At 59.2% G+C, this 57,671-nt stretch carries 45 protein-coding genes (2 of these 45 running past the window's edge); 18 read left to right on the top strand and 27 right to left on the bottom strand.

Annotation, left to right across the window (positions count from 1 at the left end):
* From GOB87_RS01940 to aceA, 5 genes are all read right to left on the bottom strand, one after another.
* Positions 1-305, bottom strand: partial view of a hypothetical protein gene (locus GOB87_RS01940; RefSeq protein ID WP_166312849.1) — the beginning only. The gene continues 823 nt to the left of window position 1, outside the view; the window shows 305 of its 1,128 coding nt (coding positions 1-305); it begins with the start codon at positions 303-305; the stop codon falls past the left edge of the window.
* Between the two features lie 268 nt (positions 306-573).
* The gene (locus GOB87_RS01935) at positions 574-1,314 is read right to left on the bottom strand and encodes an LrgB family protein (RefSeq protein ID WP_194303162.1); all 741 of its coding nucleotides are present in this window, start codon (positions 1,312-1,314) and stop codon (positions 574-576) included.
* Positions 1,314-1,736: a CidA/LrgA family protein gene (locus GOB87_RS01930; protein ID WP_166312847.1), complete on the bottom strand. Its 423-nt coding sequence runs from the start codon at positions 1,734-1,736 to the stop codon at positions 1,314-1,316. Before GOB87_RS01930 ends, GOB87_RS01935 begins: the two co-directional genes overlap by 1 nt.
* Before the next feature lie 238 nt (positions 1,737-1,974).
* Positions 1,975-4,194, bottom strand: a complete 2,220-nt coding sequence (locus GOB87_RS01925; RefSeq protein WP_166312846.1) for a malate synthase G — start codon at positions 4,192-4,194, stop codon at positions 1,975-1,977.
* A 118-nt stretch (positions 4,195-4,312) separates the two neighbouring features.
* Positions 4,313-5,599, bottom strand: coding sequence for an isocitrate lyase (aceA, locus tag GOB87_RS01920; protein ID WP_166312845.1), 1,287 nt, complete (start codon positions 5,597-5,599; stop codon positions 4,313-4,315).
* A gap of 135 nt (positions 5,600-5,734) precedes the next feature.
* Here aceA and GOB87_RS01915 point away from each other — a divergent pair, with 135 nt between their 5' ends.
* Entirely contained in the window at positions 5,735-7,165 is a 1,431-nt protein-coding gene (locus GOB87_RS01915; protein ID WP_166312844.1) for a helix-turn-helix domain-containing protein, read from the top strand.
* Positions 7,166-7,227: 62 nt separating this feature from the next.
* Here the strand turns inward: GOB87_RS01915 and GOB87_RS01910 are convergent, their stop codons facing one another.
* The 6 genes from GOB87_RS01910 to GOB87_RS01885 form a co-directional block, all read right to left on the bottom strand.
* Entirely contained in the window at positions 7,228-7,764 is a 537-nt protein-coding gene (locus GOB87_RS01910) for a DUF3035 domain-containing protein (protein WP_166312890.1), read from the bottom strand.
* Positions 7,765-7,858: 94 nt separating this feature from the next.
* Positions 7,859-8,374 carry a signal peptidase II gene (gene lspA, locus GOB87_RS01905; protein WP_166312843.1) on the bottom strand — a complete coding sequence of 172 codons (516 nt, stop codon included), beginning with the start codon at positions 8,372-8,374 and terminating at the stop codon, positions 7,859-7,861.
* A 6-nt stretch (positions 8,375-8,380) separates the two neighbouring features.
* Positions 8,381-11,287, bottom strand: a complete 2,907-nt coding sequence (ileS, locus tag GOB87_RS01900) for an isoleucine--tRNA ligase (RefSeq protein ID WP_166312842.1) — start codon at positions 11,285-11,287, stop codon at positions 8,381-8,383.
* A gap of 113 nt (positions 11,288-11,400) precedes the next feature.
* Positions 11,401-11,610 carry a TOBE domain-containing protein gene (locus GOB87_RS01895; protein WP_166312841.1) on the bottom strand — a complete coding sequence of 70 codons (210 nt, stop codon included), beginning with the start codon at positions 11,608-11,610 and terminating at the stop codon, positions 11,401-11,403.
* Positions 11,611-12,058: 448 nt separating this feature from the next.
* The gene (locus GOB87_RS01890) at positions 12,059-13,039 is read right to left on the bottom strand and encodes a WD40 repeat domain-containing protein (protein ID WP_166312840.1); all 981 of its coding nucleotides are present in this window, start codon (positions 13,037-13,039) and stop codon (positions 12,059-12,061) included.
* Between the two features lie 110 nt (positions 13,040-13,149).
* Positions 13,150-13,740, bottom strand: coding sequence for a TlpA family protein disulfide reductase (locus GOB87_RS01885; protein WP_166312839.1), 591 nt, complete (start codon positions 13,738-13,740; stop codon positions 13,150-13,152).
* A 3-nt stretch (positions 13,741-13,743) separates the two neighbouring features.
* Between GOB87_RS01885 and argH the strand changes: the two genes are divergently transcribed.
* Together argH and GOB87_RS01875 are read left to right on the top strand one after the other, a co-directional pair.
* A complete protein-coding gene (gene argH / locus GOB87_RS01880) occupies positions 13,744-15,186 on the top strand; it encodes an argininosuccinate lyase (protein WP_166312889.1) in 1,443 nt (480 codons plus the stop codon).
* The gene (locus GOB87_RS01875) at positions 15,183-15,323 is read left to right on the top strand and encodes a hypothetical protein (RefSeq protein WP_166312718.1); all 141 of its coding nucleotides are present in this window, start codon (positions 15,183-15,185) and stop codon (positions 15,321-15,323) included. The genes argH and GOB87_RS01875 overlap by 4 nt, the downstream gene beginning before the upstream one ends.
* 12 nt (positions 15,324-15,335) lie before the next feature.
* Here the strand turns inward: GOB87_RS01875 and GOB87_RS01870 are convergent, their stop codons facing one another.
* Both GOB87_RS01870 and GOB87_RS01865 read right to left on the bottom strand, forming a co-directional pair.
* A complete protein-coding gene (locus GOB87_RS01870; protein ID WP_166312838.1) occupies positions 15,336-15,995 on the bottom strand; it encodes a YoaK family protein in 660 nt (219 codons plus the stop codon).
* Positions 15,996-16,014: 19 nt separating this feature from the next.
* Positions 16,015-17,316 (bottom strand): DUF2254 domain-containing protein, encoded by a 1,302-nt coding sequence (locus GOB87_RS01865; protein WP_166312837.1) that lies wholly within the window; start codon positions 17,314-17,316, stop codon positions 16,015-16,017.
* A 277-nt stretch (positions 17,317-17,593) separates the two neighbouring features.
* Between GOB87_RS01865 and rpsA the strand changes: the two genes are divergently transcribed.
* From rpsA to GOB87_RS01845, 4 genes are all read left to right on the top strand, one after another.
* Complete coding sequence (gene rpsA, locus GOB87_RS01860) at positions 17,594-19,303, top strand: 30S ribosomal protein S1 (RefSeq protein WP_166312836.1); 1,710 nt, start codon at positions 17,594-17,596, stop codon at positions 19,301-19,303.
* 195 nt (positions 19,304-19,498) lie between these two features.
* On the top strand, positions 19,499-22,849 hold the full coding sequence (locus GOB87_RS01855) for a glycosyltransferase family protein (protein WP_166312835.1): 3,351 nt from the start codon (positions 19,499-19,501) through the stop codon (positions 22,847-22,849).
* Positions 22,850-22,888: 39 nt separating this feature from the next.
* Positions 22,889-25,906 carry a glycosyltransferase gene (locus GOB87_RS01850; RefSeq protein WP_166312834.1) on the top strand — a complete coding sequence of 1,006 codons (3,018 nt, stop codon included), beginning with the start codon at positions 22,889-22,891 and terminating at the stop codon, positions 25,904-25,906.
* A 29-nt stretch (positions 25,907-25,935) separates the two neighbouring features.
* Complete coding sequence (locus GOB87_RS01845) at positions 25,936-26,925, top strand: CgeB family protein (protein WP_166312833.1); 990 nt, start codon at positions 25,936-25,938, stop codon at positions 26,923-26,925.
* 53 nt (positions 26,926-26,978) lie between these two features.
* Here the strand turns inward: GOB87_RS01845 and GOB87_RS01840 are convergent, their stop codons facing one another.
* Positions 26,979-27,809: a DUF4422 domain-containing protein gene (locus tag GOB87_RS01840; protein WP_166312832.1), complete on the bottom strand. Its 831-nt coding sequence runs from the start codon at positions 27,807-27,809 to the stop codon at positions 26,979-26,981.
* Positions 27,810-27,982: 173 nt separating this feature from the next.
* Between GOB87_RS01840 and lysA the strand changes: the two genes are divergently transcribed.
* Positions 27,983-29,326, top strand: coding sequence for a diaminopimelate decarboxylase (gene lysA / locus GOB87_RS01835; RefSeq protein WP_166312831.1), 1,344 nt, complete (start codon positions 27,983-27,985; stop codon positions 29,324-29,326).
* Positions 29,323-32,064, top strand: a complete 2,742-nt coding sequence (locus tag GOB87_RS01830) for a DUF4175 domain-containing protein (protein WP_166312830.1) — start codon at positions 29,323-29,325, stop codon at positions 32,062-32,064. The genes lysA and GOB87_RS01830 overlap by 4 nt, the downstream gene beginning before the upstream one ends.
* On the opposite strand, the gene GOB87_RS01825 is transcribed toward GOB87_RS01830, so the two are convergent.
* The 3 genes from GOB87_RS01825 to gluP all read right to left on the bottom strand — a co-directional run bounded on the left by GOB87_RS01825 (position 32,034) and on the right by gluP (position 36,289).
* The gene (locus GOB87_RS01825; protein ID WP_166312829.1) at positions 32,034-33,869 is read right to left on the bottom strand and encodes an FUSC family protein; all 1,836 of its coding nucleotides are present in this window, start codon (positions 33,867-33,869) and stop codon (positions 32,034-32,036) included. The genes GOB87_RS01830 and GOB87_RS01825 overlap by 31 nt on opposite strands.
* 84 nt (positions 33,870-33,953) lie before the next feature.
* A complete protein-coding gene (locus GOB87_RS01820; RefSeq protein WP_166312828.1) occupies positions 33,954-34,859 on the bottom strand; it encodes a LysR family transcriptional regulator in 906 nt (301 codons plus the stop codon).
* Between the two features lie 146 nt (positions 34,860-35,005).
* The gene (gluP, locus tag GOB87_RS01815; RefSeq protein WP_166312827.1) at positions 35,006-36,289 is read right to left on the bottom strand and encodes a glucose/galactose MFS transporter; all 1,284 of its coding nucleotides are present in this window, start codon (positions 36,287-36,289) and stop codon (positions 35,006-35,008) included.
* A 188-nt stretch (positions 36,290-36,477) separates the two neighbouring features.
* Between gluP and galE the strand changes: the two genes are divergently transcribed.
* The 4 genes from galE (at position 36,478) to GOB87_RS01795 (ending at position 39,402) form a co-directional block, all read left to right on the top strand.
* The gene (gene galE / locus GOB87_RS01810; RefSeq protein ID WP_166312826.1) at positions 36,478-37,467 is read left to right on the top strand and encodes a UDP-glucose 4-epimerase GalE; all 990 of its coding nucleotides are present in this window, start codon (positions 36,478-36,480) and stop codon (positions 37,465-37,467) included.
* A 3-nt stretch (positions 37,468-37,470) separates the two neighbouring features.
* On the top strand, positions 37,471-37,902 hold the full coding sequence (locus GOB87_RS01805) for a cytidine deaminase (protein WP_166312825.1): 432 nt from the start codon (positions 37,471-37,473) through the stop codon (positions 37,900-37,902).
* A gap of 50 nt (positions 37,903-37,952) precedes the next feature.
* On the top strand, positions 37,953-38,654 hold the full coding sequence (locus GOB87_RS01800; protein ID WP_242006098.1) for a trypsin-like serine peptidase: 702 nt from the start codon (positions 37,953-37,955) through the stop codon (positions 38,652-38,654).
* 151 nt (positions 38,655-38,805) lie between these two features.
* The gene (locus GOB87_RS01795; protein WP_166312823.1) at positions 38,806-39,402 is read left to right on the top strand and encodes an acetate uptake transporter; all 597 of its coding nucleotides are present in this window, start codon (positions 38,806-38,808) and stop codon (positions 39,400-39,402) included.
* Between the two features lie 74 nt (positions 39,403-39,476).
* On the opposite strand, the gene GOB87_RS01790 is transcribed toward GOB87_RS01795, so the two are convergent.
* On the bottom strand, positions 39,477-41,294 hold the full coding sequence (locus GOB87_RS01790; protein WP_166312822.1) for an ABC transporter ATP-binding protein: 1,818 nt from the start codon (positions 41,292-41,294) through the stop codon (positions 39,477-39,479).
* 181 nt (positions 41,295-41,475) lie between these two features.
* Between GOB87_RS01790 and GOB87_RS01785 the strand changes: the two genes are divergently transcribed.
* A complete protein-coding gene (locus GOB87_RS01785) occupies positions 41,476-42,507 on the top strand; it encodes a glycosyltransferase family 4 protein (protein ID WP_166312821.1) in 1,032 nt (343 codons plus the stop codon).
* Between the two features lie 230 nt (positions 42,508-42,737).
* Positions 42,738-43,121: a hypothetical protein gene (locus GOB87_RS01780; protein WP_242006105.1), complete on the top strand. Its 384-nt coding sequence runs from the start codon at positions 42,738-42,740 to the stop codon at positions 43,119-43,121.
* Positions 43,122-43,134: 13 nt separating this feature from the next.
* Here the strand turns inward: GOB87_RS01780 and GOB87_RS01775 are convergent, their stop codons facing one another.
* The 5 genes from GOB87_RS01775 to cmk all read right to left on the bottom strand — a co-directional run bounded on the left by GOB87_RS01775 (position 43,135) and on the right by cmk (position 47,757).
* A complete protein-coding gene (locus GOB87_RS01775; protein WP_166312820.1) occupies positions 43,135-43,554 on the bottom strand; it encodes a secondary thiamine-phosphate synthase enzyme YjbQ in 420 nt (139 codons plus the stop codon).
* 20 nt (positions 43,555-43,574) lie between these two features.
* Positions 43,575-44,942: a chloride channel protein gene (locus tag GOB87_RS01770; protein ID WP_166312819.1), complete on the bottom strand. Its 1,368-nt coding sequence runs from the start codon at positions 44,940-44,942 to the stop codon at positions 43,575-43,577.
* Positions 44,943-45,082: 140 nt separating this feature from the next.
* On the bottom strand, positions 45,083-46,036 hold the full coding sequence (locus GOB87_RS01765) for a cation diffusion facilitator family transporter (RefSeq protein WP_242006096.1): 954 nt from the start codon (positions 46,034-46,036) through the stop codon (positions 45,083-45,085).
* Positions 46,029-47,060 (bottom strand): cation diffusion facilitator family transporter, encoded by a 1,032-nt coding sequence (locus tag GOB87_RS01760; RefSeq protein WP_194303161.1) that lies wholly within the window; start codon positions 47,058-47,060, stop codon positions 46,029-46,031. Before GOB87_RS01760 ends, GOB87_RS01765 begins: the two co-directional genes overlap by 8 nt.
* A gap of 40 nt (positions 47,061-47,100) precedes the next feature.
* Positions 47,101-47,757: a (d)CMP kinase gene (gene cmk, locus GOB87_RS01755; RefSeq protein ID WP_166312817.1), complete on the bottom strand. Its 657-nt coding sequence runs from the start codon at positions 47,755-47,757 to the stop codon at positions 47,101-47,103.
* Between the two features lie 187 nt (positions 47,758-47,944).
* On the opposite strand from cmk, the gene GOB87_RS01750 reads away from it, so the two are divergent.
* The 3 genes from GOB87_RS01750 (at position 47,945) to GOB87_RS01740 (ending at position 49,871) form a co-directional block, all read left to right on the top strand.
* Positions 47,945-49,192 carry an MFS transporter gene (locus GOB87_RS01750; RefSeq protein WP_166312816.1) on the top strand — a complete coding sequence of 416 codons (1,248 nt, stop codon included), beginning with the start codon at positions 47,945-47,947 and terminating at the stop codon, positions 49,190-49,192.
* A gap of 1 nt (position 49,193) precedes the next feature.
* Positions 49,194-49,394, top strand: coding sequence for a DUF2905 domain-containing protein (locus GOB87_RS01745; RefSeq protein ID WP_166312815.1), 201 nt, complete (start codon positions 49,194-49,196; stop codon positions 49,392-49,394).
* Between the two features lie 72 nt (positions 49,395-49,466).
* Complete coding sequence (locus GOB87_RS01740; protein ID WP_166312814.1) at positions 49,467-49,871, top strand: hypothetical protein; 405 nt, start codon at positions 49,467-49,469, stop codon at positions 49,869-49,871.
* Between the two features lie 11 nt (positions 49,872-49,882).
* On the opposite strand, the gene secF is transcribed toward GOB87_RS01740, so the two are convergent.
* From secF to GOB87_RS01720, 4 genes are all read right to left on the bottom strand, one after another.
* Complete coding sequence (gene secF / locus GOB87_RS01735; protein ID WP_166312813.1) at positions 49,883-50,824, bottom strand: protein translocase subunit SecF; 942 nt, start codon at positions 50,822-50,824, stop codon at positions 49,883-49,885.
* A gap of 12 nt (positions 50,825-50,836) precedes the next feature.
* On the bottom strand, positions 50,837-52,393 hold the full coding sequence (gene secD / locus GOB87_RS01730) for a protein translocase subunit SecD (protein WP_166312886.1): 1,557 nt from the start codon (positions 52,391-52,393) through the stop codon (positions 50,837-50,839).
* Between the two features lie 183 nt (positions 52,394-52,576).
* A complete protein-coding gene (locus GOB87_RS01725) occupies positions 52,577-54,598 on the bottom strand; it encodes a glycosyltransferase (protein ID WP_166312812.1) in 2,022 nt (673 codons plus the stop codon).
* A 47-nt stretch (positions 54,599-54,645) separates the two neighbouring features.
* A protein-coding gene (locus GOB87_RS01720) for a Hint domain-containing protein (protein WP_166312811.1) crosses the window boundary here: on the bottom strand, positions 54,646-57,671 show its 3' portion. It continues 247 nt past the right edge of the window; only the last 3,026 of its 3,273 coding nucleotides appear in the window; its start codon lies beyond the right edge, outside the window; it ends in the stop codon at positions 54,646-54,648.

The raw sequence follows: 57,671 nt of genomic DNA, 5'->3' as shown, positions 1-57,671 counted from the left end.
TCTGTTGAAAGAAGAGCATCGAATTGTTCGAATTCTTGAGTGTATTGATTCAGAATGGCAAGCCGATAATCATTTATGTTTTTGAAGGGGCGCAGGAAGGCCGCTTTCCAGTCAGCTTTTAGTTTCTTCGCCGGAAGAGCAGGAGCATTCAAGGCTTCGCGGATGATCCGCAGATGTTCGGGAACATCATCGAAAAGATAATATTCCACCACCTGCACGTCAGGATGTTGCGCCAATGCGCTCGCAACAGAGGCGATGTGATAACATTCATAGGGTTGCGAGAGATAAAGAAAGGCAATCTTCATCAAGAGGTCCGGTTTCCCGAATGGACGTGCGGCCGGTCATTCCAAAACAGTGTGCTGAACCATGCGTCCGCCTCCATGCGCAACCGGAGCATGGCGGAGTGTCACGACAGCGGAAAGGGGAAGCGGCGGACATCCTTATGAATGGCGTGGAGCGACAATGCCCGCACTCCTTACGCCTCTTTCCGCCATTTCTTCAAGAGCGGTGGATTTGTGCCCCTGAACCTCATGTTTGCCGGGAAAGGAACAGGCGTTCTGCGTTGCTCGTCTTTCAGCCCGGTAGAAAGTAGAGCACCAACGGCACGATAAGCGCCGTCACCAGTCCGTTCAGGCCGATACCCAAAGCCGCAAACGCCGCGCCCACCGGATCGCGTTGCGCTACCTGTGCCGCTGCAATCCCACTGCCCGCAATCCCCGCCGCCAGCCCGTGCGCGCGCCAGTCGGTGATGCCAAGCCGCCGCAATGTGCTTTCCCCGATCATCGCAGCGATGATGCCGCCAAGGATGGCGAATGCCGCCGTCAGGGCCGGAATGCCGCCGATCTGTTCCGTGATGGCAATGGCGATGGGGGTTGTCACGGCCTTGGGTGCCATGGACAGCGCGACCTCATGAGATCCGCCCAGAAGCAGAACGAACACGATTCCACTGACCACGGATGTGATGGAACCGGCCAGAAGCGCCAGCGTCATGGCGGGAAGACTGCGTGTCACCAGCCGGATTGAGTCCGCCAGAGGAATGGCCAACGCCACCGTGGCCGGACCGAGCAGGAAGTGGATGATCTGCACCGAATGGAAGTAGGTGTCATAAGGCGTCTGCGTCGCAAACAGCGCCAGCGCCACCATGACGATGGCAAACAGCACCGGGTTGGCCCATGGGGCGCGTCCAAGACGCAACTGGAGCTTTATGCCCAGTGCGAACATCCCCAGCGTAACGCACAGCCAGAACAGGGTTTCCATGTTCGGTTCGGGCAGGAAACGGGCATAAATCCCGTGCAGGGTATGGGCAATGTTCATCACAGCACCTGTCCACCAGTATCGGCGATCTTCTCCGGCGCCGGTCGATCATGCGTCGCTCTGTGCATGACAAACGCCGTGACCAGAAGACCGAGAAGCGTGGAGCCGAACAGAGCGACGGCAATGGGGAGCAGATTGGCCATGAGCAGCGGCATCTGCGTTACCAGCCCCACGCCCGCCGGAACGAAAAGCAGACCGAGACAGGCGATCAAGGCGCGTGCGAGCGCGCCAAGGGCTGGAGAATCAAAACCCGCCCGGGCCGTATCGGCCTGATTGACCGATGCGCGGTTGCGTCGCCACAGGAGGGCGGCGGCCAGCAGAAACATGCCGATCACAGGGCCGGGAATGGGAAGATGCAGCAGCATCTGCAAGCCTGAGCCGAGCAATTGAAACAGAAGGAGAGTGAGAAAGGCTTCCGGCATGGTTCTTCTTCTTTTTATGGAAGCGGACGGAGGACTCTACCGGAAGAAAAAACCTCCGAGCGGACCGTCCATCCCGGCAAGAAACAGAGACGTTGCGCGTATCTCCCGATAGGCGCAACGCAAAGAAAAGCGATGTCACGAAGCTCTGCCCGAGATGTTCCGGCCGAGGTGTTCCGGTTGACCTGTTAACAACCGGAACACCGAGCGGCGGTCTGTCGTGGGTCGAAGTGGAAACCGCTCAGTCGGCGGCGAACTCCACATCCGACGGCGCGACCTCGGGACGCCGGTGACGGGCTTTCGCCTCCCGGCGACGTCTGTGCAGGATTTCCTCCGTGTAACCATTGGGCTGACGGGCACCGTCGAACACCAGTTCACGCGCCGCCATGAAGGCCGGTCCGTCCTGATGGGTGGCGAGCGGGATATAGCCCGGTTCATCCTGATTCTGCTCGTCCACCAGTCGCGCCATGCGGATGAGGGCAGCTTCCACCTGTGCCTGCGTCACCACCCCGTGCATCAGCCAGTTCGCCACATGCTGGGACGAGATGCGCAACGTGGCCCGATCTTCCATCAGCCCGACATTGTTGAGGTCAGGCACCTTGGAACAGCCCACGCCCATGTCCACCCAACGCACCACATAGCCAAGGATGCTCTGGAGATTAGTGTCGAGTTCGGCGGCGATTTCCTCTTCCGACCAGTGAGCGCCCTGCGCCAGCGGCAGGGAGAGCAGGTCTTCCATCGGCAACGGGGCGTGGTACGTCATTTCGTGCTGGACCGCCGTGACATCGACCTCGTGGTAGTGCAACGCGTGCAGCGTGGCCGCCGTGGGCGAGGGTACCCATGCCGTGCTGGCACCAGCACGGAGCTGCGCGCCTTTCTGCTCCAGCATGTCCGCCATCCGGTCCGGCATGGCCCACATGCCCTTGCCGATCTGTCCGTGCCCGCGCGGGCCGGTCATCAGACCCGTTTCCAGTCCGATGGCAACATTGCGCTGCTCATAGGCCCGGATCCACGGCTGCGTCTTCATCTCTCCTTTCCGCACGACGGCTCCAGCCTTCATGCAGGTGTGGATTTCATCGCCTGTGCGGTCGAGGAAACCGGTGTTAATGAAGAACACGCGCTCCCGGGCAGAGTAGATACAACCGGCAAGATTGCAGCTTGTGCGGCGTTCCTCATCCATGATGCCCATCTTGAGCGTGTTGCGGGGCAGGGAGAGAATGTCCTCGACCTTTGCAAAGATCGCATCCGACAGCGCCACTTCCTGCGAACCGTGCATCTTGGGCCGCACGAGATAGATCGAGCCGGTGCGGCTGTTACGGAACGCGCCGTTGCGCTGCAGATCATGCATGCCAATGGCCGAGACGATGGCCGCGTCGATCACGCCTTCGGGCGCATCCTGTCCTTCAGCGTCCAGCACCATGTCGGTGAACATGTGATGACCGACCGTGCGCACCAGCATCAGGCTGCGCCCGTGCAAGGTGAGCGGTGCGCCGTTGGGCGTGGTGTAGTTGCGGTCCGGCGCCAGACTCCGCGTGGACACACGTCCGTTGCGGGGGACCTGAGCGGTGAGGGTGCCGCGCATCAGGCCGAGCCAGTTGCGATAGACCTGAACCTTGTCCTGCGCGTCCACGGCGGCCACGCTGTCCTCGCAGTCCATGATCGTGCTGAGCGCAGATTCGATCTGAATGTCCGCGATCCCGGCTTTGTCGGTCTTGCCCACGACATGCTCACGATCGAAACGCAGTTCGATGTGCAGGCCGCGATTGTCGAACAGCACGGTGTTCGGTTCCCCCGGCGGTCCATTGAAACCCGCGAACTGTGTGGGATGACGTAGGCCGCTTGTGCGACCGCATTCCAGCTTCACATGCAGTTCACCATGCTGAACGTAGTAGGACAGTGCCTCCGCATGGCTGCCGATCAGCAACGGCACGGTTTCATTGAGGAACAACCGCGCACGCCGGACAACAATGCGGCCGCGCAGAGGGTTATAGCTCTCGCCCATCTGGAACGGCGGGGTCTGGGGCAGGGCATCGGTGCCGTAGAGCGCGTCGTACAGGCTCCCCCACCGTGCATTGGCGGCATTGAGGGCATAACGGGCATTGTTCACCGGCACGACGAGCTGCGGGCCGGCCACACGTCCGATTTCAGAATCCACGTTCTGGGTCGAGACGGTGAACTTGGCAGGTGTTTCTTCGACATAACCGATTTCACGCATGAAGCGTGTGCGGATTTCCATGTCGGTGCCGCTGCTGCCGATCAGGAAATTGTCGATGGCCGTCTGGAGCCGATCGCGCTGCGCCAGCGCGTGGCGGAGTTTGGGGCCGAACTCGGCGACGAGGCCCGCCACTCCCGTCCAGAACGTCTCCGGGGAGACGCCGGTTTCCGGCAGAACCTCGGTGTTGACGAAGGCATGAAGATCGCGATCGACGCTGATGCCATCAAGCTGGATGTGAGAAGTCATGGCCTGTCTCCTTGGCCGCGCTGCCTGCATGGGGATGCACAGGGAGCAGGCAACGCGGTCGTCTTCATAAATTAGGGCGGAGCGTCTCGGGTTCCGTTATCGGGACGCTCCTTCGAGGTCAGTGATGACCCCCATGGAACTGGTCATGCTCGGTCGAGCCGTGCATGGCCGTGGTGGAGGACTCGCCACCCGCCGCTGTGGTGGCCACCGCGTCGAACCAGCCGGTGCCGACTTCGCGCTGATGGCGCGTGGCGGTGTAGCCTTCGGCCTCGGCCGCGAACTCGGCCTGCTGGAGTTCGGAGTAGGCCGCCATGCCGCGCTCGGCGTAGCCTTTCGCCAGCTTGAACATCGAGAAGTTCAGCGCGTGGAAGCCCGCGAGCGTCACGAACTGATATTTGTAGCCCAGCTTGCCGATGGTCTTCTGGAACTCCGCGATATCGCGCTCGGAGAGCTTCTTCTTCCAGTTGAAAGAGGGCGAGCAGTTATAAGCCAGCAGTTTGCCCGGGTATTTCTTGTGGATGGCTTCTGCGAACTGCTCGGCTTCCTTCAGGTTCGGCTCGGACGTCTCCCACCACAGAAGGTCGGCATAGGGCGCGTAAGCCTCGCAACGGGCGATGGCATATTCCACACCCATGTCGGGTTTGATCCGGAAGAAGCCTTCCGCCGTGCGCTCACCGGTGAGGAACGGACGGTCGCGCTCGTCCACATCCGAAGTGAGCAACTGCGCGGAATGGGCGTCTGTGCGACAGACCAGAAGCGTGGGCACGCGCTCGACATCCGCAGCCAGACGGGCGGCGTTCAGTGAACGGAGATGCTGCGAGATGGGGATCAGCACCTTGCCGCCCAGATGTCCACACTTTTTCTCGGACGCCAACTGGTCCTCGAAGTGAACGCCGGCCGCGCCAGCCGCAATCATGGCGCGCATCAGTTCGAACACGTTCAGCGCGCCGCCGAATCCGGCCTCGGCATCGGCCACGATGGGGGCCATCCAGTAGGTCTTGTCGCCCTTGCCTTCCTGCGTTGCGATCTCGTCGCAGCGACGTAGCGCATTGTTGATGCGCGCCACCACATTCGGAACCGAATTGGCGGGGTAGAGTGACTGGTCCGGGTACATCTGTCCTGCGAGATTGGCATCGGCCGCAACCTGCCAGCCGGAGAGGTAGATGGCCTTCAGACCTGCCTTGACCTGCTGCATGGCCTGATTGCCGGTCAGCGCACCGAGGGAGTTGATGTAGGGTTCTTCATGCAGAAGCTTCCACAGGCGTTCCGCACCACGACGCGCAAGCGTGTGCTCAATGGTGAAAGAACCGGAGAGCTTGGCCACATCCTGCGCCGTATAGTCGCGCTGGATGCCGCCGAAGCGGGTCTTGTCGCTGATGAATTTCTCGATGTCGTTGACGGACATGACCGTGTTTCCCTTCTGGTTCAGTAGAATTTCAGTTAAGGTCACATCTGGAATTACTTCTACAGGAAAGAGGTGTGTTGTTGTGAATGCTGTAAATATGTTTACAAAAATGTTCTGTTATTTGTAAAAAATGTCATGAGCGGCGCATCTTCAACCCGTATCGGGCGCATCATCCGCAGGCTGCGACAGGAACGCGGCCTCTCCCAGCAGGCTCTCGCCACACGGCTTGGCATCTCGGCCAGCTATCTCAACCTGATCGAGCACGACCAGAGAGGCGTGACGGCGGCTCTGCTCATCAAGTTCACCCGTGCGCTCGATGTCAGCATCGAGACGCTTTCGGGGACGGAGGAGCAGAAGGTCGAGGCGCAACTGCGTGAAGCATTATCCGATCCCGAGCTTGGGGCGGACATGGAGGGGGCAGCGCACGAGGTTACGACGGTCGCGGCCCAGCCCAATGTCGCCCGCGCCATTCTCGCGCTGCATCAGGCCTATCGCGCGGCGCGGCATGATGCGGAAGGCATGGCGCTTCCCGGTGGCCGACGGCTGATCCTACCACATGAGGAAGTGCGCCGTATTCATGACGAGCGCATGAATTACTTTCCTGAACTGGAAAAGGTGGCGGAAAGCGTACGCGATGACATGGCGCACGCGCTTGGCTTTGCCAGCGGCCCGACATTGCCTCAATCCGAAGTCAATCACGCGGTTGCCTCGCGACTGCGTCAGCAGCACGGTGTGGTAGTACAGGTGCTGCCTTCAGGCGATGTGCTGCGACGCTACGATCCGGCCCTGCGCCAATTGGTGCTGTCCGACCTTCTCCCGCGTGAAAGCCGTGGGTTTCAACTCGCTTTCCAACTCATGCAGTTCGAGGCTCGAGAGGCCATCGACAAGGTGTTGCGGCAGGAAGTGCCCAGCACGCGGGAGGCGCGTGTTTTTCTTGAAATCGGCCTGACCAATTACGCGGCGGCAGCACTGCTCATGCCCTATCTGAGCTTTCTCGAAATGGCGACGGCCTGCCGCTACGACATCGAGGTTCTGTCGTTGCGATTCGGCGTTTCCTATCAACAGGCAGCACAAAGACTGGCCAGCCTTCAGCGTCCGGGCGCACGCGGTATTCCGATTTTCTTTGTGCGCACGGACCCGGCTGGAAACATCACCAAAAGCTTTTCCTCCTGCGGTTTTCCTGTGCCCCGGCAGGGCAATCCCTGCCCACAATGGAATGCCTGCACGGCCTTCACCACACCGGGCGCAATCCGGACACAAGTTGTGGCGTTCACTACGGGTCAGACGTTCCTGTCCGTGGCCCGCAGTCAGGTGGGGGCCGTCACTCAGTGGGGCGAGCCACGACCGATGCAGAACGTCGTGGTCGGCTGTGACATCACGCGGGCAGGAGAGGTGGTTTATGCGGATCGTCTCAATCTGGAGGCAAAACCCACACCTATCGGCATTTCATGCCATCTGTGTGACTGGAAAGACTGTCGCTCACGGGCATTTCCTCCTGTCGCGCACCGGCTGACACCGGATGTGAACCAGAAGATCATGCGCCCCATTCCATTCGAAGGGCCGTAAGAGACGAAAAAGGCCGGAGGGGAAACCCGCTCCGGCCTCTGATTCTTTCCATCGTAAAGGCGTCAGAAAACGCCAAGTACCTTGGATTTCTTAGCCTTCATCGTAGGGGTGGCGCCTTTTGTGGGCGCATTGCCCAGCGCTGCGTTGGCTTTCAGACGACGATTCTCGGCATCGCCATCCACCACGGAACCAGCGCCGCCACCTTTCCAGAACAGCAGGGCATCGACATAGCCTTCGCCGGCCTTGCCCAGTTCGCCTTCATCCGGCTGGTCGGCCGAAGCCGCGGCTTCATTGATCAGCATGGTCTGGCCGTCGCTGTTGGTGCCACCCACACCATGCAGAGCGACGTCGGGGGAAAGGGTTTCCAGCGCCTGAAGGCTTTCGTTCTCGTCATGGGGAACGGCAGCCCCGCTACCCGGCTTCACGAGTTCCGAAGTGGGAGGCATTGAGAGAGGCGCCCGCGTGGTTACGGTGTATTCGTCCGGCACGCTGCGCGTCAGCCCGAACGCCCGGTTCACGTCCTCACCGGAGCATCCACTCAGCAGGGCGCCAAGCCCCAGACCCAGTGCCACATGTCGAAATCCGACAATCACTCGCATTCTTCCCTGCCTCACCTGTCTCCGGTGCTCCCTGCGAAACACACGGGGGCGGTTCTCCCGCATGACGATTTCCATGAGAACGGCGGGTGCGCCCTCATGATCCGGCTTTCGTATGGCCATGTAACGCATCGTGTCTCTCACGGCGCAGGCTGTCCAGTACCAGCGCCGTCACACTGCACACGATGGCCGCATCGGCCACGTTGAACACATACCACGACCAGCCGAAAGCATGCGCATGGATAAAATCCACCACCGCGCCATACCGCAGGCGGTCAAGCACGTTGCCCACAGCACCTCCCGTAATGGCGCCTACGGTGAGCGCAATGAACGGACGCGGCGTGCGTGCCATCCATACGAGCAGCGCCGAGACGATGGCAAGGGAGATGACGGAGAAGATGATCCGCCCCGCAGCGCCCGCTCCACCGAACATTCCGAACGTGATGGCGTGATTCCATACCATGGTGAAGTTCAGGCCCGGACAGATCGCCACCGAGCCTTTTTCGGGCAGACGGAAATCAAACAGAATCCAGAACTTGGAAAGCTGGTCGAGCAGGAACACCACGCAGGCTGCAAACAGCCCAAGTGCGAGCGAACGGTAATGAAGGCGCATACGGCGTCAGCCGCCCACGGACGAACAGCTGTGCGCATGCGAGACCACATCGGCACAGCGCACACACAGGGTCGGATGCGCGCTGTCCTGTCCGACTTCGGGCAGAACCTTCCAGCACCGCTCGCATTTCGCACCATCGGCCACGATCACCACCGGCACGCCACAGGGCATGACGATGTTGCCGTGCTCGTCACGCGGCGCCTTGTCCGCGATGACCGAGATTTCGGCCTGCGAGACAATGGCCAGTTCCGCCCAGTCGATTCCGGCCAGTGCGTCCACCTGATCCTCATAGACCGGCAGTTCCACGGAAGCCTGCAGGGAGGAGCCGATCAGGCCCGAGCGCCGCGCAGTCTCGATCTCGGTCGTGACGATACGCCGCACCGCGCGCAGAGTGGCCCAGCGCGCGTCCAGTTCCGGATTGCGCCACTGTTCCGGCAACTCGGGGAAGGCTTCCAGATGCACGGATGTGTCCTGTCCGAAGCGCGCGGTCCAGGCATCATCGGCTGTAAAGACCAGCACCGGCGCAAGCCATGTGGTGAGGCAGCGATGCAGCACGTCCAGCACGGTACGGGCGGCGCGACGGCGCACACTGTCAGGGGCGTCACAGTAGATCGTATCCTTGCGGACATCGAAGTAGAACGCAGATAGATCGGTCGTGCAGAAGCCGTGCAGGGCAGGGTAGACGCCGACCCATTCATGCGTGTCCACAGCCTTGCGGATCATGGAATTGAAATCCGTCAGGCGATGCAGCACCCACTGTTCCAGTTCGGGAAGCTGCTCATAGGGGAGAGCCTCCTCTTCGCTGAAACCTTCAAGCGCACCGAGCAGCCAGCGCAACGTGTTGCGCAGGCGACGATAGAGCTCGCCCTGCTGCTTGAGGATGTCCTTGCCGATCCGCAGGTCGTCGTTGGTGTCCGAGTTCATGACCCACAGGCGCAGGATATCGGAGCCAAGCGTGTCGTTCACATCCTGCGGGGCAATGACGTTGCCCAGTGATTTGGACATCTTGCGGCCCTGCTCGTCCAGAACGAAGCCGTTCGTGACGAGAGTGCGATAGGGCGCCACGCCACGTGTGCCGACGCTCTCCAGCAGGGAGGACTGGAACCAGCCGCGATGCTGGTCCGAGCCTTCCAGATAGAGGTCCGCCGGGAACCGCAGACCGGGCTGACCAAGGACGAACGCATGGGTCGAGCCACTCTCGAACCACACATCCACAACATCGAACACCTGCTCATATTCGGCGGCATCGTATTCGTTGCCAAGGAAGCGTGAAGGCTCGCTGTCATACCAGGCGTCCGCGCCTTCGGTGCGGAAAGCCGCCACGATGCGCTCCATCACTACCGCGTCGCGCAGCACTTCACCCGTGCGACGGTTGACGAACACAGCAATCGGCACACCCCATGCCCGCTGGCGCGAGATGCACCAGTCGGGGCGATCCGCCACCATGGAGGTCAGGCGATTGCGGGCCTGAGCAGGCACGAAGGTCACGTCATTGAGCGCACGCAAAGCGTTCGTGCGAATGTTCGTCTCGCCATCCATGCGGATGAACCACTGCGGTGTCGCACGGTAGATCACCGGCTTCCGCGAACGCCATGAGTGCGGATAGGAGTGAACCAGTTCACCGCGCGAAACGAGGCCCGCAGCGGGAGAGCCTGTCTCACGGCTCTTTTCCATAACGGCGCGAAGCGCGTCGCACACTGGATCGGCGGCTTTGAACACATGCACGCCTGCGAACAGGGGCGTGTGCTCCACATACCGTCCATCATCGGCCACCAGTTCCGGTACTTCGATCCCGTTGGCGCGACAGACCGAGAAATCGTCCTCACCATGCGAGGGCGCCAAGTGAACGAGACCCGTTCCCGCGTCCGCCGTCACGAATTCGGCGGGGAGGAGCGGTACATCGAAATCATAGCCCTGACCGCGCAGCGGATGGGCGGCAACCGCGCCGGTCAGGGCGGAGCCGGGCAGGGAGTGCAGGATATGATGCGCCGCGATGCCGCAGGACGCACAGACCTGATCGACCAGATCGGCCGCGACAATCAGCCGTGCACCGGGTGCGATGAAGGCTTCCGGGGCTGCGTCGTCCACTTCCAGCACGACATAGGTGATGTCTGGATTGAACGCGATCGCACGGTTGGCCGGAATGGTCCACGGCGTGGTGGTCCAGATGACGGCCGATGCTCCCGCCAGTGCATGATCGGGCGTCGGGTCCTTGATGATGGGAAACGCGACGTGGATCGTGGTGGAGGTGTGATCGTGATATTCGATCTCGGCTTCCGCCAGCGCCGTTTTCTCGACGGGGCTCCACATGACCGGTCTCAGGCCGCGATAGAGCGCGCCGTTGAGCAGGAAGCGTCCGATTTCCTCGGCAATGGCGGACTCGGATGAGTAATCCATCGTGGAATAGCGGCGCGACCACTCGCCCTGCACACCCAGACGCTGGAACTCGCTCATCTGGATGTCGAGCCATTTCGCGGCCCATGCGCGGCACTCAGCGCGGAACTGCAGGACAGGGATGGAATCCTTGTCGCGCTTGGCCTTGCGATATTCCTCTTCGACCTTCCATTCGATGGGCAGGCCGTGGCAATCCCAGCCCGGCACGTAATGCACCGCATAGCCGCTCATGCGGTGGCTGCGGTTGATGACGTCCTTGAGGATCTTGTTCAGGGCGTGACCGATATGCAGGTGCCCGTTGGCGTAAGGCGGTCCGTCATGCAGGACGAACAGCGGTTTACCTTCGCTCGCGACCAGAATTTTGCCATCGAGATCCATCTCCTTCCAGTGCGCGAGCAGTTCCGGCTCACGCTTGGGCAAATTGCCTCGCATGGGAAAGGAGGTGGTCGGCAGAAAGACGGTGTCGCGATAACCGTCCGCTGCTGCGCCGTTGGTGTTCGTCTTGTCGGATCCGGTCATCGTGCCTGCGGTCAGTCAGAATAAAGGCGGTGCTTGTGAGACAAGCTCCGTCAGAAAAGAATGTAGCGTTATGGAGAGGAGGTGCGGGGCCGGTCAAGGCGGCCCCGCTGGCATCAGCCTTCCACACCCACCATCACGTCCGACGCTTTGATGACAGCGTAGGCGCGTTTGCCCGGGGCCAGACCGAGATCGGCCACGGCCTCATTGGTGATGGAGGCCATGACGATAGCCCCGCCGATGTCGATGGAGACATGCGATGTGGTCGCGCCTTTTTCGACAGCGGTGACGGTTCCGGGAATCTGGTTGCGGGCGCTGAGTTTCATGAACATTTTTCCTCATCTTTAAGGGTAGGCTATGTGATGATGACCTCTCTCGTACTGAATGGGATCATTTTCGTCGATCAGAAAGAACTATGTTCGCGTGCTGTGCTCCCAGAGGTATGGGGTATGCAAGACGTTTTATAATCGTCGGAAATATCAAAACAACATGGAATATTTTGTGTGGACATTCGATGATCTGGCAGTCAAGGCACTAAATAATTAGAAAAACGTGGTCGACGCGACCTGTCTAAAGATGTATTTTCCACGTTCAGGACGGCTTCTGATGAGAAAAATACATACTTTATAGGACATTATTATTTAAATAAATATTATATAAATTATCATATCGATTATATTTTATTGTACAGCATCACCTCTCTTACAGACAGAAGCGACAAAACATCGCTGTTGCTAGCAAACATAACTGAAACTACGTGTGGCAATTCATCTGTTATGCGAAATTTCTCTGTGGAGTGTTCGTTTCCAGAGATAAAAAAAGTGACTTTTCCATCGTGATACCAGCTATAATCTTTCCGTCACGCGACCATGAAAGTTGCATGATATCCATTACTCCAGTTTCGATTGAGCGCAGCAGCCGTCCATCTCTTGTGTCCCATATCTTTATCCCCTGACTTCGTTCTTTTGCTTCACTCGCACCTATGCTAAACGCGGGCCCTATTCCAGAAACAAGCTTTGTTCCGTCGGGGCTGAAGGCCAAAGAACCAACTTTATTACCCTGAGAGTAGGCAGATATAGTGTGAACAACTTTTTCTTTTTCAGCATCTATTATGTATATATGTGAAAAAATATCGTGTAGCGCTATAAATTTTCCGTCCTTAGAGATGGCAATATTTGTAAACCCTAGCGGTTGCCCCAATAACTTAGACACATCAATACAACGTGAGGTGTTCGTTGATAAGTTGATGAACGCCACTTCATCTAATCCGCCTTTTGGTTTGACAACAACAATATCACCAGAAGATGCGTATCTATTCACACTATTATATCTGGATCCTTCTCCCGGATGTTGCCCATTGATGACAACAGAGGTTGAATCATTTCCAACATTCCAGATTTCAAGCATGGCATCTGGGCCGGCATTGGCTCCCGCCGGTGCGATCAGTTCATGATCATTTCGAAAAAAAAGATCTCGGACGAGATAAGTTTCGTTGCGCGGAATATCACGAACCAGCGTGCCATCAGGCTTATAGATTAAGATATTATGCCCAAAGAGACCGATGGTAGCAATATACTTTCCGGAAGGCGATATTGCGATTCCCTGGCATTGGCGCAGAGGGGGGAAACATGCGGTTTTGACGTATCGAATATCGTCGGGATTTATTGTCATGGGAGCCTTTGGGGTCTTTTTTTCAAACATTTTTATTAAGTGAACTACGGAAAATATAATTATTGAGAGAAACACTTTAATCATGCTTCATGCCTGTAGATAGGGTGGCGTGTGTATTATTATATTTATTTTATTGACCCCTCTCCGTGGTCGTCGCGACGCAGTATGAACCAAATTGATCGAATTGGGCTAATTTAGGTCAGTAGATGCAGCAGAGAAACGGCGGTATCCGGGGCACTCCACAGGATGGGGCCAGAGTGAATTGTCACCAGCAATCCTTGCGGATTGAGAAAAAGTGTCGTGGGCAACCCTTCTTCTTCCAGAGTTCCCATAATGGCGCGCCGCTCATCATAGAAGGTGGAAAATGCGGCAAGCCCCAGTTTTTCCAGAAAAGGTTGCACCACCTCCGGGCCACGATGATCGATGGCGACGGGCACAACGGCCAGTCCTGCGGCTTCCAGCGCAATCCGGGCATGGGCCAGTTTGGGAAGCTCTTTTACGCAAGGAACGCACCATGTCGCCCACAGATGCACGATGGTTGGCCGACCGCGCCAGTCAGCCAGTTCATGCTCCATTCCATCCGCATCCGTGACACTCAGCGTGGGCAACGGCTGCGGCGTGCCACGTTGCAAGCTGGATGGAGGCAGCGGGTCGCTCATCACATCGGCCGCATGAAGGCGTTTGCGCGGGGCAAGGCCAGCGATTAGGGTGCCGCCCATCACGAGAACGCAACGTCGCCGCAGCTTCGTGACAGGCTCGCGGCGGCCATGATGATGTCGAGGCATACGATGAGTGTGGACGAGCAGGGCGGAGCGGGCAAGCCGATCGAGAGCGGCGCGAACGTGCAATGGGGCGGTCGTTTCGCGGACGGTCCATCAGCCATCATGCGTGAGATCAACGCCTCCATCGGTTTCGACAAGGTGATGTGGCGTCAGGATATCGCCGGTTCGCTCGCTCATGCCGCGATGCTGAAAAAGGTCGGCATCATCAGCGAGGAAGATGAAGCGGCCATCCGCAAAGGGCTGAGCGAAATCGGCGCAGAGATCGAAGCGGGCACGTTCGTTTTCGATGAGGCTCTCGAAGACATCCACATGAACATCGAGGCGCGGCTGAGTGAGCGGATCGGAGAGGCGGGCAAACGTCTGCACACCGCCCGCTCGCGCAACGATCAGGTGGCGACCGATTTCCGCCTGTGGACGCGCGACGCCATCGACGACATTGCGAAGCAGGTGAGGACGCTGATGCGTTCGTTGGCCGAGCGGGCGCTGGAATATGCTGATACGGCCATACCGGGCTTTACACATCTCCAGACAGCGCAGCCCGTAACATTCGGGCACCATCTGCTGGCGTATGTCGAAATGCTCTCGCGCGATCTTGGTCGTCTGATGGATGCCCGCAAGCGTCTGAATGAATGTCCGCTCGGTTCAGCAGCACTTGCCGGAACATCCTTTCCCATCGACCGTGACATGACGGCGCAAACTCTCGGTTTTGATCGCCCGACCTCCAATTCGCTCGATGCAGTGTCTGACCGTGACTTCGCGCTGGAATATCTCTCCGTACTCTCGATCATGGCCATGCATCTCTCGCGCTTTGCCGAGGAGATTGTGATCTGGTGCTCGGCACCGTTCAGCTTCATTCGGCTGTCGGATGCCTTCACGACAGGCTCTTCCATCATGCCGCAGAAGCGCAATCCGGACGCTGCCGAACTGGCGCGTGCGAAAGTCGGCCGCGTGCTGGGCTGTATGGTCGGACTGCTGACGGTCATGAAGGGGTTGCCGCTGGCCTATGCCAAGGACATGCAGGAGGACAAGGTGCCGGTGTTCGAGGCCACGGAGGCCATGGCGCTGACTCTTGCCGCTTGTGACGGGATGGTGCGCGACCTTCAGGCGAACACGGAGCAGATGCGCCGTTATGCAGGCTCAGGCTTCTCGACAGCGACCGATCTGGCAGACTGGCTTGTGCGTGTTCTCAAGGTGCCGTTCCGTACGGCGCATCATGTTACCGGGCGTCTGGTAGCCATGGCAGAGGCAAAAGGCGTGGACCTGCCTGATCTGAGCCTTGAGGACATGCAGTCGGTTGAGCCGGGGATCACGCCTGACATTTACTCCGTACTCACGGTGGAAGCGTCCATCGCTTCACGCACCAGCAAGGGCGGCACGGCGGGCACGAATGTGAAGCGTGAGGCGGAGGCCTGGCTTGCGCGTCTGAAGAAGAATGAGGGTGCAGCATGATGAAGCGGATTGCCGCCCTCGCGCTGGTCTGCGCGCTGGTCCTGCCGCTTGCCGCCTGTGGCAAGAAGGGGGCTCCCAAGGCGCCCGGCCCAGACGACAAAATCACCTATCCGCAGACTTATCCCGCACCTGACTGAGGGTCACGCTGCTTATTCCGCGTCGAGATCGCGTGTGCCGATACAGGCCACAGCGATCAGAAGCGGAATGGGCAACAGGAAAAAGGCAGAGGTTGCGTGGCGGGCGGGCATGGACAGGCAGGCCCCCACGAAATAACCGGCCCAGCCAAGTCCGGGAAGCGCTGCGGTGAGAGGGAAGGTGGCGCTCCCGTTGCGGCGTTTCCACAGATAGCCCCCAATGTTGTCGGCGAATTTGAGCAGGTTTGACGTCACCACGATCGTCTGCATCGACACGCCGGAAAAGCGGGAGTGGGTCTGGGCCTGAAGTGCCATCGTTACGGACAGAAGAACGGTCTCGAACAGGCTGCCTTCGAAGCCGATCTGCCACCACTGCATTCCCTGAATGATGGCAAGAAACACGGCCTCCACCAGCCACGCATGACGGGGAGCGCCGAGTGAGCGTCGAAAAACGCTGGCGAGCACACCTCCCACGAAAAAGAGGAGGATGACGGTGCCCAGCGCCGCGATGGTAGCTGTGTCTCCGTTGCCGATGGCCACACCGACCTGCGTGGTGTTGCCGGTCTGTGCGGCGGTGAACATGCCGTGCAGTTCAACAAAGCCTATGGCGTCCACATAGCCGGCCGTCGTGGCCAGCGCGAGAACGCGAAGTGCAGAGCGACCCTCGGGCGTCATGCAAATTGTCTCCGAAAACTCAGCATTCCGTGTGCGGTGGCACGGTGGCGAACGTATCGGCAGGACGCACCAGTTCAAGTAACCTTTTGCGGTCGAGAGGATCCACCAGCGCGGTTTTTGCGCGTATCAGTGCGTTGTCAGCCTGATGGCGCGCGGCGGCACGAAAGCTTTCGCTACCCATCCGTGCGAGAGCCTCCAGGCTTTTCTGGAGCCGAAGCTGGATTTCAATCAGATGCGCACCGTCGCGGGCGATCAGTGTGAAAGCATCATCGAACAGATCGATATCCCGCAACGCGGGCACATGAACATGCGGGTATTTGGGAACGTATCCCACACGCTCCATCTGCATGGTGGACCACAACGCCAGCAACCGGGTCTGCCTTCCGATCACATCCAATGCCGTTCCCGGATCATTGGTGGCGGAGGCAAGGGCGCGCTCACCGATTTCCGCCAGAACAGCGAGACAGAAGCGTGGATCCTGATCGAAGTCGCGCTCATTACCGATGGAAAAAGCCGTTCTCGCTCGCGCGATCAGACGCATGTTTTCGTCCACGTCGTTTGCAGGTGCGATCCATGCCAACGGGCTGTCCGGATAGACCATCGTGCCGGGTGGTGCCACGACATGGACAGGATGCGCGCCATTTGCCGTGGTGAGGCTGAGGACATCCATATCGACATGCTGAACATGCCCCACCACATTGGCGGGCACCGAAACAAATCCGAACGGAACGTCATCGTCTGGATTCAGCAATGGCACGCCGCCGAGCCATGGATTGGCGAGACGCTCTTCGAGGGCATGTCGCGCTTTCTCTTCAACGCGTGCTGTCGTGGCTCCGACACGACCAAAACGCGTGAGATGATCGATCCATCGCAGGAGACTCACGACAATCAGAATGATGACGGCAATCGTGACGACAAAAAGGATGACCCGTCCTCGATCGCCATAAAGCCCGGTTTTGAGCGCCACGATGCCAACGATGCTGAACAGGAACGCACCCACAAAGGTGGAAAGGACGTTCTGCGTGGTGCTGTCTTCCATCAGCAATCGCGTGGCGCGGGGTGTGACGTCGCTGGTGGCCGAGTCATAGGCCGTGATCATCACGCTCAGCGAGAAGGTGGCGACGGACAGCATGCTCGTGGCGATGATATTGAGGATGTCGCCGACAGCGTCTGCGCCGATGGAGCCTGGGATGTCCCATGGCAAATGATATTGCGCGAAAATTGCCACGATGGCTGTGATGACGCCGGCCAAAGCAATGAGAGAGGCGCGGAACCACAGGCGGCGGGTCATGTGGAGCAGCAGCCAGCGCCAACGCGGCATGAAAGTCGATCCTCGGGTGACATATTGGCGACGATAAGGAAAACGTGTTCATGTTTTTCCCGGTTTCCTGCCGTCTGAACCGGATCATGACGCTTGACAAGTGCAGGGGGTGAGTGTCTTTCATGGGCGCCATCGTTCGCGGTGATCGCGGACGCCTGATTTGTGAACCCGGCCCGCCGCTGTCCTTGAGGGATGCGATCGCGGGCAAGTCGTTTCGCATATTGGCGGAGCGCAGGCATGTCGGGGCTTTTGGCTCCGGCTGGGAAAAAGTTTCCACATGGCTTCAGCCACACAGACAGCCGACCATTTCAATGGCGAGGATTTCGCCGCCCTGCTGGACGAGACCCTCGGTCAGGATAGCGGTTTTGAAGGTTCGGTGGTCACGGGACGCGTTGTCCGTCTGACCGATGATTTCGCCATTGTTGATGTTGGCCTCAAGAGCGAAGGGCGTGTCGCCCTGCGCGAATTCGGACCGGCCGGTGCGGCCTCCGAGGTCAAGCCGGGCGATCTCGTCGAACTCTACATTGAGCGTTACGAAGATCGTGATGGCTCCATCGTGCTGTCGCGCGAGAAGGCCCGTCGTGAAGAGGCGTGGACGAATCTGGAGAAGGCTTTCGAAGCCAACCAGCGCGTCAACGGCACGATTTATGGCCGCGTGAAGGGTGGATTCACGGTTGATCTGGGTGGCGCCATGGCGTTCCTTCCGGGCAGTCAGGTGGACATCCGTCCCGTGCGTGACGTGACGCCGCTGATGGGTATCCCCCAGCCGTTCCAGATCCTGAAGATGGACCGTTCACGCGGCAACATCGTTGTTTCCCGCCGTGCGGTTCTTGAAGAGACGCGCGCCGAGCAGCGCAGCGAGCTGATTCAGGGCCTCAAGGAAGGCATGATCCTCGACGGCGTGGTCAAGAACATCACCGACTACGGCGCGTTCGTGGATCTGGGTGGCGTCGATGGCCTGCTGCATGTCACCGACATCGCCTGGAAGCGCATCAATCACCCGTCCGAGGCTCTGCAAATCGGCCAGCCGGTTCGCGTGCAGGTCATCCGCTTCAACCCCGAGACGCAGCGCATTTCGCTGGGCATGAAGCAGCTTGAGGCCGATCCTTGGGAGAACGTGGCGCTCAAGTATCCGCCGGGCGCACGCTTCACCGGTCGCGTCACGAACATCACCGATTACGGCGCGTTCGTGGAGCTGGAGCCGGGCGTCGAGGGTCTGGTGCACGTTTCCGAGATGTCCTGGACGAAGAAGAACGTCCATCCGGGCAAGATCGTGGCGACTTCGCAGGAAGTGGACGTCATGGTTCTGGATGTGGACAGCGCGAAGCGCCGCATCTCGCTTGGTCTCAAGCAGGTTCAGCGCAACCCGTGGGAGCAGTTCGCCGAAGAGCACAAGGTTGGCTCCGAGGTCGAGGGCGAGATACGCAACATCACGGAGTTCGGTCTGTTCATCGGCCTGTCCGCAGACATCGACGGCATGGTCCACATGTCCGACCTGTCGTGGGACGATGCGGGCGAAGAGGCCATGAAGAACTACGAGAAGGGCCAGGTCGTGAAGGCCAAGGTTCTCGATGTGGACGTCGAGAAGGAGCGCATCTCTCTGGGTATCAAGCAGCTGCATGAAGATCCGGCTGCGGGCGTTCTGTCGCATGTCCAGAAGGGCGCGATCGTGACCTGCGTGGTGACGGCGGTTCAGGCCAATGGCATCGAAGTCAAGGTTGACGACGTTCTGTCCGGCTTTATCCGTCGTGCCGAGCTTGCTCGCGACAAGGCCGACCAGCGTCCGGAGCGTTTCGCTGTCGGCGAGAAGGTCGATGCGAAGGTTGTCTCGGTTGACCGTGCTTCCCGCAAGCTGGCGCTCACGATCCGGGGCCGCGAGCAGGACGAGGACAAGCAGGCGATCAACGAGTATGGCTCGTCCGACAGCGGCGCGTCGCTGGGCGATATTCTGGGTGCTGCGATCCGTCGTCGGAACACCGACAGCTGATCGGAGCGTTCCAGACGTTGTGACCAAGGAATGGCATCTCTTAGGAGATGCCATTTTTTTTGTGATATCCGTCTCAAACGACTGGAATGAAGGTCTTTTGTCAGACCTTACTTTGCGGTAGGGTCCGCGCACATAGACGTGATGTGCGGTTGGGCAGTAATAGGGAAGGCGGGGCGGCAACGTCCGCGTAGATCAATGGCAGTCATCTACAACACGAACTACACGCACAACCCGAACTACTACCTGACGCTGGCGTTTGAGCGGGCCGCCAGAACCGTTCTTGGCGACGAAAACGTCGTTGTTGCGGACAACATGACACTGGCCGGGCTGGCCGCAGCGGGTGAGCATGACGTGCTGATCTGCATCGACGGACAGCGGATCAACATGGAGTTGATGCGCCGGGTGCGTCCGGCCTTCAAGACAATGATCTTCTGGGCGTTCGAAGATCCGTTCATGGTGCCGTTCAACGTCGATAACATGGGCGTGTTCGATTACGTCTTCACCAACGATCCGTCCTGTACCGAATTCTACGGCAGCAAAGGACACTATTTGCCGCTGGCCGCGAGTCTCTCGCTGCATGAGCGCAAGGTTAAATCTGCCGCAGATCTCGATTATGACATCTTCTTTGCTGGCACGATGTGGCCCAACCGCGTGGAAACATTGCGGCGCGTCATTACGGCGTTTCCCGAGGCGCGGATCAAGCTGGTCTGCCCGGGCAACGAATACCTGCCCCCGCTGCCGGCCGATCTGGCCGATCTGGCCATCCAGCGCCCCATTAGTCATGAAGCGTTCATCGACTTTGCCAATGCCAGCGCCGTGACGCTGACCATGTTCCGCGATTATGCCAGTCATGGCGACGTGGGGCAGGCAACAGCGCCGGGTCCACGTTTTTATGAGCTTGGCCTTGCTGGTACCGCACAGGTTGTCGAAGCGGGTGAGCAGTTGGACGAACGCTACATCAACGAAGTCGGAGGCGTGGCGCTCTCACGCTCGGTGGAAGGCGTTGTGGCGCATATTGACGCCCTGCTGTCCAACAAGAGCCTGCGTCGCAAGCAGGCGGTTGCTGCCCAGAAGGCTGTTCTGGAAAACCATCTCTACGATCACCGTCTGCGTCGCATGATGGAAGTGACGGGGGCCGATTTCCTTCGTCATCCGAAAACTGCTGCTTCCGTTCCCGCGCGTCGCGGTCGTCTTCGTGTGCTGATGTGCACGCATTCCACCATTCATGAGCAGACATGGGGTGGCGTGGAGGTCTATCAGCAGACCATCGCCTCCATGCTTCTGCGTGATGTGGAGTTCTTCTACTGGCTCCACCGTGACGGCATGTGCCGTCTGACGGATGCGAGCGGCCGGGAGATCGAGAGCTTCGATGTGCCGGATACGGGATGGCTCGACACGTTGTGTGACGGTGCTGAGGAAATGGCGTTCTCCGCTGCTCTCAGTCAGTACAATTTCGATATCGTGCACTTCCAGCATCTTGGGCATCACTGCCTGTCACTGCCCATCATCGCCAAGGCCAATGGCGTGGGCGTGGTGTTCTCGGCGCATGATTTCTTCCTGATCTCGTCGCGCTACAATCTGCTCAATCACGAGCTTCGCTATTGCGAGGAAGACGTGAAATGGGTGCTGGCGGCAGACAACTCACTCAAGCGTTCCGATAATGTCGAGTTCGGTGGCGAGCAGACCCGTCGCGCGTTCGTGGCGACCATGCTCAACTCGATCGACACGATCCTTTTTGGCACGAAGCACTCCCACGATCTCATGCACGAGGTCTATCCGCATCTCGATCACAAGGAGAGTCTGACCCTCGGCATTCCTTCGCCCGAGACGACGGCTCCCGTTCTGCCCAAGCCTTATGAACCGCTTGAGGGGCGCAGGCTTTCTGTCGCGATCATCGGCAATTTCCTGCGCACCAAGGGCGCGGATGCCGTGCTGGGCGTGATCGAGATGGCGAACCCGGATCTCTTCGAGTTCCATATCTTTGGATATGTCCATCCTGAATATGAAGGCATTCTCAACAACCTCCATCGTTCCAACGTGCATGTCTATGGCCGCTATTCCGCCGGTGACATCGACGCGCTGAAGGTGGCGGATGTCGCGCTCAACCTGTCCATCTGGCCCGAGACCTATTGCATCTCGCTGTCCGAAGCATGGCAGAACGGCCTGATCCCCATCGTGACCGATGTCGGCGCATTGGGAGATCGTGTGATTGACGGCGTGAACGGCTTCAAGGTGCCCATCGGCGCACCGGCCGACGTGCTCCAGCGACTGGAGTTGATCCGGTGCAGCGAGACCACGCGCAAGAGCCTGATGGAGAATATCGGCCCGCAATTGTGGACGAACGCACGCGATTATGGGGAAGCATTGTTGAATGTTTACCGTGACGTCGCACCGCGACGGGATATGGGAAGCAGCAACGTCCAGTTCGACGTGGGGCAGGTGCATCTCCTGCCGCATCCATCATGGAAGCACCAAGCGCCACCGCGTCATATCTTCGATCCGCCAACGACCCGCGATCTTTCGATCGAACTGCCGGAAGTCGTATCTGACTGGTCGTCCATTCAGGGCGCCGAGTACTACATCGATGATGTCTGCCGCCATGTGTTCGCGGAAGTGGATGACGAAGATTTCGTCACGGCTTCCGACTTCCACATCCGTGGCTGGTATGTGGTGCCCGGCGTTTCCGGTTCCGGCCATCTCTATGCCGCACTGATCGGTGATGAAGAGAGTGCGCCCATCTTCATCCCGACGCATCGGGAAGTGCGTTCCGATGTGGGAGGGTTGTTCCCCGGTGCCCCGCGTCGTTCCGGTTTCTTCGCGCAGGTCGCGCTGCGCGGGAAATGGTGTGAGGGCGTGTTCAGGATCGGACTCGTCAATGTCGTGCACGGCAAGGGGTCTTTCCAGCTCACTTCGATCCAGATCGAGGTTGAGGGCGGTCAGATCATTGGAATCGCACGGATTCCTCCTTCCAATGGCCAGATTCTGCGCGACTTCGAGCGGATATCGGAAAGCGACGGTCTGCTGCGCGGCGTAAAGCTCAGCGCGCTTGCACAGCCCATCACTCAGGCTTTCAAGGGCGATCTGGAGTTCTACATCGATCACTTCAGCGGTCTGATCGAGGATGGCGGCCGTCATGAGCGTGATGACGAGGCCAGTGACATTATCATTCGTGGCTGGGCGTTCCTGCGCGGTCTTTCACGGGCTGGTCAGGTCTATGTCGCCTTCGTGAATGAAGAGAATGGAGACGTTCTGTTCTTTGCCACTTCCCGCCTGATCCGTCAGGACGTGCAGACGATCTTCCCGGATGCGCCTCTCTGCGTTGGCTTCGTGGGTAACCTCTCGCTGAAGCGGGGCTATAACGAGAAGCTCAACGGCTGGTATCGCGTGTGCCTGCTGAACGTAGTGGGAGAAGATGGCGGCATGCGTCCAACCAATATCCGGGTGCTCTGCGAGGACAATGAGGTGCGATCTGTTGAGCAGGTCGGGCTGGAAGAGGTCGTCGTGGGGTTCTGCGATAATGTTGGCCGGGCTCTTGTCGAAATCTAAGGACATGAGCGTTTTCCCGTCTGAGCAAGGCTGCGCGTGATGTTGGATGAGGACGTGCTGCCCTGTGCTCTGGAATGGGACGCCACCACCTCCAGTGTGCCGCAATGGGCACGTTTCGAGGCGGCATGGTACGTAGCATCGTACCCAGAGGCGAAAGACGCCATTGCAAGCGGTGCGTGCGAAGACGCTCTCGATCACTACCGCAGACTGGGACAGACCAAAGGATTCTCTCCCAATATATGGTTCGATGAGGCTTGGTATCGGGCAACCAATCCCGATGTCGTAGCTGCGATCAAAGCTGGTGATCTGCTTTCAGGTTTTCAGCATTATTTGCACTACGGTCATCCGGACCGGTCTCCTCACTGGTTATTCTCCGAAGCATTTTATCGTGCGGCTAATCCCGAACTGACGGAGCAGGCGCTCAAAGCCACCGGCCATGCGAACGGCTATGCGCATTACCTGTCCGGTAGTGAAGCGGATTTTCGCACGGGTTCTCTTTTTTTCGATCCATCGGTGCGACGGCCTGAAGTCAGAACCAGGGCCAATCATCCCACATCGGAAAATGACAATGCCGGACCATTCGGTGCGTTCCTGAGAAGTCCGAAAGAAGCTGCCGACCAGAAGCGGTGTTCTTGGTATTTCGATCCCCACTGGTATCTCGAACACTACCCTCAGGCGCGAGCAGAGGTGGAAGCCGGGAAATACCGTAATGCCCTCCACCATTATCTGACGACCGGAGAGCGGGACGGACTCTCGCCGCAGGCAGGTTTTTCGGAAGATTTCTATCGGGCGACGTATCCCGATGTGGAGGAGTGTATCGTCGCAGGCCACTTCCGCTCCGGCTACGACCATTTTCTGGCTGCCGGTGCGATGGAAGGCCGTCAGCCTGCACAGGATGTGCCTCTTGCGACCTATGCTTCACAGGCGTTTGTGCGGGAAGACGTGGACAGTGGCATCTTCCGTGATCCTTTTGCGCATTGGGTGGCGCATGAGGAACATCGAAAGAACATTGTTCCCGATGAGATTCACACCAAGATGATGTTCTGTCGGGAAGCGGCTGGACTGCTGGTGGATGCGGGGCGGAAGCCTCTCGACTTCTCGTATGAAGGGCGTCCGGCAGTCAGCATTCTCATGGTGCTGCACAACCAATTTCCCTTGACCATGATGGCGCTATCGGCCCTGCGCGGATGCTTCCGTGGAGCGATCGATCTCATCATTATTGATTCGGGTTCGCGCGATGAGACGCGCGATCTGGAACATTACGTGCAGGGCGCGACCATCCGCCATCTGGAGCATAATGCGAGTTTCCTCCTCTCGTGCAACATGGCGCTGGAGATGGCGAAGGCCGAGGCGGTCCTGTATCTGAACAATGACGTCAGGCTTGCGCCCGGTGCGATTGAAAACGGCCTGCGCCGTCTTGGCTCCGATGGACGTATTGGCGCGGTCGGCGGCAAGATCATCCGTACGAATGGAAAACTTCAGGAAGCTGGATCGATCATCTGGCGTGACGGTGGGGCTTACGGGTATCTGCGCGATGCCGATCCCAATTGTCCCGAAGCGAACTTCGTGCGGGACGTGGACTATTGTTCGGGGCCATTCCTGCTCGTGCCGACGAAGCTTGCCCGCAACATGGGCGGTTTCGACACGGCTTATGCGCCCGCGTATTTCGAGGAGTCCGATTTCTGCGTACGGCTGATCCGCAGCGGATACCGCGTGGTTTACGATCCGTCTGTCGTGATCGAACATCTGGAATTCGGATCGTCCAGTTCATCGGCCTCTCACGCGCTGATGCAACGCAACCGACGCATCTTTCTCTCGAAACAGGCGGACTTCCTGCGCAACCAGTATCCGGCGCATCTGAGTAACGTTGTGATGGCGCGTTCGCGTCCACCCACGCAGCCGCGGGTTCTATTCATCGAGGATCGCGTGCCGTTGCGGCGCCTTGGATCGGGATATGTGCGGTCAAACGACATCGTGCGCAGCATGGCGCGCCAAGGATGCACTGTAACGATCTTTCCTGTGGATGCGTATTACCACTCACTGGGCAGCATCTATGGCGATTTTCCCGATACGGTAGAAGTTCTGTTCGACCGTTCCGCACGGGATCTCGACGGTTTTCTGGAAGAGCGTGCAGGGGCTTTCGATCTGGTCTGGATCGGGCGCACGCATAATTTGGCGCGGTTGCTGCCTGTTCTGCACAAGAACCACCGCTATCTTCCCGGAACGCGCTTCGTGCTCGACACGGAAGCGGTTGTCAGCCCGCGTCTGCGTCTGCGTGATGAGGTGTTGGAGAAGGGGGCTGATGCCACGCGTCCGGCGCTGGAGGACGAACTTCGGAGCGAGTTCGAGTGCGCGTATTTCTGCCAGCAGGTTGTGGCCGTAAATGAGCACGAAGCCGAGATGATCCGTCAGGCGGGACATGGAAATGTCACCGTTCTGGGACATTCGCTGCGTCCTTCTCCCACACCGCGCTCTTTCGGTGAGCGGCATGGCCTGCTCTTCGTGGGTGCGATTGTTGACGAGGAATCACCCAATCTGGATGGGTTGCTGTGGTTCGCGCGTGAAGTGATGCCCCTTGTGCGTGCGGAACTTGGTCCGGATACGCGCCTGACGGTTGTGGGGTCATGCTCTCGCGGTGTGGATCTGCGTCCGTTACACGCATGCGAAGGACTGGAAATCGTTGGAGAAGCGGAGGATCTGCGTGGTTTCCATGACAGCCACCGAGTTTTTGTCGCACCGACCCGCTTCGCTGGAGGTATCCCCTACAAGATCCACGAAAGTGCCGCTCTGGGGCTGCCGGTTGTGGCGAGTGATCTGTTGATCGAGCAACTGGGCTGGACAGCGGAGAGGGATATTCTCTCCGGCGGCAAGCCCGATCCGCAGCGTTTTGCAGCATCAATCGTGGAATTGTACCGCAATCAGGCTTTGTGGGGGAACGTGCGGGACGCTGCGATCGGACGGGTGGAACAGGAATGCGATCCGGCGCGGTTCGATGCTGCTGTTGCCGGAATTCTGAAAAATGTGCGCCGGGCTGACGCCCTGTTGCGAGTTGGATGAACCGAGAAGCTTCGGGCTGGAGAGAAGAGATGACAAAGACGGGTGAGTATTCCGGAAGGGTTCTGATCTGCAGTGGTGGCCGGTTCGAATCCCAGGCCAATGCGCAGATCCGTGAATCCATCATGGCGGGTTGGGCAGAGTGCTTTGGCGAAGAAAATGTGGTGGCCGCCAATATCAGCGGCGCGGCTGCGGCCATCCGTTATCTCAAACCCACCATTGTGTTCGGTATAGGCTCCTATCTTCCCGAGAGCACCTATTTTGGTGAGGTCAACCGCGAAGCCAAGAAAATTGGCGCGGCTACCGTCTTCTGGGCGACGGAAGATCCCTATGAGCAGGATGCGAATTATCGCATTGCCAATGATTTCGACGCGATCTTTTCATGCGAACGGTGGGGATCGAATTTCTACACCCGCAAGGATGTCTGGCATCTTCCGCTAGCTGCCTGCCCCAAGCTGCATTACCGTCCCATCAATGAGGCCGTGGAGCGCACCATCGACGTGCTGTTCTGCGGCGTGGCCTTTACCAATCGTAAGGACATCGTGCGTGGCCTTCTCCCAAGCCTGCGCAATCTGAATATCAAGATCATCGGACCGGGTTGGGGTGAGCTTGGTATCGGCTTCTCGGATGCGCGTCTTGAAAAAGAACAGCTTGTCCAATTTTATCAGCGCTCCAAACTGGTTCTCAACCTGGGACGTAGCCTGAACTTCGAGAACAAGCGCTTTATGATCGCGCCGTCCACACCCGGACCGCGTACCTTCGAGGCTGCCGCTGCGGGGGCTCTTCAGGTATTTCACGAGGATACCTACGAGATCCGTCGTTACTACACGAAGGACGAGATTCCTTCCTTCTCGAACCGTCGCGAGTTCGACAAGCTGATTGCAACTTATCTCGACAACGATGCCCTCCGGCTGGAAACCGCCAAAAAGGCGCAGGCACGCACTATGGCGGATCACACATATGGTCATCGTATTCGGCAGGCACTGGGAATCCTGAAGGAAAATGGAATCCTCCAGAGCTGAAAGGATTCCTCTTCCTTCCATCTCTGCACGTCTAGATGGAAGGAAGGGAGGGTTTAATATCCCTCTGGATTGGAACAGAAGAGAAGGGGTAGGAACCCGACTTTCAGCATTGGATTGGACAGCATTTTTTGCGTTAGAAAGAGTGTGAGCAATCTTTCGGCAAAATGCCCCATTTGACGATCCGGTTCGCCACGTTTCTCGATGAGATGGTTCATCACGTCCCACCACAATGTCATGTATTCGTGAAAAATGGATGTTTTCATAATATACATATTGCAATAACAACCCATTTCCGTGTCTGAAATGGCGTCAAGATCAAAGCGGTTGTTTATATCAACATGACGAATAGCTGCGATCAGGTCATCCCAGCCTTCCTGCCCCAAAAAACCGGCGAAAAGATCCCGTACAAGCACCCCTCGATGGGGGCGTTGGCAGATAATGTCATGTGAGCCGACAAAGTCGAGGATGTGGTCCGTTTCTTCGGAAGCCATCGTGCTACGTTGAGCGACATAGAAAGAGAATGTTTCCGAAGAAACTGGATAAGTTTGCTCTGACTTTTGGACGGCCTCCCGCCGACGAACATTAAACAACTCGCTATTTATGTCCGGCGTTAGATTGCGCCCCATGAAATCGAGGAAGAACTTTCTTCGCTGGTGTTCGAAACCGATATATTCATAACGGTCACAGAGATTTTTCCAGACAAAGTATTGTCCTCGCATTTCAGAATGCGTGTTCTTTCGACTGATATTAATTCCGTCCAGATCGCCCTGCCATGAGCCACCGGAACAACTGTAGCTTCCCGTTACGAGATCTGAGAAGAGGAAAGATGATCGCTTTATACGAGGAGGTTGATGCAGGAGAGTAAATATCTTGAGTGAAGCCATCTTGATGCAAAGTCCGTTTTTGTCTCGATATCTGTGAAAGATGTCGGCTGTTTTTGGCTGAATATCAACGAATTTTTAAGAATCTCGTCCTTGCTTCAAATTTAAGATTTTTGATGATGAGCTTTCTCTTGCTCCTGATTGGCAAGGAAGAGGCAAGGCGGTAACCTACTCCAATGGCCGACCCGATTGATTTTTCCACACCCGACCCGAGTGTTCGGGAATTGCTGGCAACGCATCCAGATCTCTCATTGGATGCGCATGATGGACTTCTGTTTGAACAGGTCCCGCTGGAGACGATTGCCCACCATGTCGGCACGCCGTGCTGGGTAATGAGCTCTGGCACATTGCGTAAACGTGCCGCACGGCTTCTTGGCGCGATGGAGGCCGCAGGTCTTTCCGTTTCAGCGCATTTCGCCGTCAAAGCGAACGATCACCTTGCCGTGCTTCGCATTCTTTCGGAATGTGAGCTTGGTGCGGACGTGGTCAGTGGCGGTGAACTTCTGCGCGCGCGCAAGGTAGGGATTCCGGCGTCGAAAATCGTCTTTTCCGGTGTGGGCAAGACAGACGTGGAACTGCGACTGGCGCTGGAAGAGCGTATCGCCCAGATCAATGTCGAAAGCGTTGAGGAACTGGAAATCATTTCTGCGCTGGCCAGTGGCATGGACCGCGAGATCAATATCGTCTTACGCGTGAACCCGGATGTGGACGCCAAGACACACGCCAAGATCACCACGGGCGTTGCGGGCAACAAGTTCGGCATCCCTTATGACGAGGCGCTGCCGCTCTATCGCCGTGCGCGGGAATTGCCGGGAGTGAAGGCTGTTGGCTATGCCGTTCATATCGGGAGCCAGATCCTCACGGTTGCGCCATATCGGGCCGCCTACGCCCGGATCGCCGAACTGGTGCGCGCCACACGTGCGGAAGGGCTGGCTGTTTCGGTCGTGGATTGTGGCGGCGGACTGGGCATTTGTTACCGTGACGAGGGCGAGGGATCGCCAGATGCGTGGGCGGGAGCGATCCGTGCGGAATTGGGTGATCTGGACGTGCGACTGGCCATTGAGCCGGGACGCTGGATAGCCGCTCCTGCAGGCGTGCTGTTGGCGAGTGTCGTGCTGCGCAAGGCCGTTACAGGAGGGGCGTCTTTCCTCGTGCTCAATGCCGCAATGAACGATCTGTTGAGACCTTCGCTGTACGACGCATGGCATGGAATTGTGCCTCTCTCAGCCCGTGACGCCATGGGAAAACCGGAAGTAGTTTCCGTTGTCGGGCCGGTGTGCGAGAGCGGGGATACCTTTGCGCAGGCACGGTTGCTGCCTCATCTTCAGCGGGGCGCGCATGTGGCCATTCTCGATACGGGAGCTTATGGCGCAGTGATGAGTTCCACGTATAACGCCCGTCCTCTGGCAGCAGAGGTTCTGGTGGACGGTCACACATGGAGCGTGATCCGCCCGAGGCAGACGGTTGAGGAACTGTGGGGGAACGAACGCTTTCCAGATGGTTCTGAAGAGGCGGCATGAGTGAAGCCGGACCGCAGCATCTGACAAACGCGACAACACTCGCGCTTCCACGGGAGGCAGGGCTGGCAGCCGTGCGGCAGCGTGCTCGGCGTCTGGTGGCAGGCGAGCGTCTGATTGTCAGGCTGTCCCCTGCTGTGTCCGTTGTCGGTCTTTATGGTCTTTCGGGTCTTCTGCGTGTTCCTCAGTCCTTGCCGGACTGGTTGCATGCGTGTGTAGAAATCGGAACCGCCGGAGTGGTCGTGTGGCTAGTGCGGCGGGGGTTGCGTGGCTTTGTGCCACCATCGCGTGCTGTTACCGATCGGCGTATCGAGATGGCCTCCGGCCTGAAAAATCGCCCTCTCGAAGCACTGGCCGATCTTCCAGCCCATATCGGTGCGGAAGGTCTGTGGGGCGTTCATCAGCAAAGAATATTGGCCGCTCTGGGGCCGTTGCGAACGGGCGGGGTGCGGCTCGCATCCCTCAAAGGAGCAAGCTGTGCCGCGATCGTGCTGCTTGCCTGTGCGGGTGCCGGTGTAATCGCGGGTTCTCATGCTCCGGGACGGCTGGTGGCGGCTCTTGTTCCGGGTATCGACGACCCGGATGTGCCTTTGCCACGTGTTGAAGCGTGGATCACGCCGCCTTCCTACGCGTCCTCGGCTCCCGTGTTTCTTGGAAAAGATGGGGCGTCGTCTGGTGTCGTGCCGGAAGGTTCCGTGCTTGTGGCAACGATCAGCGGACTGCCGGCAGCGCCGCGGGTGCGCGGCGATTTTCGTAATCTGGTTACGCAACCACTGGGAGACCAGTCGTGGCGTGTGCAGGCCGTGCTAAGTGGATCCGGTTCGTTGGCGCTTACCAGCCGGGGACGGACCATCGCGTCATGGCAACTGAATGTAGCGCCTGACCGGATGCCGCAGGTCGCATGGGGCGAGCATCCGGGTGGTGAAAAAGGAGGACGTCGGACGCGGCTGCCCTATCGGGCGGCCCATGCCTACGGTCTCGACACGCTGACGGTCGAAATGCGGCTCGCCCATCCCGGATTGCTGGGTAGCTCGCGTGTTTTCAAGGTTCCCGTGCCTCTGTCCGGTCATCCTCTGGAAGCGAAGGGCGCAATCACGCCCGATCTCTCGGACGATCCATGGGCCGGGGAAGAGGTGGTCGGCGTGCTGGTGGCAAAGAGCGTCAGCGGCAAGGAGGCGCGCAGTAACGCTGCGACATTCCGGTTGGGGTCACGAAAATTTCGCTCTCCCGTCGCACGGGCTGTGCTGGATCTACGGCGACGTCTCGCGCTGGGTGGAGAAGGCCGATCCGAAGCAGCGCAGGATCTGGCCGCACTGGGTGACACTCCCGGTCCCATTGCCGAGAACACCGGAACCTTTCTCAATCTGGCGGCCATCGTAGCTCTGCTGAATAACGCGGATGTGGACGACCCAGCGGCCCGTGATGAAGCGGTCGGTCGCCTGTGGGATCTGGCGCTCGACATTGAGGATCAGTTGCACGGGGGGCGTGAAGCCGCGCTCGCGTCGATTGATGTCCGGGCGGCCCAAGAAGCCGTATCGCAGCAGTTGCAGCATATGCGTCAGGATAATGCGCATGGACAGCAGGATCAGGCGGAACTGAAGAAGCGGATGGATGATCTGCGGAGTGCTATTTCGCGCAAAATGCAGACATTGGCCGAACAGGCCATTCGCAATGGCACAGCAATTCCCGATCTGCCGGGTCTCACGAAATCGGGGGATCAGGCTTTCCGCAAGTTGATGGAGCGTTTGCAGAACGACGCCGCTGAGGGGCATGGGGGCGATGCGATGGAGAAACTCCAGCAATTGGAGGATTCCGTCGAGAAGATGCGTAACGCTACGCCGCAGGACATGGCCAAGCTCGCCCAGCAGATGGTGGCGCAACAGAAACTTCGGGAGCAGGCGGCCGGACTGGACGATCTGGTGCGCCAGCAGTCCGGCTTGCTCGATCATGCTCAGTCGCGTCTGGACAAGGCCCGACGTCAGGCAGGAGAGGGGCAGCCTCCACAGGGTGGTGGTGAAGAGGACATGGGAAGCATGTCCACGACCGAACTTTTGCAGAAACTGGGGCTCGTACCTCCCGATTCCGGGAGTTCGCCTGCGCCCGCACAACAGGCGCCGACCCCTCCGACCAGCCCATCATCGGAGCAGGAAAAAGCGGCGTCTGCGGAACAGACGCATAATGACGCAGCGGCGCAACATGCTCTGACACGTGCGACGCAGGAACTTGGCAGCGAGTTCAAACAGCTTTCCGGCAAGGATGTCCCGGCCTTTTCCACGGCTGAGAAAGCCATGAAGGATGCACGGCATGCTCTGGCGCAAGGAGACGATCAGGCAGCGTCTCAAGCACAATCTGCGGCTCTCAAGGCTCTTCAGCAGGGACGTGGGCAGATGAAGCAGGCGTTGCAGAGCAATGGTGGAGGCGGATCCGGCTCTACGACGTTTCTACCTTCTTTCGGAGGGCAGGGTCAGGAAGGCGAGGGACAACAGGGCGGCGGAGACGAGGACAACGCCTCTGGACATGATGGAGGTTCGGACCGCGATCGGGAGACCGATCGTGATCCACTGGGACGGGCAACAGGTGAGGGCAAGGACTCAGCCGTCGATCAGGGAGGAAAGCTGCCCGATACGCTGTCGCGTGAACGGGCGCATGAAATCGAGGAAGAACTGCGCCGTCGTGACTCCGACCGCACACGCCCAAAGGAAGAACTCGATTATCTGGACCGACTGCTCAAGTCGTTCTGAGATGCATGGCCGCTGGCCAGCAGGGCGTTACAGTGTGAGGTGACGATATCTCTCGCGTGGCTCGCTGGAGAAGAGGCGTTCAGAAGCGCGCGAACATCGGCTTCACGAAACCCATGCTTCTGCCAGTGACGCAGAAAGAGAGTAAGCGCATTTTTGAGGGCGGGAGATGTCTCTTGTGCACGCTGGACGTCACGCAGAGTGATAAGGATCAACCCACGCTCTAAAATGGTCAGAGAGCGCTCCATGTAGGGCAGGAGTGCTGGAGCGGGGATGCGCGAGACCACGCGTGTCAGACGCACCAGACTGTTGGCGTTCTGTACCAGCCATTCATGTGGGTCGAGCCGATTGCTGTCACGTGCAAGGGCGCGCAACTGGCTTCCGATCCAGCGCTCCGTGCTGCGCATATGGCGGTCGAGCCGGAACGGCATGATGCTGCGGTAGGTCCAGCGAGCAAACAGGATGGCGCACAGAAAAGCCATTGCACCATTGAGAAAACCGATTTCGTCGTAACGTCCCTGATTGGAGGGGCCGATCAGCACAGGCAGAAACATGTTGAAGGAAAAGGCGTAGCCGGACGTTTCCGCACGTGTGGCCGCGAGACCGCCGACGACCATGAAGGGCATCAGCACAACGACAAGCAGTTCCGGGGATGTGACAGCGGGAACAAGAAGAAAGGCGCACAGAGTGGCCGCCGCCACGCTGAAGATGCCTCCTGCAAGAAAACTGGATGATGCCAGCAGAGGATTTTCCCGGGTAGCGAGAAGGCCATAGACCAGCGAGACGAACGAAACAAAACTTAGTCCTGCTGGCCACGCTGTGGTTTCCCAGATGAGCCATGCTCCGAGAATACCGCCACAGGCGCGCAATCCGTTGTCGCGTGCGTCGCTGAAGCTACGCCGGGAGAACACACGGAAGCGGAAGCGATCACCGTGGCGCGGCACTTCGCAGGCATGAATATGTCCTTCCAACCTATTCCAATCATGGGCAAGCCAGTGGTTTTCGGCGGGCTCTCCGGCCAGAACCTCCACCCGGCTTCGGGCAAGCAGCGCCACGAGACAGGCGAGGGCGGCCCGCGCATGATCCGCCACGCGAAGATGTGGCCCCATTTCCATGGCGTCATAGGTCAAGCGGTTGTTGGCTTGCGCAAGTTCCCCCAGAAGCTGGAAGCGGACGGTCGGGTCATCCTTCCGTTCATGGGCATGGAGAATGATCTCGCTTACGGAGGAACGAAGAGCGTAAAGCCGGTTGAGCAGGCGGAGGTGCGCTTTTGCCTGCAAATTGGGCATGGAGAGGATGGCCAGAAGCGTTTCGCAAAGCACGCCGAGGATGATGTAGGTGCCGCGAGATACCGCCACATCGAACACTGTGTCGGGGTTGCTGGCAGCACCTGTGGCCACAATGGTGGAGGTGAAACTTGCCACCAGAAGACCGTAGGTTGGATATCCGTCCAGCAGGGTGGCGGTAGCGCAGCATATGCCCACCCAGAGTGCGAGGACAGGAAAGAAAAGGCCGGACTGTTGGGGAAAAGCGGCAATCAGCGCCATGGCGGCCATACAGCCGATGACAGTTCCCACAACGCGCCACCGGGCCTTGGCAAGACTTTCTCCCCGGGACGTAAGAGCGACAACCCATACGGTGAGTGGCGCCCACGCCGGACTGTCCAGTTCCATCCACATGGCGATGAGAAGCGAGATGGCGGCGGCGAAAGACGTCCGTACCGCAAACACGAAGGAGGGGAAGGTCGGGGCGAGCAGCCACTCCCATGTGTTGAAATGAAAAAAGGTGCGGCTGGAGAGAGCGGACATGACAATGGCCCCGGTGCCTCAGGCAGACCGTCCGGGTCCAAGCGTTTGTCGTGATGTCTTCATAAGCACTGTTTATGAAGGGCGTCAGAGGGTGAAAACATCATCCAGTGAAAGCCGGCAGCCAATTTCCCACATGCGGGTTGTCAGTGCGGTCTGCATCGGGCGGGCCAGTCTGACGAGGCCGATCGTACTTCCGTTGGTTGGTGCAAGTTTTCTTATCTGAAGAGGACCATCGGGTGTCGCCTGAAGTGGAAGGGCGGCAACTGGCAGTATCGTGGCAATCCGTCCGTTGAGCAGTTCCGCATGCAGAAGTGTCACGGAATTGGTTTCAAGAGTGATGGTAGGTGTGACGCCAGCAGACTGAAAGGCTGCATTTACGAACTGGCGGCAGCGCATGTCGTTGTTCAACAGACCCAGCGGCAGATCGCTCAACTCCTCCCAGCCAATATGCCGTGCGCCGGGGAGGGCAACGCCCGGAGCCGCAGCGAGAACCTGCTGTTCATCGTAGAGAGGATGAGTGTCGAAAAGACCACCGGCTGGCACCTGATCGAGATACATCAGGGCCAGTTGGCTGCGGTGTTCCTGAAGATGATGCAGGGCGTCCGCATTGGGACAGATAGTTGCGTTCACATGCAAGGCGGGCAGCACCGCCCGAAAACTTTCCAGCAACAGAGGCAGGACGAGCACGGTGGGCGGTATGGCGCACAGGCTGATGGAGCCTCCCGCGATATCTTGGGCGAAGGAGGCTTCCTGTCTGAGATGTCCAAGATCGGCCAAGGTCTCATGTGCCCAGGCCAGCACACGTTCCCCTGCGGGCGTGAATCCCTGAAAGCGTCGGTTACGCTGGATGATAGTGAGTCCGAGCTCGTTTTCCAGCTGGCGTATGGCTGCGGAAAGAGCGGGCTGAGACACGCCACAATGCTCGGCGGCCCGGGAGAAATGCCGGTATTGATCCAGCGCCACGAGGTAGGTCAGTTGCCGAAGGAACATCGTCTCTTTCTTTGAGAATGTTTTAATATCAATATGTTAAATAATAAACGCAAAATCATATCTGAGATAAAAATCGACCGTGAAAAACTCGCAGCCAGTGATGTGATAAAAATATGATTTAAAAACAACGTATTTTATAAATTACATCATGTGTTATCATATTTTTCGCCTCCAAATCGCAGATTATAAAACAATATAACAACATAAGCAGTTAGAGCGAGCGCCGTGAACGCATCCTGGAAACCGATCAAGGGCTTCAGCAACGCGAATATTTGCGGAACAAAAGCACCGCCTGAGAAAGCCATTACCAGAAGCGCAGAAGCCCGCGCCACATGCGAACCACTATCCCGAATGGCCATAGGGAAAAGCGCTGGCATGATCATGGCGTTCGCAAGACCGAGAAAGGCCACGCACAGCACGGAAAGATATCCATGAGTGAAGAGGGCTGTCAGGGCAAAAAATACGCCAGCCAGAGAGGAGAGCATCATCGCGTGTTGCTGGGAGAGGAACCGGGGCACGCAGACAAGGCCGAGCACGTAACCCACCATCATCCCGGTCAACGTGAAGGCGGTGAAAAACCGTGTTTGTTCGAGTGGCAGCCCGAAACCCTGTCCATATGTGCCGATGGCGTCGCCAGCCAGCACCTCCACGCCGACATAAAGAAAAGTTGTGAGTATGCCGAATGTCAGGCGCGGAGACATGGAAAGGCGACCGGACGGAAGAGCGGTTCCGACAGGACGCACCGGATCCGGTAACCGCGAAAAGGCGACGGCCAGAGATGCGAGAAAAAGCACACCCGCCATGATGAGGTAGGGATGGTAGATGGCCTGCGCGAACCCGGAAAGAATGATTTCCCGCGCGGCTGAGGAGGGAGCGTTTTGCGCAGCCTCCACCACGCCGCCGATGTTGTGCATGACGAGGACCGCCAGCACGATGGGGGCAAGAATACCGGCGCATTTGTTGCACAGCCCCATGATGGCGATGCGCTGTGCAGCCCGATCGTGCGGGCCGAGAAGGCTCACATACGGATTGACCGTGACCTGAAGCTGGGTAAGGCCGCAACCAAGCACCAGCAGTCCGGCAAGCGCCCCGCTATAGGAGCGTGCTGCCACGAACTGTCCAAACAGAGCGGTGCCAATGCTCATGATGGCAAGGGCGAGTGCCAGTCCACGCCTGAGTCCCATCCTGTCGGTGATCCACGCGGCGGGTAGGGCAAAAAACAGATAGGAAAGATAGAAGACGAACGGAACCAGAAAGGCGCCCGTGTCGGAGAGGGAAAAAGCCACTCTCACGAAAGCGATGAGCGGACCGTTCAGCCATGTCACGAAGCCGATGAGGAAAAAGAGCGCGGCTGTTGCGATCAACGGAGGCCAGCCATAGGACCCGGCCGGGCAGCGATCATGGCGTGATGGGACTGACGAAGACGACACGAGGGGACATTCCGGAAGGAGCAGAAGCTATCGGTGGTTAGAGCAGATCGATCCGAAAGGGAAACGGTTGGGTCTTGCAGGCATTTGAAGGTTAATGACGACGAAACAATGTGATACGTAAAACGTCATTAAAGCGCGATAGAAGGCCCGCCGAGCGCCGGTCAGAGATCAAGGATTAAGGTGAGATCATGACAAGTCGTTTTCTTGTGACCGGCGGCGCCGGTTATGTCGGCAGCCACATGGTACTGGCGCTTCTGGACGCTGGACATGAAGTGACGGTGTTCGACAGCCTGCGCACAGGCCATCGCGCGGCTGTGCCGGCTGGCGCGCGTTTCATTGAAGGCGATCTGGCGGATCTGCCGCTTCTGGATCGTGTGCTGGGCGATGGTCCATGGGACTGCGTATTCCATTTTGCGGCACTCTCACTGGTAGGCGAAAGCATGGAACATCCGATGATGTACATGTCCGCCAACGGTGGGCTGGGTTTCGGACTGATCGACGCCTGCGTGCGTAACGGCGTGAAGCGCTTCGTCTTCTCTTCCACCGCTGCGTTGTTCGGGACGGCAGGAGACGGACCGATTGACGAGGACACGCCCGTCGATCCCGGCTCGGCTTATGGAGAGAGCAAACGCGTTGTGGAGCGTGCGCTGTACTGGGCGGATCGAATTCACGGTCTGCGCAGTGCATGCCTGCGTTATTTCAATGCCGCCGGCGCGGACCCGCAAGGCCGTGCGGGTGAGGATCATCGCCCCGAGACTCACCTCATCCCGCTTGTGATCGACGCAGCGCTAGGCCGTCGCCCGGCTCTGACCCTGTTTGGGGACGATTATCCCACCCCGGATGGAAGCTGCGTGCGCGACTACATTCATGTCACCGATCTGGCGCAGGCGCATCTTGCGGTTCTGCCACTGCTGACTGATCGTAGCGTGACCTTCAACGTGGGCACTGGACGTGGCAATTCCAATCTGGAAGTCATCCGTGCCGTCGAGCGTGTGAGTGGTCTTCCGGTGCCGTGGAAGGCAGGCCCACGCCGTGCGGGTGATCCCGCCAGTCTGGTTGCAAGCCCCGCACGCCTGATGGCGGCGACCGGTTGGAAGCCCGAGTTCACCGATCTGGATCGGACGGTGGAGACGGCTCTTGCTTGGCGCAAGGTGCATCCCAAGGGTTACGGCGCCTGAGCCATGACGGCAGAGTCCGCCGATCCACTCATAGCTGCGGCGGTGGCCGTGCGGGAACGGGCCTACGCGCCGTATTCGCGCTTTGCTGTGGGGGCGGCTTTGCGCTGTGACGACGGGCGCGTGTTTTCAGGCTGCAATGTTGAGAATGCCGCGTATCCGGAAGGCATCTGCGCCGAGGGTGGCGCCATCGCGGCGATGGTGGCGGCTGGTGGCCGACGGATTCACGAGATCGTGGTGTGTGGGGGAAATGAGGCCGCTCCCTGCACGCCTTGTGGCGGTTGCCGTCAGAAATTGCGTGAATTTGGAGAGCCGGATCTGAGTGTGCGTATGGTCGATCCAGCAGGTCGGGTTTTGCTGGTACGCACATTGGCGGAACTGCTGCCAGACAGCTTCGGCCCGACGACGTTGTTACAGACTGATCCTGTCGTGAAATAATGACGCAGTGGGCAAAAAGACTTTCTTTTATTGGGCTGGCTCTCACCGTCATGTTGGTGACAGAGACATCCGCCACCGCTCAGGTCGTACCGCTTCGACCGGGGATTGGGCAGAACGATGCGCGTCAATCCGTGGACATGTTCCAATTGCCGTGGAGTGCGATCGGGCGGGTGCAGACAGAACTTGGCGGACGTTGCACCGGCTTCCTGATTGCCCCGAATGTCGTGGAAACGGCCGCGCATTGTCTGTTCATCGCCCGGACCGGTTACTTCATCCAGCCACATGATGTCCACTTCCTTCGTGCCTATGATCGGGGACACTACGCCGCTCACGCCCGGACTGTCCGATTTCTCGTTCCACCGGAATACGATCCCCGCCGTGAAGCAGCGACCGCCGCATTCGATCGGGCCACGCTGTTTCTTGAAGCGCCTGTAGGCACCCGCGCGGAGACTCTGCCCGTTGCCCAAAACCTGCCGACGCCGGGTTCAGCCGTGGTTCTTGGTGGTTATGAACAGGACTTCAGCGAGGTCGTGCGCTCTGACCTGAACTGTCAGATTCTCGGGATAAATCGAACGACCAGCGGTCATGTCCTGATCGATCATGATTGTGATGCGACACGTGGCAGCAGCGGCGCACCTCTTCTGGGGCAACAGAACGGCGCGTGGACGGTTTTCGGTGTGCAGGCACTGGCAAATTATGGACGAGGAGGGGCCGCCGTGCCGCTGATCGATACCGGCCCCATTCCGCCCTGAACCGACACGGAAACGTGATATTCTAATATCGTATCTCAGTTATCATTATTGTTGATTAATAGGCGATCAAAGCGGAAGGATTGCAGCAAGGGGTGCTGGCTCGACTGGCTTTCCCCGCTGTTTCAACCCCATCTGAAGGGGAGAATCCATCATGGGTCAGTTCGCCAATCCCGGACCGGTTGGACTTGCCGGTTTCGGAATGACCACCATCCTGCTCAATGTCTGTAACGCGGGTTTTCTGCCGCTGAATTCTTCAGTGCTGGCCACCGGGATTATGTTCGGTGGCTTGGCGCAGATGTGCGCGGGCCTTTTGGAATATCCTAAGGGCAACACCTTCGGGATGACGGCCTTTACATCCTATGGCGCCTTCTGGATTTCGCTGGTGCTGCTCATTTTCCTGCCGAAACTGGGGCTGATCGCTGCTGCCGATCCCATGGGAATGGGCGTATGGCTTTCGCTGTGGGGCATCTTCACGGCGTTCATGTTCATCGGAACCCTTCGCTCCAACCGTGTGCTGCAATTCGTATTCGCCTCACTGGTGGTGCTGTTCGGGCTTCTTGCGGCTGGGGAGTTCACGGGCAACATCGCGATCACCCGCTTTGCCGGCTTTGAAGGACTCCTGTGCGGAGCCTCAGCGCTCTACCTCGCGATGGCGGAAGTGCTGGAAGCCCAACTCGGTCATCCGATCCTGCCGATCGGTACACCTCGCCCGACCATTTCGGGCAATCGTGCTCATATCGCTTTCTGAAACATCGTTTCTTTCTGTGCATCCAGTCTGGAACCCGCCCGTTGCAAGATGGGCGGGTTTTCCATGACCGGAGATCACAGCGGCGGAATGTCAAACGCCTGAAGTGAGAGGAACTCCCGGTAGGGGCCTTCACGCCGCTCCAGCGCGAAAGGGGAGCCGTCCTCCACGATACGACCCTGCTGCATCACGACAATCCGGTCGAAATCCTTGAGCGTCGAGAGACGATGCGCCACCGCGATCACGGTGCGTCCTTTCATCAGTCGATGCAGCGCAAGCTGGATATGATGCTCGCTCTCGCTGTCCAGTGCGCTGGTGGCCTCATCGAGGATCAGGATCGGCGCATTGCGCAGAAAGGCACGGGCAATGGCCAGACGCTGTCTCTGGCCACCCGAGAGCTTCACGCCACGATCGCCCACCTGTGTCGCAAAGCCTTCAGGCAGGGCAAGAATGAAGTCCGTGCAGCCCGCTGCATCGGCAGCGGCGCGTACGTCCTCCTCGGTGGCCTGCGGTTTGCCGTAGCGGATGTTGTCGGCCACTGAGCGATGCAGCAGCGAGACATCCTGAGGCACTACGGACATGCAGCCGCGCAGGGATTCTTCGGACAGGTCATTGATGTTCTGTCCATCAATGAGCACCGCGCCACCCTGCACATAACGCTGACGCTGGAGCAGGGCGAGAACCGTACTCTTGCCCGAGCCGGAGCGCCCGACAAGCCCCACGCGCGTACCGGGTGTGACGTGCAGATTGAAATGCTCCAGCACGTTCGGGCCTGTCGGATAGTGAAACGTCACGTCGCGAAAGCATATTTCACCCTGCGGCGCTTGCGGAAAACCGTGGGCGTTGGCGCGGTCATCCATTTCGTGGGGCAGCAGGATGGTGGAAAGCGTTTCACCCAGACGAGCGGTGTGCTGCACCGTCTCCACGAGTGCCACTGCGAGATCTCTCGTGCCGTGCAGGATCAGGAAGCCGAGCGTTACGACCATCACCACGTCACCCACGGTGGCGCTGCCGTGCTGCCAGAGTGTCACCACCCATACGAGCAGGCCCGCCGTCAGGACGGCAGTGAGAAAGGCATGAACGAGGCGTAGCTTTTCCATGTTGCGCAAGGAGACGCCTCGCACACCCATTTCGCTGTCCAGAATACGTCCCAGACGGCTGCGTTCATAACCCAGCATCCCGAAAGTACGGACCAGCGGCAGATTACCGATGACGTCCTGAATCTCTCCATCCACACCGGCCGCGGAAGAAGCATAGGCCGCATGAAGATTTCGTCCCGCGCGCGCCATGCGAAACATTACGGCGGCAAGAGCGAACGCCAGACAACTGATGACGCTGCCCATAAGAGGGCTGACGCTCACCATCAGCCCGATGGAAAGCAGCACATTCAGGCATGGCGGCAGAATATTCCACGCCAGCAGGCTCTCAAGGGTGAATGTGGCGGTACCTGCGGTGGAAATGCGCGACGCAAGGGCGGCAGGCATCCGGTCTGAGAAATAGCCGGCGGAATGACCGGTCAGAAACCGGAACAGATCGCGCCGCACGTCACCCGTTACGGCCACGAAGGTTCTGGCGGCGTACCACCCCGCGACGCGCCATGAGAGATTGTCGAGTGTGATCACCCCGGCAAGCCACGCAACGGCCATCCAGACCGGGCGAAAAGGGCCGTGCGGATGGCTGTTCATGATGTCCACCAGATGCCGGATGGCGGAGGAGGCGAACACCGCGCACCCGACGGCCAGCGCTACGAATCCAAACACCACGACGTGTGGGGCAAGGCGATGGCGGATATAGCGAAAGAGGAAACGGACAGGATGGCCCGCATAGCGCGGGAGTTCGCTGTCGGGAATGGTCATATCCTCGTCACGTTTCAAGCGGGACTGTCCATGCGTCATGAGCCTGTCAACTTTTCAGGGAGTATAGGCGTTTGGTGAAGTGGGAAGAAATTCGCACAGCCTGTGCTCGTCACGTAATCCGAAGTGTCGGGACGGCGATGGACTTTCTCCAGCTTTCGGGGGATGGCACCCGTTCTGTCGTGCATTGAAAATACAAAAAAGAACGCGGAGAAACCGGTCCATGCGTATTGCCCAGATTGCACCTCTTCACGAGGCGGTTCCACCGCAACTTTATGGTGGAACGGAACGGGTGGTGGCCTTCCTCACGGACGAACTCACGGCAATGGGCCACGACGTGACACTGTTCGCAAGTGGCGACAGTGTGACCTCGGCGGAACTGGATGCGGTCTGGCCGCGTGCCCTGCGGCTCGACCCGACAATTCGCGACCCGATCGCCCCACATATGCTGCTCATGGAGCATGTGGCGCGCCGCGCGCATGAGTTCGATGTTCTGCATTTTCATATGGATTACTGGCCGTTCACCTATTTCAGCCGCCAGCCCGTACCTTTTGTCACCACCATGCACGGGCGGCTTGATCTGCCGGAGCTTCAGCCCGTTTTCAATGCTTTTCCACAAGTGCCCATCGTCTCTATTTCGGACAGCCAGCGTCGCCCGTTGCCTCAGGCCAACTACGCGGCGACCGTCCTGCATGGCCTCCCTGAGAACCTGCTGACACCTCAACCGGGGCCCGGTCATTATCTGGCCTTTCTTGGGCGTATCTGCGCGGAAAAGGGCATCGATAAGGCGATCCGCATTGCCCGGGCCGTGGGGCTGCCGCTGAAAATCGCTGCCAAGGTGGACAAGGCTGACGCGGAGTATTTCGAACGTGACATCGTTCCCATGCTGGGAGAAGGCGTGGAAATGATCGGAGAGATCGGGGATGCGGAAAAACCGGCCTTTCTCTCGGGAGCGCGAGCGCTTCTGATGCCCATCGACTGGCCGGAGCCTTTTGGGCTTGTGATGATCGAGGCCATGGCATGCGGAACGCCGGTCATAGCCTTTCGGCATGGCTCGGTGCCAGAGGTTTTGGAAGACGGTCTGACGGGCGCGATTGTCACGAGCGAAGCGGAAGCGATCGCAGCGTATCCGGCAGTGGAGGCGCTGGATCGGGGGCTGATCCGGCGCGAGTTCGAGCGGCGCTTCACCGCCCGGCGCATGGCGGAGGATTATCTGGCGGTGTATCGCCGTCTGACCGGCAAGGCCGATGCCTGACAGGCCGAGACGATGACCTGACATGAGGGCAGGGATGGTTGACCCTGCCTTCTGCTGTGCTCACTCTCACAACAGAATTGCAATTTTGACAGTCAGGTTCTTGTTTCGTGAAAAACCATCATAATATCTGGCATCCGCTTAGCTGGTTTTACCGCGATCGCCATCGAAATGACGACACTCCGTCCACGCCGGGATTGGTGGACCGGTTCAATGATCGTCTTGCCGTACGCATGACGATCATCTTTGGCAGCATCTGGTGTGTTTACGCCTTCTTTCTGTTTTCGCTCATTCCCATTCTGAAGCCGGATTGGCAGGGGCCGCTGCTCTATATCAGCAACTGTATCCAGCTTGTCGCACTACCGGCACTGATGGTGGGCAGCGCCATTCTTGCGCGGGGCAGCGATCAGAGGGCGACGGAAGACCATGCGGCCCTGCTAGAAATCCTCAACGATGTCCGTGAAGAAATGGCGCGTCTGCGCAACACGACGGCAGGCATTGCCCAACAGGAACGCGCCAACAGCGAGCGGCCGACGGATGTGGTGTCGATTTCCGATGAGGCTGTCATTTCCGTCAACGATCCCGCAAGCGCACAGCAGGCTTCCAAAACATCGTAGGATACAGTCCTCTTCATTCTCCTAGAAGATGAAGGACAATCTCGCGGTGATGAGGCACGCGCCGATGTTCGAACAGGTAAATACCCTGCCAGACACCCAGTGAAGGCGCTCCTTCCACAACCGGAATGCTAAGACCCGATTGAGTGAGCATCGTGCGCAGATGGGCCGGCATGTCGTCCGGCCCTTCGTCCATGTGACGGTAGAGGTCTTTCCCCTCCGGAACTAGACGCTCGAAATAATGGGCGATGTCTTCGCGCACGCTGGGATCGGCATTTTCCTGCACGGTGAGGGAACAGGACGTGTGAGGGCACCAGAGCGTCAGAAGGCCCGTGGAAATGCCAGTCTGACGCACCCACTCAAGCACAGGGCGGGTTACGGGCAGCAATCCTTTCCCATGCGAGCGGAAGCTCAGCCTGTGGGTTTCCTGTCGCATAGAAAGATGCTCCTACGTTGTCAGGCTTTCGGGTTCGGCGAAATCTCAGTGGGCTGTTCTGGCGGTGGGTTGGACGATGACACCGTTCGCAGGAAACGCTCGGCTAACGCACCGTAAAGCGGCTGTTTGCAGATGGTGCGTGAGACACCGAAGGCAAGGAATGCGCTGGCCAGAAGGGCGAGCGTCACCTGCTGGTTATCGCACATTTCCATAACAATGACGGTGGCTGTAAGAGGCGCCTGCACGACCGCCGCGAAATAGGCCACGGTGCCAAGAAGCACCACAGCTCCGGGTGTGGTGTGAGGAAGGAACTGCGCGATCCAGCCTCCCATACCCGCGCCGACCGATAGCGAAGGCGCAAACAGCCCTCCCGGAATGCCGGAACAGTAGGAAATGATGGTGGCGAGGAATTTCAGCACGAAATAGGAGGCGGGATAGTGTTCTTCACCCTGAATGATGGACCGGGCCTGAGCATAGCCGGTGCCATACGTCATCCCACCTGAAGCAAGGCCGATAATGGCCAGAGCCAACCCACACAGCGCAGCGAAAGCGACGGGGCGCCGCGCGACAAACTGACCGGCGTTCCCGGGCAGTCCCTTCGACGCACGAATGAGGATTGCGGAAAAGGAACCACCGGCAACACCTCCGAGAAGACCGCAGGCAATCACCGCCAGCCAACTGACGCCCAGAGGCACCACGGAATCGGTATGGCCGAAATAAGTGTAGTTTCCCGTCAGGGCGATGGCGGTCACACCGGCGAGCACAACGCCTGTCAGCATCACGCCACTTGTGCGTTGCTCGAACGAATGGGCTAACTCCTCGATGCCGAATACAATGCCGGCCAGCGGTGTGTTGAAAGCCGCCGCTACGCCAGCGGACCCACCTGCCAGCACGAGCGCCCGCCGCGAAATCGTCTCGCTCAGATTCAGGAAACGTCCCGCCGCGTTCATGATGGCGGCGCCGATCTGTACGCTTGGCCCTTCACGTCCGATGGACGCGCCAGCGAGAAGGCCCAGACAGGTGAGGGCGATCTTGGCTGCGGCAATCCGGAGGGAGAGGATGCGGTCCACGACAACCTGATTGGACAGATGCATGCAGGCGATGGCCTGTGGGATACCCGAACCCTGCGCGCCCCGGAAAAAGGTGCGTGTCAGCCAGATGGACAGGGCAAGGCCAGCCGGCGTGATGAACAGCATCAACCAAGGACTGATTTTGAGAATATGCGAACGCAGATGCGCGGCGTCATCAGCCAGTTCGGCAAAAGCCACCGCCACAAGCCCAACCATGATGGAGCCGGTCCACACGATGAGCTTTCGTCGCCATTCGACCGTCGTCATGCGGGCGGTTTCACGAAAATGACGGATACGGCCGGTCGTTGTGGAGGACATGATGCCTTGGCGGGTTGGAATGATCTGCAACCTGAACGTCTTGCAGTTCATGCGAAATGCGCATGACCCAGCTTACGCTACGCCCGCAACACCGTGATTCCAATACAAAATGGAATGTTTTGTGAAATTGTTCGGTTCCATCAATGGATTTGCGCGGGGTGCGCCAGCACGATTCCCTCGTTCTTGGCCTTATTCTCCGGCTCCACATGGATGTGGATGACGCAACGGCCAAGATTTTCACGCAGTCCCGCTTCGATCCGGTCACAGATGTCATGCACTACGGAGACCGTCATGGTGCCGGGCACTACGAGGTGAAACTCAATGAATGTGATGGCTCCCACCTCACGGATGCGGATGTCATGCGCTTCGATCGCACCCGTGGCGTGGCTTGCAATCACGTCATGCAGTTTTTCGAGTGTTGCGGAATCCGGTGCCTCGTCCATCAAACCGGCAACGGACTGACGCAGCATTTCCCAACCCACGCGCAGCACGTTCACGGCAATCAGCGCCGCAATAGCCGGATCGAGCCAGTGCCAACCTGTCAATGGAATGAGCGACAGTCCTGCGACCAGCCCGATGCCGGTCCAGACATCCGAGAGGACATGCTGGCCGCCAGCGACCAGGGCCGGGGAGCGCATGCGCTGTCCTATGCGGAGTAATGTTACCCCCCACGCAAGATTCACCACGGTGGCCGCTGCATTAAGCGCGATGCCCAGCCATGGCGAGTTCATCTCGCTCTGCGGGTGCTGAAAGCCGTCCCATGCCGCCTTGCCGATCAACAGCGCCGTGACGAAAACCATCGCACTTTCGATGATCGCGGACAGATATTCGGCTTTGTAGTGACCGTAATTATGGTTGTGGTCTGCCGGACGTTCGGCCAGCCGAATGGCCCACAACCCGCCAGCGGCGGCCACCACATTGATGATCGTCTCTAACGCATCGGACTTCAGGGCCACGCTACCTGAGACATGCCAGGCCGCATATTTCAAGCCGAGTGCGAGGATGCTGACCCCGAGGCTGACCCAGGCAACGAGATGCTTCTGATGGGCGTTTTCTGTGGTGGTCGTGGCAGAGGAGGTAAGGGTCTCAGACAACACCACTTCCTTGCAGGGTGCAGCCCGCATCGCAGCGGGCGGTTTCAATCTGGATCGTGGGGTGCACGATTCCGAATCGGGAGCGGAGCGTCTCTCCGACCGTCTCAAGCAGACGGTCGTTGTCAGTGCTGGAGGCCCGGACGAGATGCGCGGTCAGCGCGTTTTCGGTGGTGCTCATGGCCCAGATGTGCAGGTCATGCAACTCCGTCACACCCGGCAATGTCCGCAGATACTGCTCGACCTCTCCGGGATTTACATCGCGTGGGACGGCATCGAGCGCCATGTCCAGCGAATCCCGCAAAAGTGCCCAGGTTGCCCCCACGATAAGAACGGAAATGGCGAGACTGATGGCCGGATCGAGCCATGTGAGATTTGTCAGCAGTACCATGGCACCCGTCACCACAACGGCGAACGACGCGAGGGCGTCTGTCGCCATGTGAAGAAAGGCTCCCCGAATGTTCAGGTCCTCTTTCTGGCCCTTCATCAGCATGAGCGCCGTCGCACCGTTCACCAGAATACCGATGGCAGCGACGATCATGACAGTTCGCCCCGCAACGGGTTCGGGATGGAACAGACGCAGAATCGCTTCCCACGCGATGCCGCCCGTGACGAGCAGAAGGATCACGGCGTTGGTGAGGGCGGCAAGGATCGAGGAGCGGCGAAGGCCATAAGTGAAACGCTGCGACGGCGCGCGCTGGCTCAGATTATGCGCGAGCCACGCAGCACCCAGCGCCAGCACATCGGACAGATTGTGTCCGGCGTCGGCCAGCAGTGCCAGCGAGTGAGCCAGCACGCCCCAGACCGCCTCGATCACCAGATACAGCGTGTTAATGGCCATCCCGACGGCGAAGATCGTTCCAAAAGAGGCAGGGGCGTGATGATGATGGCCAAAGAGGCCATGACCGTGATCGCATCCCTGTTCTCCGTGACCATGTTCATCATGTCCATGATCATGCGCACAGCCATGACCGTGAGCCGCGTGAGCAGAATGGTCGTGATCATGATCGTGGGAAGAGGAAGTCATGAAAAGCTTTCGCGCTGGGCAGTGACCGGAGTCACGTATCCTACGCTTTCTGCCTTTCCAATGCAGCTTTCGTAATGCGCAGGGCTTCCGCTAGAACCTCTGCCGCATCCAGCGCATCGGTTTCGATTTTCACGGCATCGTCCGCCATGCGCAGAGGCGCGGAAGCGCGGGTGCTGTCGGCATGATCGCGGGCGATCAGCGCCTGCTCGATCTCACTGATATGCGCTTCCCGGTCAGGGGCCGTTTCCGAGCCGCCATTCTGCATATAGCGGCGCACCGCGCGCGTGCGGGCGGACGCCGTGATGTAGAGCTTCACATCCGCATCGGGGAATATGACGGTGCCGATGTCGCGGCCATCGAGCACGGCGCCCTGCGCGCGTGCAAAAAGGCGCTGCATGTCCACGAGAGCCTGCCGCACGCCCTGATCGCGCGCGACAAGACTGGCGGCGGCATCGACATCGGGCGTGCGCAGATCGGTGCGCTTGAGGTCTTCAGGAACGAGCGCGCGGGCGACGGCTTCGCCTGATGTGCAAGCAGGGTCCACAGCCTCATCCAACATGCGGCGCGCAACCGCGCGGTAGAGCAGGCCGGTGTCGAGATGCGGAAGCCCCAGAACCTCGGCCAGTCGTTTCGAGAGAGTGCCTTTGCCGGCAGCGGCCGGGCCGTCCACGGCGATGACGGGTGCCGAGCGTGTCATGTTTCCGGGTTTTCCTGTCCGCCGATTGGAGATGGCACGGCGATACCCTGCCGGGAAAACGACCGTCAACAGGCGAGCTTACATATTGTTCCGCATAGGAAACAGTGGCATGGCGTGATCGTGATTGGCGACCTTTCTCCAGAGCGGTTGTTGATGCTGCAAGACCTGAGGGGATCTGGAGTTGTGCATGAGTGATGGAACAAGCGTGGCTGGCGTCTCAGCCACGAGAGAAGTGGATGTCCGCACGGCGCGGCATGTACTGGCGGCCTCCTTTCTCGCATGGATGCTCGATGCCTGCGATTTCTTCATCGTCCTTTTCACCCTCGACAATGTCGCGGACGGATTCGGCGTGCCGCTGGAAGATGTGCTTTGGGCGCCCACGCTCACGCTGATGACACGTCCCATCGGTGCGTTTCTGTGCGGACGCAGCGCGGATCGATTCGGACGCAAGCCCACGCTCATCTGTACAATCGTGGTCTATTCCCTGATCGAGGTGATGTCGGCGTTCTCGCCTTCGATCGGCGTCTTTCTCGCCTGTCGTGCCCTGTTCGGCGTGGCGCTGGGCGGTGTGTGGGGCGTGGGCACGTCGCTTGTCATGGAGAGCGTGCCGAAATCATGGCGCGGCACGGCGTCGGGGCTTCTTCAGGCGGGCTATCCGGCGGGCTATCTGCTCGCCTCCCTGATGTTCCTGCTGCTGCCCGTTCTGGGCTGGCGGGGGCTGTTCATACTGGGTGGTGTCGCCATCGTCTCGGCCGTCTATGTGGGGCTACGTGTCCCTGAAAGCCCCGAATGGCTTGCCCGCAGTCGTACGGAAAAGCCGGTGGGGCTGTGGACAGTGGTGCGGGGCCATATGGCGTTATCCGCCTTCGCGGTGGCGGTCATGACGATGTTCAACTTCATGAGCCATGGCTCTCAGGATCTGTATCCGAAGCTGTTTCTCGCCATTGAGCGGCATATTCCGCATGATCACGTGACCATGATCGTGGTGTGCTACAACATTGCGGCCATCAGTGGTGGTCTCTTCTTCGGCTGGCTCTCGCAGCGTCTCGGGCGCAGTCGCACCATCATGCTGGCGGCCCTTCTCGTGCTGCCGATCCTGCCGTTGTGGACACTCCCACATTCTCTCTTATGGCTGACGGTTGGCGCCGTATGCATCCAGTTCTGTATTCAGGGAGCATGGGGGGTGGTGCCAGCCTATCTAAGCGAGCTTTCACCCGCGTCGGTAAGAGCCACTTTCCCCGGAGTGGCCTATCAGCTCGGCAATCTGATCGCGGCCAGCAATGCGCTGATCCAGCATCATCTGGCGGGTGTATTTGGAAAGGGACTGCCGCCGGCCCTGATGCTGGTCGTGGGCGGTGCGTCTCTGACGCTATTCCTGCTACTGATGGTGGATGCGCGGATCGGGCTTTCCGTGCGCAAGGCTGTAGGCGAATAGGATGACACGAACACTGGTGACGATCGGTCTGGCGCTGGTGATCGTTGGGCTGTTGTGGCCGTGGCTCTCACGCCTGCCAATCGGTCGTCTTCCGGGTGATATCCTGATCCGGCGTGGTGACGTGACCTTTTATGCGCCTCTCATGACCGGCCTGATCGCAAGTGTGCTGCTTTCAGTGATTCTCTGGGCTGTTCGGCGGTAAGGCCATTTGGTCAAGACATGCCGGGGCTGATAGGGAGAAGGCAAAACGCATAAGACAGAGGCAGGAGCAGGCATGGCGGTCGCGAGAGACGGCATCGAAACAGCGACCCAAACGCCACGCAGACAATGGAAAAACCGCCTCCGCGCGGTTGCGCTATGTCTTGCTCTGGCAGCCTGTCAGGCTTCGCCGGCCGTCAGCCTCAGGCCGACGCCGCACAGTCTCATTTACAGTTACATGATGGCGCATGGCATGGCGCGAGGCGCTGTGATGTCAGGCGGTATGACGCCACGCCAGATCATGGAACTGATCGTTGTGGATCATGCCGCCCTGCTGGCCGTGGCCCGTGAAATGGCCGAGCCGAGCGGCGGCAACATGCACGCCGCCAATGACGCCATCATACGGCTTGTGGCGCTCACGCAGCCTGTCGATGGAAAGCCGCAGGCGCCCGCACAGCCCCGGATGCCTCTCACTCCCTGACAAGAGGAAGCTCAGACCTCCTGCTGGACAGCCGGACGTGTGTCCTTGCGCAGTCTCTTTTCGCCCATGAGCAGTAACAGCGGGGCGGCGATGAAGATGGAGGAGGAGGTGCCCACCACGATTCCGAAGAGCATCACCCAGGCAAATCCGGACAGGCTCGCGCCTCCGAAGATGGCCAAGGGGAGGGCCGCCAGAAAGACCGTGCAGGAGGTGCCGAGCGTGCGATTCAGCGTTTCGTTGATGGACAGGTCCAGCAACTCGCGCAGCGGCATCGTGCGATAGCGCCGCAGATTTTCGCGCACGCGGTCATAAACCACCACCTTGTCATTGGTGGAGTAGCCCAGAATGGTCAGGATGGCGGCCACCATGACGAGATCGAACTCGATATGCGTGAGCACGAGGAACCCGACCGTCTTGGTCAGGTCCAATACCAGTGTGATGACAGCCGAGAGCGCGAACTCCCATTCGAAGCGGAACCAGATATAGGCGAGGATCATCAGCAGACTGATGCCCAGAGCCAGTAAGCCGTTGCGCAGAAGTTCGGCGGAGACCGAGGCTCCCACGGCATCCGCCCGAACGATGGTCGCGCCCGGCTGAGCCTCCGCTACAGCGTGGCGCACTTCATCCACGACAGCGTTGGTGTTGGTTGTCTCGTCTGCATCCAGACGGATCAACACGTCATCCGGACCGCCGAAGGCCTGCACTCCTTCGGCCTTGAGATTGTGCGTGGCCAGCGCGGAACGGATTTTTCCGAAATCCGCCGGACCGCTGGTTTTCGCCTCCACCACGATACCGCCGCGAAAATCGAGACCGAGCGTCAGGCCGGGGTGGAAGAACAGGATGAGCGAGGCGAGCGAGAGCACGGCCGATGTGGCCAGCCCGACAAAGCGCCCGCGCATGAAGTTGATATGCGTGTCATTGCGGACAAAGCGCAGCAGGGGACGTCCAAACATGTCGCGTGCCTCTCAGACGGGAAGGGTGGAAGGACGGGTGAGGGCGTACCAGCGCACCATCAGCATCCGAGAGAGAAAAAGCGTGGAGAACAGCGTGGTCGCAATGCCGATGGTGATGGTCAGGGCAAAGCCGCGCACCGGTCCCGTCCCGAACACGAACAGCATGACGTGAGCAAGGAAGGCCGTGGCGTTGCTGTCCAGCACCGTGGAGGTGGCGCGCTCGAAACCGGCCTGCATGGCCGCCAGAGGCGTGCGGCCGCGTTTCAGTTCTTCACGGATGCGCTCGATGATGAGGATGTTGGCGTCCACCGCCATACCGAGGGTGAGCAACATGCCGGCCATGCCGGGCAGCGTCAGTGTCGCGCCGAACAGGGAGAGAATGGCCAGCATCAGCACGAGATTGGCAAAGAGCGCCACGTTCGCATACCAGCCGAACAGACCGTAAAACAGCGCCATGAAGACAATGACGAGCCCAAAGCCGACGGCAAGGCTCATGGCGCCTGCGCGGATGGAGTCAGCCCCCAGAGACGGCCCGATGGAGCGTTCCTCCACCACCGACAGCGGCACGGGCAGGGCACCCGCACGCAGCAGCAGACCGAGATCCGTCGCCTGATGGGCATCGAAATTGCCGGTGATGATGCCATTGCCACCTGTGATGGCAGAGCGAATGACGGGCGCTTCGATCACCTTGTTATCGAGCACAATGGCGAAGCGGCGCCCGACATTGGCCTGCGTCACATCACCGAAAGCACGTGTACCAATCGAGTTGAGGGAGAAACTCACGGCCCAGCCGCCAGTCTGCTCGTCAGTGGTGGCCCCGGCATTCGTCAGGTCCGCACCGTCCACGTCGATATGGTCACGCACGGCCAGTGTCTGGTCTGGATGATCCGCCAGCGGCAGTATGGTGTCACCCGGCGGAGCGACGGCTGTGCCCGGAGGCACCTCGTCCACGAGCCGGAACGTCATACGCGCCGTTGTGCCGAGAAGCGCCTTGATGCGTTCCGGATCGCTGATACCGGGGAGTTCGACAACGATCCGATCCTCACCTTGGCGGGTGATCTGGGGATCGACCGCTCCGGTCGCGTCGATACGACGGCGAACGATCTCGATTGCCTGCGAAACGGCGTCGTGCGCGCGGGCGCGGGTCGCGTCCGGGGAAAGTGCGAGAACAATCGTTCCATCGTCGCGTGAAGTGACGGCGAATTCGTTGGGAACGAGACGGGGAAGGTCTTCAACCACCTTCACGTCCCGATCTTTTTCGGACGGATCGCGCGGCTGGAAGCTGAGGGAGGCCGCCTTCTGGTCGATGCTGATGTTGCGGTAGCCAAGATTGGCGGAAATCAGCGCCTGACGCATGTTTTCCGACAGGCTCTGAAGCCGGTCATGAGTCAGGGAATCGAGATCCACCTGAAGCAGCAGATAGGAGCCGCCTCGCAGATCGAGACCAAGGTGAATCTGGGGCCATGGGATATTAAGGGCGGGCTTGCGCACGAAATTGGGCACGCAGAGGAGGGCGCCGAGAAGGCACACCGCCGCCACGGAGAGCAGTTTGATCCGGCTGTAATACATCATCGTGTGGGCGACCGTTCTCCGTCGGGCCGGCAAGGTCGGGTGTGGCTGTTTCATGCGTTCGGAAAAGCCGAACGCCCCCGCCTGTCCGGTGCGTCGTATTGCGGCGGGAAGATGCAGGGCATCGGACGTGATTGCAACCGTAGGGATGACATCCGCGCGAGGTGAAAACGCTTTAGGGAGTTATTCCGTCATTTGCCGGTGCGGATGTCCCAGCAAGGCACGGGGCCCAAGACCCAATGCGCGGCCAAGGGCGGCGGACACGGTGGCTTCGGACTGGTGAATACGAATGTATTCACGCCCTGCCTCACCAATGGCGTCAGCCTTGTCCTGATCGCGATAAAAATCTGCGGCGACGCGCGCGAGACCAGCGGCTCCCGCCACGACAGCGGTTTTCAGTTCGTCAGAAAGGTGAAGGCCTTCGACTGCGACGGGAGTGGCCACACAAGGAAGACCCGCCGCCCAGCTTTCAAGCACTTTTCCCTTGATTCCGGCGCCAAATCGCAGCGGTGCGATGGTCAGCTGCACCGAACGCAGCAGTTCGGCAAGATCGGCAACGTGTCCCAGCACCCGCACGCCCGGAATCTCGTTCATGCGCACGACGGAATCCGGCATGGCGCTTCCCACCAGCAGAATTTCCGCCTCAGGCGCATGATTTCGCAAATGCGGCAGGATGTCCTCCACCAGCCACTTTGCCGCGTCGAGATTGGGAGCGTGTCCGTAATGTGCCACGAAGGCGATACCACTGCGTTCCGCGAAAGGGCGCGGAGCAGGGGCAAGAGGAATATGCCAGGGAACGACATGGATGCTGGCGGTCGGCACGGCGGTGCCCAGCAGATCGGCTTCCACAGGTGAATGAGTAATGGTCGCGTGCGAGGCCCATGCCGCCATATGTTCGCGCACCTTTTCCTGTGCGGCCGCTGTCCGGAGTTCGGGACGGTTTTCAACGACAGACTGACGCTCAAGCCGAAGAGAGGCCAGATCCGCCACGCTGGAAACCAGCCGTGCGCCGGGCATGTAAAGACTGGCGAGGGCGAGGTAGCGCGATGCGTTGGAAAGACAATGGAAGACGATCGCATCGAAGGCGTTCGACTGGGTGCGCAGAAGCGATTCGACCGTGGGGTAGGTGGGGGCGCACCAGCATGTGATACCGAGCTTTTCCAACTCCCGCACTATACTTCCCGTAGGCATGGTGACGGAGGCGATGAAGCTCGGCTCATAACCCAGAGCGCGCGCGGCCTGCATATGTGAAAGCAGTGCGGACGATCCGGCGTCCCGGGTGGGGTCGGGCGCGCGGTCATCAATGAACAGAACGCGAAAAGGGGAAGGCGTCGTGCTGGCCGTGCCTTTCCGACGGGCAAACTGATGCTGGCGTGTCGCGGTTTCGCGGGCGTCGTCACGTCCTTGCTGCTGACGCAGGGAATCGGCCAGCCCCATCAGAAAATCGATGGCCTGCTCGCGTTGCTGGCCCGATGCGATACTGCCAAGCGTCTGCCGGACATGACTGCGGAAGCTTTCGTTGAAGCGCCGCGTCGCTGGAACACGAAAAGGCGAACCGGGAAGGTTTTCTCCATTTTCAGCGCAGATGAGCGACACGACATGATCGCTGTCGGCGGATAAGGGCGGATTGAGCAGAACGTCGAATCCGTAGCGTCCGTCTCCCAGTCCGATATTGCGGAGATCGGGACGGGACTGGTTGGCCATGACACGGTGCTGGAGAGAACCGTCCACCATGACGGAGATCCCTAACCGCCGTGTCAGATCGGTTTCATTGACGAGCCAGCCAGCCAGCCGGTCTCGCCCCACGATATCCACGGTCCCCCGGATTGCGATTGACGTTGGTAACAGGAGATGAGCGGCGCGTGGAAGCGGCGCGCGCTCTGGAAGAATCAGCACATCGAATGCGGAAGTCTCTGCTGCCGAGGTCGTTCCATCCGGGATGAGTATATCGAAGCCGTGATGTCCATCCGCACGGCCGGGAACGACTAGATCCTCCCGGAAAAGGTCGGCTTTGGCACGTGCGAGTTCCTGTCCGTGGCAGAGCACGACCACTTCCACCGGCGCGCTGTCGGTCTGCGCAGTCCGTCGGACCCAGCCAGCAATCTGCCACACTCCATCCGGAAGACGAGCAATGAGATCGAGGAATCCTTCAACGTGACTGTCCGGAGAAAAAGTCGGACTGGGTGAAGGTTGGCTGGCGTTCATGCAATGGCTGTTACATGAAAGCCTGAAAAATTCGCCAACGGTTCGTGTCAGGCTGCCATGCGGTGGGCGACAGGTGTGCCCGCGAGCGGAAGAGGCTGCCCGGTTTCGGCGTCCACGACCCGAACGGATGCGGGTGAAACGCGAGAGTCCGTGATGATCGCGAAGCTGTGCTGGCCAGAGAACTGACCGTTTTCTGTCAGATCGGCACGGAAGCGGTCGGCTGTGACACGAGCGATTTCGACATCATCGGCAAAAATGACGAGTTCGCGTGCCTGATTCGGGTCCATATCACAGCGTGCCCAGCCCTCCACACGGTTTTCCGTGATGACATCGACAAAACCAGCGACATGCGTGTGAGCCAGAACGGTCGGTGCGTAGGTGCTCAGGCGCGCAGATATGGCTTCAAGGAGAGGGCCGTCTTCCAGACGGGGCAGACAGAAAAGCGCAGCATCCGAGTGTGCCATCTGGGCATCCGGATAGAGGGTCGCGAACTCATCGGCATTGTGGAACATGTTGCGGCTGCCATCATCGACAAACGTCTCGGAAGCGGCGCCTTCAGCGAGAAGCAGGTCATGAGTGTCGAGTTCGATATGAATGTAATCCACCTGTCGCGCCCGGGTCGGCTGTGTGATGGTCACACCATTCACCAGCAGGCTGGCCGGGATAAGGTGCCCTTCCAGCGCCATGGCATGAAGCGGAGACACCCGCAGATTGCGACGTGGCAGACCGGCACCGAGCGCTCCGGCCATGATGAGAACCGGCATGATGTCGGGATTGCCAGCGGCAAAGCGCCCGTCATAACTGCGGCGTCCAATCCAGCGAATGGGGCGCACCTGACCCGACGCGGTCAGAACCATGTCACCGATAGCAAGGCTCTCTATCGCACGCTCGCCCTCCGGGGTGGCGATCTGGGTGCCGGGGCAGTAGCAGGGCACGCCATAAGTGATGAGAGTGCCGCCGTCCGCCGCCTTCTGGAAATAGAAATCGGAGCCGAACGTGCCGTCGAGATGCAGGGTTGTGCTCTGGCCACCTTCCGTGACTGTCAGCGAGCCATCCGCGCCGATATGGCCTGTGTCGATTTCGTTGGCGCTACCGGCGAAGGTGAGGTCGGAGATGTCGATCTGGTTGATGGTGCTGATGGAGGTGTAGGGCGGGTTATATGTGAAATAAGCGCCAGCCTGAGAGATGGAGCCGATGGCATCGAATCCCTCAATGGTTATTCCCTGTAGCTGCGCCATGCTCGCCCTGACCGTCGAAGCTGTCGCATACTGGTCGTAATTGAACGAAGCTTGTGTATTCGGCAGGAAGGTCAGCGTGCCGGTATATTTGGCGCCGACCTCAAGAATGAGTGTCCCTCCATCGAGCATCGTGTCGGTGGCTGTCCCGCCGGACAGGACATCGACAACAGCGTTCATCTTGGCAGTCGTGCGTATTGCAGTTCCGCCCGATGACACGACCTGATGCATGGTGCCGTTGGCCCATTGCAGAGTCATGTGCATGTACCAGACACCATGAATCCCAGTCATGGTGGTGTCGACAGCAGTGCCGCCATCCTGCACGTACTGATAGGCATCCGAATACATGGGCTCGCCGGGAAACATGGCTTCGGCGGAAGCTGCCGTCAGGGTGGTGTGAGTGGCCACGCCTCCATCACGGATGATCTGCGTTCCCGCGATCATATTTTCGCCAAGGAAATCCACTTCACCGGTGACGAAAGTGTCTGTGGCTGAGCCGCCAAGAATGGTCTGTGTGCCGCCATCCACAGTGGTACTGGTTGCCTGTCCTCCAGCAAGAACCGTCTCGCTACCGCTGGCATGCACCACCGTCTGAAGAGTCTGGCCGCCAGAACTGAGAACTTCCAGCCCCCGGATTTCATCCTGAATCGCTGTGCCATTGATGTAGAGGCGGCCGCCATTGTCGACGGATGTGCCAATCGTCCGCGCGCCATCCGGAACGAGATCGCCCATACCGGATGAGACATGCGCGCTGACACTACCGGCTGTGATGACGTTTCCGGCATAGCCTGAGGTCTGGCCGCCCATTGTCAGGACAGCCGCCTGTCCACCGGCTGTTTCCGTCAGGACGAGTTGGGCTCCGGTATAATCCACTCCGCTGTCGAGGATCAGCGTCTCGATCGTGGAACCACCCGATTCGATCTCTACATGCGAACCGTCCTGAATGGAGAGGGTCGCGCCCGATGTTATGCCGGAGAGCACGATACGGTCCGTTGTTCCGAATCCGGAAACCTGCAGGGGAGAAGTGGGGAGAGACCCCAGGATAAGGCTTTCGTTTCCCGATCCGGAAAAGTCGAACTGAATTCCATTTGTCTCCGTTCCGTTGGCGATTTCCACGGAACCATTGGAGAGCACAACCGCACCTGAAAAATTCGCCAAAGCACCGGCTTCAAAGGTGACAGTGGACGCACTTGCCGTTTCAGAGATCGTGCCCGATCCGGAAAGATGCCCTTCCACCGTGGTCTGACTGCTGAAGGCCAGAGTGCCTCCATTGAGGAAGACGCTGCCGCCACTCTCGATCGTCTCATCGCCTCCAACTGCCCCAGACTCCAGTGACTGAATACCGCCTGATGCAATCGTCATGTGAGAAACAGAGGCGTTACTGGAGAGACGCTGCTGGCCGCCCGCGCTGATCGTGCCCTCCATGGCATTTGCACCATCAGAAAGAATCTGCTGGCCGCCAGAAATGATGACAAATTGTGTCTCAGTCGCTCCGCCTGTTCGGGGCGCTTCCAGAATTTCCTCTTGAGCCCCGGAACCACTGATCACTGTGCCGGAAGCGGTTCCGCCTGCGAGGTAGAGAGTGCCGCCGCTGCCTACGGTAAGTCCGTTCGCATTCACATCTGCCCGTAGTGTCACAGTTCCATCGCTGACAGTGGAGAGAGGAACTGCTGCCGACGTGATGTCCACAGAGCCACCCTCAAGCATAACGTTGCGCACATCTGCAGCTGAAATCGTCAGATAACTGCCGGTTCCCACGGTGATCGCGCTGGCGTGTGCACCCGGATCAAGCGCTATATCGCCTCCCTGAGCCGCGCTGGCCGAGCCGAGTTCGCCAC

The sequence above is a fragment of the Acetobacter estunensis genome, from assembly GCF_011516945.1.
Classification (GTDB): domain Bacteria; phylum Pseudomonadota; class Alphaproteobacteria; order Acetobacterales; family Acetobacteraceae; genus Acetobacter; species Acetobacter estunensis.
Note: the sequence above shows the minus strand (reverse complement) of the source record. Positions and strands in the feature narration are given on the sequence as shown.

Bases quoted from the DNA above. Each gene is read 5' to 3' on its own strand.
- GOB87_RS01935 (WP_194303162.1), bottom strand. From the start codon at position 1,314: ATGAACATTGCCCATACCCTGCACGGGATTTATGCCCGTTTCCTGCCC.
- GOB87_RS01930 (WP_166312847.1), bottom strand. From the start codon at position 1,736: ATGCCGGAAGCCTTTCTCACTCTCCTTCTGTTTCAATTGCTCGGCTCA.
- GOB87_RS01925 (WP_166312846.1), bottom strand. From the start codon at position 4,194: ATGACTTCTCACATCCAGCTTGATGGCATCAGCGTCGATCGCGATCTT.
- aceA (WP_166312845.1), bottom strand. From the start codon at position 5,599: ATGTCCGTCAACGACATCGAGAAATTCATCAGCGACAAGACCCGCTTC.
- GOB87_RS01915 (WP_166312844.1), top strand. From the start codon at position 5,735: ATGAGCGGCGCATCTTCAACCCGTATCGGGCGCATCATCCGCAGGCTG.
- GOB87_RS01910 (WP_166312890.1), bottom strand. From the start codon at position 7,764: ATGCGAGTGATTGTCGGATTTCGACATGTGGCACTGGGTCTGGGGCTT.
- lspA (WP_166312843.1), bottom strand. From the start codon at position 8,374: ATGCGCCTTCATTACCGTTCGCTCGCACTTGGGCTGTTTGCAGCCTGC.
- ileS (WP_166312842.1), bottom strand. From the start codon at position 11,287: ATGACCGGATCCGACAAGACGAACACCAACGGCGCAGCAGCGGACGGT.
- GOB87_RS01895 (WP_166312841.1), bottom strand. From the start codon at position 11,610: ATGAAACTCAGCGCCCGCAACCAGATTCCCGGAACCGTCACCGCTGTC.
- GOB87_RS01890 (WP_166312840.1), bottom strand. From the start codon at position 13,039: ATGATTAAAGTGTTTCTCTCAATAATTATATTTTCCGTAGTTCACTTA.
- GOB87_RS01885 (WP_166312839.1), bottom strand. From the start codon at position 13,740: ATGCCTCGACATCATCATGGCCGCCGCGAGCCTGTCACGAAGCTGCGG.
- argH (WP_166312889.1), top strand. From the start codon at position 13,744: ATGAGTGTGGACGAGCAGGGCGGAGCGGGCAAGCCGATCGAGAGCGGC.
- GOB87_RS01875 (WP_166312718.1), top strand. From the start codon at position 15,183: ATGATGAAGCGGATTGCCGCCCTCGCGCTGGTCTGCGCGCTGGTCCTG.
- GOB87_RS01870 (WP_166312838.1), bottom strand. From the start codon at position 15,995: ATGACGCCCGAGGGTCGCTCTGCACTTCGCGTTCTCGCGCTGGCCACG.
- GOB87_RS01865 (WP_166312837.1), bottom strand. From the start codon at position 17,316: ATGCCGCGTTGGCGCTGGCTGCTGCTCCACATGACCCGCCGCCTGTGG.
- rpsA (WP_166312836.1), top strand. From the start codon at position 17,594: ATGGCTTCAGCCACACAGACAGCCGACCATTTCAATGGCGAGGATTTC.
- GOB87_RS01855 (WP_166312835.1), top strand. From the start codon at position 19,499: ATGGCAGTCATCTACAACACGAACTACACGCACAACCCGAACTACTAC.
- GOB87_RS01850 (WP_166312834.1), top strand. From the start codon at position 22,889: ATGTTGGATGAGGACGTGCTGCCCTGTGCTCTGGAATGGGACGCCACC.
- GOB87_RS01845 (WP_166312833.1), top strand. From the start codon at position 25,936: ATGACAAAGACGGGTGAGTATTCCGGAAGGGTTCTGATCTGCAGTGGT.
- GOB87_RS01840 (WP_166312832.1), bottom strand. From the start codon at position 27,809: ATGGCTTCACTCAAGATATTTACTCTCCTGCATCAACCTCCTCGTATA.
- lysA (WP_166312831.1), top strand. From the start codon at position 27,983: ATGGCCGACCCGATTGATTTTTCCACACCCGACCCGAGTGTTCGGGAA.
- GOB87_RS01830 (WP_166312830.1), top strand. From the start codon at position 29,323: ATGAGTGAAGCCGGACCGCAGCATCTGACAAACGCGACAACACTCGCG.
- GOB87_RS01825 (WP_166312829.1), bottom strand. From the start codon at position 33,869: ATGTCCGCTCTCTCCAGCCGCACCTTTTTTCATTTCAACACATGGGAG.
- GOB87_RS01820 (WP_166312828.1), bottom strand. From the start codon at position 34,859: ATGTTCCTTCGGCAACTGACCTACCTCGTGGCGCTGGATCAATACCGG.
- galE (WP_166312826.1), top strand. From the start codon at position 36,478: ATGACAAGTCGTTTTCTTGTGACCGGCGGCGCCGGTTATGTCGGCAGC.
- GOB87_RS01805 (WP_166312825.1), top strand. From the start codon at position 37,471: ATGACGGCAGAGTCCGCCGATCCACTCATAGCTGCGGCGGTGGCCGTG.
- GOB87_RS01800 (WP_242006098.1), top strand. From the start codon at position 37,953: ATGTTGGTGACAGAGACATCCGCCACCGCTCAGGTCGTACCGCTTCGA.
- GOB87_RS01795 (WP_166312823.1), top strand. From the start codon at position 38,806: ATGGGTCAGTTCGCCAATCCCGGACCGGTTGGACTTGCCGGTTTCGGA.
- GOB87_RS01790 (WP_166312822.1), bottom strand. From the start codon at position 41,294: ATGACGCATGGACAGTCCCGCTTGAAACGTGACGAGGATATGACCATT.
- GOB87_RS01785 (WP_166312821.1), top strand. From the start codon at position 41,476: ATGCGTATTGCCCAGATTGCACCTCTTCACGAGGCGGTTCCACCGCAA.
- GOB87_RS01780 (WP_242006105.1), top strand. From the start codon at position 42,738: ATGACGATCATCTTTGGCAGCATCTGGTGTGTTTACGCCTTCTTTCTG.
- GOB87_RS01775 (WP_166312820.1), bottom strand. From the start codon at position 43,554: ATGCGACAGGAAACCCACAGGCTGAGCTTCCGCTCGCATGGGAAAGGA.
- GOB87_RS01770 (WP_166312819.1), bottom strand. From the start codon at position 44,942: ATGTCCTCCACAACGACCGGCCGTATCCGTCATTTTCGTGAAACCGCC.
- GOB87_RS01760 (WP_194303161.1), bottom strand. From the start codon at position 47,060: ATGACTTCCTCTTCCCACGATCATGATCACGACCATTCTGCTCACGCG.
- cmk (WP_166312817.1), bottom strand. From the start codon at position 47,757: ATGACACGCTCGGCACCCGTCATCGCCGTGGACGGCCCGGCCGCTGCC.
- GOB87_RS01750 (WP_166312816.1), top strand. From the start codon at position 47,945: ATGAGTGATGGAACAAGCGTGGCTGGCGTCTCAGCCACGAGAGAAGTG.
- GOB87_RS01745 (WP_166312815.1), top strand. From the start codon at position 49,194: ATGACACGAACACTGGTGACGATCGGTCTGGCGCTGGTGATCGTTGGG.
- GOB87_RS01740 (WP_166312814.1), top strand. From the start codon at position 49,467: ATGGCGGTCGCGAGAGACGGCATCGAAACAGCGACCCAAACGCCACGC.
- secF (WP_166312813.1), bottom strand. From the start codon at position 50,824: ATGTTTGGACGTCCCCTGCTGCGCTTTGTCCGCAATGACACGCATATC.
- secD (WP_166312886.1), bottom strand. From the start codon at position 52,393: ATGTATTACAGCCGGATCAAACTGCTCTCCGTGGCGGCGGTGTGCCTT.
- GOB87_RS01725 (WP_166312812.1), bottom strand. From the start codon at position 54,598: ATGAACGCCAGCCAACCTTCACCCAGTCCGACTTTTTCTCCGGACAGT.